The following is a 54,420-nucleotide window of genomic DNA, read 5'->3' on the forward strand; positions in this document are numbered from 1 at the left end:
GACGACCAGATCAGGCTGCTGCTCGACCGCATGGTCGACGGACTGATCGTCGCGCGTGTCGGTGACGGCGCGATCCTCAAACGGATTGTCGACGACGCCAATGTGCCCGTCGTGCTGCTCGACCGTGTTTGCCAGGGTGTCGACACCGATGCCGTCGTTCTCGACAATCAGCGCGCGGTGTTCGACGCCATCACTTACCTGATCGATCTCGGCCATCGGCGCATCGGCTACATCTCCGGCTCGTTCGATATCTCGCCGATGCATGACCGCATGGCGGGATACCGCGAGGCCCTCCAGGCCGCCGGCCTGCCGGCCGAGGCCGAACTCGTCCGCTTCGGCAACTTCCATGAAGTAGACGGCTACAACGCCACCATGCAGCTGCTTTCGCTGCACGACCGGCCGAGCGCCATCTTTTCGGCCAACAACCCGATGGTGATCGGCACCATGAAGGCCATTCGCGATATCGGCCTGTCATGTCCGGAGGATATTTCGGTCGCCTGCTTCGACGACTTTCCGTGGTCGGATGTGTTCCGGCCGCAATTGACCACGGTCGCACAGCCGGTGCAGGCGATTGGCGAACAGGCGGCCAATCTGCTGCTCGACCGGCTCGCCGGAAACAGGGATGCGCCGCCGCGCAAGCTGACGCTCAAGGGACGCTTGATGATCCGCAATTCATGCCGTCCGCTAGGTGCGACTGCGCAGAGTGTCAGCGCGTAGCGCTTGGGCTCTGTTCAGAAACTTTGCAATGCCGGACGGACAGCGCTCCCTCTGTCCTGCCGACCCCGGGCCTTCGCAGCCACTACGGGCGTTCGTCTTTCGAAAACCGAGCAATTGAAGGACGCGGCGCCGATCGAGCCAAGTGGCCAACAATCAGCCAGCCGACAGTCAGGAAAATCTTGGCAATCGAAGCATGTCGGTTTAGGAATATGACGAGATGCGGCTGATCGCCCACACGGGCGCCGGCTTGAGTCATGCGCGTGAAATCGATCCTAATCGGGCTGGTACTTGCTGGGATGGTCGCATTCTTCGGCTGCACCACCGGCGGCGCATTTAAGACTTTCCCCTCGGCCTATGGCGGCCTCACCGACGCCGGTTTTCGCGTTCCGCCGGTTCCGATCTACAAGGTCGACCAAAAGTTCCGTCGGCAGACAGTGCCTTATGCAACTGACGAGGCGCCTGGCACCATCATTGTCGATACAGGAGCGAAGTTTCTCTACTACGTGTTGGGAGACGGTCAGGCACTGCGCTACGGCATCGGCGTCGGCAAGGCGGGCTTCGAGTGGCATGGCACTGCTCACGTTGCAAGGAAGCGCGAATGGCCAGATTGGAGCGCGCCGTCCGCGATGATCGTGCGCGAGCAGAAGCGAGGCCGCATCATACCGGCCCATATGGAGGGCGGACTCGTGAACCCGCTCGGGGCGCGGGCGCTTTATCTTTTCAACGAGAAGGGTGACACTGGATATCGCCTGCACGGTAGCCCCGAATGGTGGTCCATCGGCAAAGCCGTGTCTGCGGGCTGCATTCGCCTCATGAACCAGGACATCATCGATCTCTATGACCGCGCCACAATCGGCACCAAGGTGATCGTCATTTAGTGGACGCCGCGTTTCCCGCTAACGGACGAGCATGACGGATCGAAAACCTCCGCGCAAAACGCGCGAAATGTTCGCTATGTTTTCGCACACCTGTTCGCGATCTCCCTGCCTAAGGCCGGCCTTGCCCGCAACAGTGGCAAGTGGCGAACCAACTCTCAGGCAGCTTCCGACAGCGATTTGTGGGCGTCGGCCAGGATCTCGAACGAGCGCACCCGCGCCGCATGGTCGAAAATCTGCGCTGTGACCATCAGCTCGTCGGCGCCGGTGCGGCGCACAAACGCCTCGATGCCTTGCCTGACTGTTTCCGGGGAGCCGACGACGGCGCAGGAAAGCGCTTGGCCGAGCATGGTCTTGGCCATTGGATCGAGGTCGCGCTCATATCCTTCGACCGGCGGCGGCAATCGGCCGGGCCGGCCGGTGCGCAGATTGACGAAGGCCTGCTGCAGCGAGGTGAACAGCAGCCACGCCTCGGCATCGGAAGGAGCGGCGAAGACGTTGAGGCCGAGCATCACATAAGGCTTGTCGAGCTGCTCCGAAGGCTGGAAACGCGAGCGGTAGATCTCCGGAGCATGGTCGAGCTCGGCCGGCGCAAAATGCGAAGCGAAGGCGTAGGGCAGGCCGAGCATGGCGGCAAGCTGCGCGCCGTAGAGGCTGGAACCGAGAATCCAGATCGGCACCTTTTCGCCTTCGCCGGGCACTGCGCGGATGCGTTGGCCGTCTTCGGCCGGCTGCAAGTAACCCATCAGCTCGATGACGTCCTGCGGGAAATTGTCGGCGCCAGCGTCGAGGTTACGGCGCAGCGCCCGTGCCGTGGCCATGTCGGTGCCGGGCGCCCGGCCGAGGCCGAGATCGATGCGGCCAGGATGCAGAGCGTTAAGCGTACCGAACTGCTCGGCGATGACCAGCGGCGAATGATTGGGCAGCATGATGCCGCCGGCGCCGACGCGTATCGTATTGGTGCCGCCGGCCACATGGGCAATGACCACCGAGGTGGCGGCGCTGGCGATGCCCGGCATATTGTGGTGCTCTGCCAGCCAATAGCGCCGGTAACCCAGCCGCTCGGCATGACGGGCGAGATCGAGCGAATTGGCGAGTGACTGTGAAGCGTTGCTGCCTTCGACGATCGGCGACAGGTCGAGAACGGAAAGAACGGTCATCGGCGCGGGTTTCCTGTGGGCCGAAGGGATGTAGGAAGCCGTTGCCGAGGCGGCAAATTCAAAATGTTGATGGAGCGCTGAGGGCACAACGGACGTGCGACCGATGCAAGGTCGTGATCTGCACCATCGGGGGGACGCTTTTGACCCTTTAAGCCGCTACTTGTTCACCTCGGAAATCTCGTCGTCCTCGATCGCTGCCGTGTGTTGCGCCGCCAGGAAATTGCCGACATGGCTGAGACCGTCGAAATGATCGCAGAACACCTTGATGACGACCAGCAGCGGCACCGCCAGCAGCGCGCCGACAAAACCCCATAGCCACGACCAGAAGGCGATGGCGATGAGGATCGCCACTGCGTTGATTTCGAGACGGCGGCCGACCACCGTCGGCGTCACGAACTGGCCTTCGACGATGTAGCATAGAACGACGAAGGCCGGCGCCAGCAGCGCGTAGGAAATCGTGTCGAAGCTTATCAGCGCAATGATCGTGACCAGCGTGATGGTGATTAACGCTCCGATATAGGGCAGGAAATTGAGCAGAGCCGCTGCCGCGCCCCAGACCTGCGCGTTTGGCACGCCGAGTGCCCACAGGCCGAGCCCGATGACCACGCCGAGACATGTATTGATGATCGTGACGGTAAGCAGATAGTGCGAGATTTCACGTTCGACGTCGTAGACGACACGCAGTGCCCGCTTCTTTTCGCTGAGACTGGGGAAGGATTGGACGATCTTTTCATAGAACATCGTGCCGGAGGCGAGCAGGAACAGCGACAGGACGAAGACGATGGTGACGCTGGTGCCGGCCGACAGTACATTGCCGGCGGCCTGCGAGAGAATACCGGATGGCGCCATCGCCACCCTCTGAACGCCCGGCTCCTGGGATGTCTGCGTCAGTCCCTCTATCTGGCGCGAAACCTCCACGATCCTTTCGAACGGACGGCGCAGTTGTGCCAGACGTTCGGTAAGCTGCTGGCCGATCGTCGAGGTGTTGTTGATGAGATCGATGACCGGGCCGCTGAGCAGATATCCCGCGACGGCGACGAGGCAGAACGAAAGCAGCACCAGCAGTGTCGCCGAAATGACATCAGGCATGCCATGCTTGCGCAGGAAGCGAACGATCGGCGTCAGCGTTAGCGCCAGCAGGAAAGCCAGAATGACCGGCATGAAGAAGGCGCGGGCGAAGTAAAGCGCGTAGATCGCCATGAGGATGAAGATGCCGACGAGCAGCGAACGCATCAGATGCGCATCCGCCCGCGCCTCGACGCGCGGATCCGGGCTTTCGGCAGCGCTTGCGCCCGAAGCGTCGGGTTCGGCTTTCATTCTGACCCTCGGCGGCACACCGCGATTGGTGCAGACCGTTGGCGAAAACGCCTCTGTCGCTTCAAGGTTCCGTTAGCCGGCGTCACCGGCAAAGCCGCCTCGCGGCCTTGCCGGTGAATCAGGTGACTGGGAATCAGGCAACCGGCGCCGCCACGGCGGGAACGGCCTTCGCAGTTTCCCGGCGCACGATCGGCGCCACTTTGGTGCCGTAGAGTTCGATGGCCTTCATCACCTTGGCGTGCGGCATGGTGCCGATCGCCATTTGCAGCAGGAAGCGGTCGTTGCCGAATATCCTGTGCTGGGCAATGATCTTCCCGGCCACCTGTTCTGGATTGCCGACGAACAGCGCGCCGTTTGGGCCGCGCGATTGGTCGAAATGCGCCCGCGATGTCGGCCCCCAGCCGCGCTCGCGGCCGATGCGGTTCATCACCTCGGCCTGCGGCCCGTAAAAATCGTCGGCTGCCTGGTCCGTGGTGTCGGCAATGAAGCCGTGCACGTTGAGACTGGTGGCAAGGCTTGCCGGATCGTTGCCGGCGCGCCTGGCTGCATCCCTGTAGATGTCGAACAGCGGTGCGAACCGCGCCGGCTCGCCACCGATGATCGCCAGTGCCAGCGGCAACCCGAGCACACCCGCGCGGGCGACGGATTGCGGTGTTCCACCGACGGCGATCCAGATCGGCAATTTGTCCTGCAAGGGCCGCGGATAGACGCCGCGGTTGTGGATCGGCGCGCGCAGACTGCCCGACCAGGTCACCTTGACATGATCGCGGATGGCGGCAGCAGGTCGAGCTTCTCGGCGAAGAGCTCGTCATAATCTTCGAGATTGTAGCCGAACAGCGGAAAGGACTCGATGAACGAGCCGCGCCCGGCCATGATCTCGGCACGGCCGCCGGACAGAAGATCGAGGGTGGCAAACTGCTGGAAGACGCGCACCGGATCGTCGGAGGACAGCACGGTGACAGCGCTGGTCAGCCTTATGCGCTTGGTCTGTTCGGCCGCCGCCGCTAGCGCCACCACCGGAGCCGAGGCAGCATAGTCGGGACGGTGGTGCTCGCCGAGACCAAAGACGTCCAGCCCGACCTGGTCGGCGAGCTCGATCTCCTCGATCAGGTTGCGCAACCGCTCATGCGCACCGATCGCACCGGGACCTGGTTCCGGGCTGACGTCGGCGAAGGTGTAGAGACCGAGTTCCATAGTGTGTCATCTCAGCGTTTTGTCTTGGCGCTACACGTAGCGATCAGTCCGCCGCCCCGCCAGATGCCTGGATGGTGAACAGTGCGGGTGCCTTTCAGCCGAATTCAATCGAAATGGCGTCTCCCGGCTGCAACAGATCAGAATTTCATGGCTGGCATACCGTTTTGGCGCTTGAACTCTCGGTTTTCGCGCGTATGTAAGCCTCGCAAATTGACTTCAGGGAAGTGGACTTGGCTATCTATAGGGAAAAAGACGTTTTCGAGCGGCGCAATGCCGCAAACGAGGCAAAGAAGGCGCTTCTGGAGCGCTTCAAGGCAAAGCCGGCGGCAGATGATCCAGCGGTGCTGGCACGACAGGCCGAGCGCAAGGCGATCCTCGAGGCCCGCGCGATACGCGAGGCCGAAAAGGCCAGGCTGAAGCAGGAAAAGCTGGCGCGCGAAGCGGCCGAAAAGGCCGAGCGCGAGGCAGCTGCCGAAGCGGCACGCATTGCCGCGGAAGAAGCCGCACAGGCCGAAGCGAAGATCCGGGAAGCTGAAGAGAACGAGCGCATCGCCCGTTTTCTTGCCGACGAGGCCGAACGCAAGGCCAAGCGTGATGCGCGCTATGCGGCGCGCAAGCAGCGCACCGGCAGGACGCCGCCCGGCTTCTCCGCGCGATAGCGCTTTCCGGCGCCGATCAGCCGAATTCAAGAATCAGGGCCGCCTTGCAGCGGCCCCGAACGCGTTCGTCTGTCAGAATCGGCTAAGCCGGAGCTTCAGTCCCATGATGCCGCAGACGATTAGCGCGATGCAGGCCAGCCTGATCGCCGTCGCTGGCTCGCCGAGCAGCCATATCCCCAACAGCGCCGTGCCGACGGTGCCGATGCCGGTCCACACCGCATAGGCGGTGCCGACCGGCAATGCCTTCAGCGCCAGGCCGAGCAAGATCAGGCTGACGATCATCGAGGCTACCGTCAGGACGGTCGGCAGCGGCTTCGAGAATCCGTCGGTGTATTTGAGGCCGATCGCCCAGCCGATCTCGAACAGGCCGGCGAACAACAGGAAAATCCACGACATCGGAACGCTCCGTTTCGATGGCTTCCGGGCGATTTCTTGAAAAGCGCAAAAATTGCCTTCGCCGCATCCATAGGGGATGCGCGTGAGCTTAGTGAACAATCATACCGGCCGCGTTTGCGGCCGGTCGAAATAAGCCGAAACGGTAGCTGCGGCTCTACTTGTCCTTCAGCTTCATCGCCTTCACCGGCGGTGCCTTCAGGGCCGGCGCCGGCGCGGGTTTCTTCGCGTCCTTCTTCGGCTTGCGGGCTTCCTTGCCTGCCTTCATCGCACCCTTAGCCATGATTCGTTCCTCCAGTTGACGTCTGGCGAAGTGAAACAAGAGAAAACGCTCGACTGCAAGAGGCCGCTGCCGTGCAGTCGCCCTGGCCGATGGCTGTCAACCGGTTTCTAATTCCCTCGTAAACCGCAGCGGTCCGTGCCATGGTCTTCTTCGCACTGCAGCATCAGCCCTTGCGTTTCGCCGGCTGATGATCGGGCAGGCCGGTCAGGACGACAATGCGGATCCACATCGGTTGCCAGATGAGCTTCGACTTCCCGCAGGAAACACCGCTGATCGCGATGCTAAACGTCCATTATTCGCGCGCATCCGATCTTGAGCGGCCGGACTTCCTGACGTCGAACCCGCCGGTGCCGATCGAAAGCTACCGCGACAGTTTCGGCAATTGGTGCAACCGTCTCGTTGCGCCGGCCGGGCGCTTTGCGTTCGGCACGGACGCGGTGATCCGCGACCCCGGCTCCTTCGAGACGCGCGAGCTGACGGCGTGGCAGCACGAGGTGCGCGATCTGCCGTCGGAGACGCTGCTGTTCCTGCTGCCCAGCCGTTATTGCGAGAGCGACGTGCTGTCGAATGAAGCGTGGCGGCTGTTCGGCAGCACCCCGCTCGGCATTCCGCGCGTCCAGGCGGTCTGCGACTTCGTCCATAACCACATCGCCTTCAACTATTTCAATGCACGGCCGACACGCACCGCCGCCGAGGCCTATCGCGAGCAGAGTGGTGTATGCCGCGACTTTGCTCACCTCGCTGTTGCCTTCTGCCGCGCCCTGAACATTCCGACCCGCTACTGCACCGGCTATATCAGTGATATCGGCCTGCCAAAGCCGTGGTCGGACATGGATTTCGCGGCCTGGATGGAGGTCTATCTCGGCGGCCGCTGGCACGCGTTCGACCCGCGCAACAACGCGCCGCGCATCGGCCGCATCCTGATTGCCTCCGGACGCGATGCCGCCGATGTGCCGCTGACCCACATTTTTGGGCCGGGCGCGCTGGCTGGCTTCAAGGTCTGGACGGACGAGGTCGTCGAATAGCCCGTCGCGCTGCGCTTTTGAACAACTGACCTTGTGAACAACTGGGCACTTCGGGCGTTGTGAGAGCTGTGGAGCGTGGGCGGGCGCTCCGCCAATCTCGGTGCATCAACCAAGGCAGCACACCATGGCGGCGCATGGCGGGTCGAAAAAAGTGATCTATGCGGCGCTCGCCGGAAATCTTGCGATCGCACTGACCAAATTTGCCGCTGCCTTGTTCACGGGCAGCTCGGCAATGCTCTCGGAAGGCGTCCACTCGCTCGTCGATACCGGCAATGGCAGCCTGCTGCTTTACGGCATGCACCGTGCCGCCCGGCCGGCCGACCGCACGCATCCGCTCGGCCATGGCCGCGAGCTGTACTTCTGGAGCTTCATCGTCGCGCTCCTCGTCTTTGCACTGGGTGCCGGCATATCGTTCTACGAAGGCGTGACGCACATCATGGCGCCGGAGCCGATCGCCAACGCCAAGGTGAACTACGCTGTCCTCGGCCTTTCCTTCCTCTTCGAAGGCACCTCTTGGCTGGTGGCGCTGAAGGAATTCCGCCACCAAAAAGGCAGCCACGGCTGGCTCGAGGCGGTGCAGCTCAGCAAGGATCCGAGTGTCTACACCGTACTCTTCGAGGACAGCGCGGCACTTCTCGGCCTCGTTGTCGCCTTCGCCGGCATATTGGCGGCGGAACTGCTGGACATGCCGAAGCTCGACGGCGCCGCGTCGATCGGCATCGCGCTGATCCTGGGCGGGACCGCGATCTTCCTGGCGCGCGAAAGCAAAAGCCTGCTGCTCGGCGAGCCGGCTTCGCCCGAGGTGCAAATGAAAGTATTGGACATCGTCCAGCAGGACCCGGCGGTGCAGCGGGCGAATGGCGCGCTGACGCTGCATATGGGTCCGCAGGAGATCGTCGCCGCTCTGAGCATCGAGTTCGAGGACCACTTGTCGGCGCCCGAGATAGAGACCTGCGTCGAACGCCTCGAGACGCGGCTGAAAGCGGAGATGCCGGAGGTGACGCGGCTGTTCGTCAAGCCTCAGACCACCGGTACCTGGGAACGCCGGAGCAAGGCCTTGGCGGCGTCCGGAGGGGAACCGGCCTAAGGAAAATGGCTTGAGGAAATCGATGCGCCATCGGGCAGTCCCGGTTATGATCGCGGGCAAAAGCTCCAGGAGGAACGAAGATGAAAATCCACGGCGCGTGTCATTGTGGCACTATCACTTACGAGGCCGAAGTCGATCCGGAAAAGACCACCATTTGTCACTGCATCGATTGTCAGAAGCTAACCGGAACGGCCTTTCGCGTCACCGTGCCGGCGTCCGAGGACAATTACAGGATCACCAAGGGCACGCCGAAGATCTATATCAAGACCGGTTCGAGCGGCGCCAAGCGCGCCCAGGCATTTTGCGGTGAGTGCGGCTCGCATCTCTACGCCACGTCGGCGGGCGAGGGACCGAAGGTTTACGGTATCAGGGTCGGCACGGCACGGCAGCGCGAGCAACTGGTGCCGAGAAAGCAGATCTGGCACCGCTCGGCGCTGCATTGGCTGCCGGAATTCGAAGGCACAACCATCATCGAGGAGCAGTAGCGCCAGACCCGGACGAAGCCTCCGGTTCCGGCGCAGCTCTCAATCGTCGCCTTCGACGACCCTTAGCCTCAACTGCCCGGTTTTCGAATCGGCGACGCGCGGGCTGCTTTCCGCTTTTGCTCCGCTGCCATTCGAACCAGCGGTGTCCTCCGCCGGCTGCACGCCAAACTCCAGCGCCTCGATCTTTTGTCCGCGCCTGGTCACCTTCGATGTCGAGACCAGAATGTCGTCGATATCCTTGGCCGATTGGCCAAAATGCGTCTGCAATTTGCGCACCCGCTCGTCTAGCCGGGAGACGTCTTCCATCAGCCGGATAACCTCGCCCTGAATCAGGTGTGCCTGCTCGCGCATGCGGGCATCCTTGAGGATCGCCTGGATGACCTGGATCGACAACATCAAAAGCGATGGCGAGACGATGACGATCCGCGAGCGATGCGCCTTCTGGACAACGGCCTCGAAATTCTCGTGGATTTCGGCGAACACCGATTCCGAAGGCACGAACATGAAGGCGGTGTCCTGCGTCTCGCCCTGGATCAGGTATTTTTCGGAAATATCGCGGACATGCACCTCGATGTCGCGGCGGAAAGCCTGTGCGGCGGACTTCTGCAGTTCGGCGCCTTCGGCGGCCCGGATGGCATTCCAGGCCTCGAGCGGAAACTTTGCATCGACGGCAAGCGACGGTGCGCCGTTCGGCATCTTCACCAGGCAGTCGGGCCGGCTGCCATTCGACAAGGTCGCCTGGAATTCATAGGCGCCGTGCGGCAATCCGTCGGCGACGATGGCTTCCATACGCGACTGGCCGAAGGCGCCGCGCGTCTGCTTGTTGGAAAGGATCGCCTGCAATTGCACGACCTGGCCGGCCAGCGACTGGATGTTGCCTTGCGCGATATCGATGACCGCCAGCCGTTCCTGCAGCTTGGCGAGGCTCTCATGCGTCGATCTCGTCTGCTCGGTCATGGTCTGGCCCAGGCGGCCTGTCATGGCATCGAGACGCTGGCCGATCGACTGTGTCAGTTCGGCCTGGCGCGCCCCGAACACTTCGGCGATGGCGCCCATGCGGCCCTGCATTTCCGCCTGGCTTGCCAAGATACCAGCCATCCGCACCTCGGCGTCGCGGGCGTGGTCGGCGGCTTCGGCGGCCGCCACTGCACGCGCCTTGGCCGATCGCCAGAGCGCAACGACGAGCGCCACGAACAGGCCGAGGAACAGCATTGCGCCGAAACCCAGGGCTTGGCCGAGCGTGATCGTGGTGGCGCCGAGGCGGGCGACAGGTTCGGACAGGATGGTGGCCAGATCGTTCATGTCGACAGCATAGATGATTCGGTCTGCCGGCACAGATCAAAACGTGAACGACCCGAAGGCGCCCCGGTTGACGCTTTTCCTGCGAGGTCTTAGGTGAGACGCCATGTCGATCAAGCCGCTTATCATCCTTCCCGATCCCGTCCTGCGCCAGGTTTCAAAACCGATCGAGCGTGTCGACGGGGATTTGCGCAAACTGGCCGGCGACATGCTGGACACCATGTATGACGCGCCCGGTATCGGCCTCGCGGCGATCCAGGTTGGCGAACCCTTGCGCATGCTGGTGATCGACCTCGCCAAGGAGGACGAGACGCCGGCGCCGCACGTCTTCATCAATCCCGAAATCCTTGAAAGCTCCGACCAGCGTTCGGTCTATGAGGAAGGCTGCCTGTCGATCCCCGATTACTATGCCGAAGTCGAGCGCCCCGCCGCGGTGCGGGTGAAATATCTCGATCGCGACGGCAAGCTGCAGGAGATCGAGGCCGAGGGGCTGATGGCGACCTGCCTGCAGCATGAAATCGACCACCTCAACGGCGTGCTGTTCATCGATTACATCTCCAAGCTGAAGCGCGACATGGTGGTCAAGAAATTCAAGAAGCTCGCCAGGGACAAGGCGCCGGGCAAGATGGTGGGGTAGGCGTCGACGAATGCCCCTGCGTGTCATCTTCATGGGTACGCCCGAATTCTCCGTGCCGACGCTGCGGGCGATTGCCGGGGCCGGGCACGAGTTGGCAGCCGTCTACACGCAGCCGCCGCGCGCCGGCGGCCGGCGCGGGCTCGAACTGACGCCGTCGCCGGTGCAGCGCGAGGCGGAGCGGCTTGGCATCGAGGTGCGGTCGCCGGTGTCGCTGAAGGGCGAGGCGGAGCAGGAGGCGTTCCGCGCCTTGGGTGCCGACGTCGCCGTGGTCGTCGCCTACGGGCTGCTTCTGCCTAAACCCATTCTCGAGGCGCCGCGGCTCGGTTGCCTCAACGGTCACGCATCGCTATTGCCGCGCTGGCGCGGCGCTGCCCCTGTCCAGCGCGCCATCATGGCCGGTGATACCGAAACGGGCATTATGGTGATGCGGATGGAGGAAGGCCTCGACACCGGGCCGGTGGCAATGGTTGAAAAATGTCCCATTGGACCCGACATGACGGCCGGCGATCTGCACGATCGGCTGATGGTCTTGGGTGCTGCGCTGATCGTGCAAGCGCTCGAACGGCTGGAGCGGAATACGCTGACATTTACCACACAGGCGGAGGTGGGGGTGACCTACGCCAAGAAAATCGATAAATCGGAGACTCGCATAGACTGGCTGCGACCTGCCGGCGACGTGCACAACCAGATTCGCGGCCTGTCGCCCTTTCCCGGTGCATGGTGCGAGGCCGAAATCGGCGGCCGCGTGGAACGGCTGAAACTGCTTCGCTCGACGCTCTCGCAAGGCGCCGGCGAACCGGGAGGAATTCTCGATGACCGGCTGACGGTCGCCTGCGGGTCAGGCGCGATCAGGCTGGTCGAAGTTCAACGTGCGGGCGCAAGGCCCATTGCCGCGCAGGAGTTTCTGCGCGGGGCCAAGCTCGAAAAAGGAATGAAATTGTCATGAGCATGATGTCCATACGCGCGGCGACGCCGCGGGACCGCGAGGCGATCCGCCTTGTCGAAGAACACGCATTCGGCCAGCAGACGGAGGCCGGACTGGTCGACGCGCTGGTCACCGGCGGTGATGCCGTCGTCGAACTGGTGGCGGACGAAGACGGGCAAGTGGTCGGCCATATCCTGTTTTCACGGCTTTTCGTGCAGAATGGCGGCAAGAGCTTCCCGGCGGTGGCTTTGGCTCCTTTGGCGGTCGAGCCGTCGTTCCACGGCACCGGCATCGGCGGTGCGCTGGTCCGCGAGGCGCATATCCGCCTGAAGGCTGCTGGCGAGACGCTCGCCGTGGTGCTCGGCGATCCGGCTTACTATGGCCGTTTCGGCTACAGCCGCGCCCGTGCAGCAAAATTCGAGAGCGACTACCAAAGCGAAGCCCTGCAGGCGCTTGCCTGGGGCGAGGCGCCGGAGACCGGCAGGCTGGTCTACGCCTCGGCCTTCGGCTCAGCCCTCGCCGCCTGATTTCGCCTCGATCCGGGAATGCCGCGTTTTCGCCTCGACATCGAATATGACGGCAGTCTCTTCGCCGGCTGGCAGCGCCAGGCCAACCAGCCATCGGTGCAGCAGGCGATCGAGCAGGCGATCGAGAAGTTCTGTGGTGAGCAGGTTTCGCTGCGCGCCGCCGGCCGCACCGATGCCGGCGTCCATGCGACCGCTCAGGTGGCGCATGTCGATCTGATCAAGGCATGGCCCGGCGACAAGGTGCGCGACGCCGTCAACGCGCATCTGCAAGCGGCCAAGGTGCGCATCGCCATCCTGAAGGCCGCCGTTGTGCCGGATGGCTTCGATGCGCGTTTCTCGGCGATCGGCCGCCATTACCTCTACCGCATCGTTAATCGCCGCGCGCCGGCGGCGCTCGACAAGGGCAAGATCTGGTGGGTACCGAAGCAGCTCGATGCCGGTGCCATGCACGAGGCGGCAAAGGTGCTGCTTGGCCGGCATGATTTCACCACCTTCCGCTCGACCCAGTGCCAAGCCACCAGCCCCGTCCGCACGCTCGACCGGCTGGATGTCAGCCGGGCGGGCGATTTCATTGAGGTCCGCGCTTCGGCGCGGTCATTCCTGCACAACCAGGTGCGCTCGATGGTCGGCTCGCTCAAACGTGTCGGCGAAGGCGGCTGGACTGTTGCCGACCTCAAGGCGGCGCTTGAGGCGCGCGACCGTGCGGCCTGCGGTCAGGTGGCGCCGCCCGACGGGCTGTTTCTCGTCGGCGTCGATTATCCGACGCCTGGCTGATCCGGAACGCTGATCCCGAGCAGCGCCTGCAGGCCGAACAGGACGATCAGCGACGCCACGAACATGCCGGCAAAAACGGCGCTGCCGGTGGCCGCACCCCTGCCGATCGCAACGTTGGTCATCCGCCAGGTCAATACCATCGACAGCGCGAACAACAGCAGCGACACGAGTCCGGAGACTTCGTTGGCCGACGTCAGGAAAAGCCGGATCAACGCCGATGGCAGCATCATCCAGGCGATGATCGCCGAGGCCCAATTGCTGGCCACGACATAATGGACGAAACGGCCGCCGACGCCGACCCGCGGCGCCACCAGGGCGAGGCCTATGAGCGGCAGCACCCAGGCGCCGATATCGACGGTGGCCAGGCGGATCAACATGCTGAAACGGCCGACGAATGCGTTGGGATCGCCGATCTCGTTGGCAATACCGACCCAGCCGACGATCAGTGCCGGCGCCGCGACGACGATGGCAAAAAAGGAGTTCCAGAAACCGTCCGCCGAAAGGTCGAGCAGGCGAAATCCGTCGGCCTTGCCGAGCATCAGCCGCCAGGCACCGGCAAGCGAAGCGTAGGTTTCATCCGCTGAAAGCATCACTAGGATATGTCCTGCGCAAACCAGTCTTCAACGAAGCGCAGATAAATCTGCGTCAGCGTCTCGAGGTCGGCAATCGCCACGCGTTCGTCGACCATGTGCATGGTCTTGCCGACCAGTCCGAATTCGACCACCGGACAATAATCCTTGATGAAGCGGGCATCGGAGGTGCCGCCGGAGGTGGAGAGCGCCGGCTTCCTGCCGGTCACCGCCTTGATCGAGCCGCCAAGCGTCTCGATCAACCTGTCGTCGCGTGTCAGGAAAACATGGCTCGGCCCGTCGCGCCAGACGATCTCGTAGTCGACCGGCGTCTTCTTGCCGGCGCGGTATTTCTTGCGTTTCGCCGCCCGGTCGAGGCGGTTGTGGATCTCGGCCTGGATCGTCTCGGCGGTCCATGTGTCGTTGAAGCGAATATTAAAGGTAGCCGCCGCCTTCGCTGGGATGACGTTGGTGGCAGGGTTGCCGACATCGATGGAGGTGACCTCAAGGTTGGTCGGCTGGAAATCCCTTGTTCCGTTGTCGAAGACGGGGTGAAGCAAGGCGTCGACCAGCGTCACCAGGCCGCGCACCGGGTTGTCGGCTAGCTGCGGATAGGCGGCGTGGCCCTGGCGGCCGTTGACGACGACCGTGCCGGAGAGCGAGCCGCGCCGGCCGATCTTGATCATATCGCCGAGCGCGTCGGGATTGGTCGGCTCGCCGACGATCGCAGCATGCCATTTCTCGCCTTTGGCGGCCGCCCATTCGAGCAGTTTCGTCGTGCCGTTGATCGCCGGACCTTCCTCATCGCCGGTTATCAGCAGCGAGACCGACCCCTTCGGGCCGCCCTTCTGCGCGATGTGTCGCGCTACCGCCGCGACAAAACAAGCAATGCCGCCCTTCATGTCGACGGCGCCGCGGCCGAACATCTCGCCATTGGCGATGTCGGCGGCAAAGGGCGGGTGCGTCCAGGCTGTTTCATCGCCCACCGGCACGACATCGGTATGGCCGGCAAACATCAGATGCGGGCCGTTGCCGGAACGCCTCGCGTAAAGGTTCTCTATGTCAGGTGTGCCGGATTCGGAAAACACCGGGCGCTCGACGGCAAAGCCGAGCGGCTTCAACATTTCTTCCAGCGCGCTCAGCGCACCGCCTTCGGCGGGCGTCACGGAAGCGCAGCGGATGAGAGCAGCCAGATTTCTGGTCGGATCGGTAGGCAGCGTCATGGGCAAAAGCGATAGTCGAAAGCGCAAGGCCTGTCACGGCCAGACATAAGGGCCAGCCATGCCGCCGACATTATGGTTTTCATGCCGTATAGTTGCGGCAAGGCCTCTCGACCAGGACAGGGCCATCGCATGGTCACGCGTGGCAAGACAATCGTAATCGCCGGTGCCGGCAGTATCGGATGCTACGCCGGCGGCTGCCTGATACTTGCCACGCGAAAGGTGGTTCTGCTGGCGCGGCCTCGCATCGAGAAGGCGCTGCAAAAAGGTGGATTGCGCATCACCGACCGTGATGGCCGCGACCGATCCGTCAAGCCGGAGGCATTGTCGGTCACCGCCGATCCGGCCGCGGCATTCCCCAGTGCCGATGTCATCCTGGTAACGGTCAAGAGCGGCGCGACGCAGGACATGGCCGGGCTTATTGCGGCCCATGCCCGACCGGATGCGGTGGTACTCAGTCTGCAGAACGGCGTCGACAATGCCGATAAGTTGCGAGCCCAATCTCGCCGCCCGGCGGGTGCTCGCGGGCATGGTGCCGTTCAACGTGGTCCAATCGGCGGAGGGCGAATTGCCGCTTCGTCTGCACCGCGCCAGCGGCGGCAAGGTGATGATCGAACAGGGTCCGACAGGCCTTGACGAACTGCTTGACGTTGAGGGCTTTGCCGTCGCCACGCATGGTGACATCGAAGCGGTGCTATGGGGCAAGCTGCTGCTCAACCTCAACAACGCGCTGGTGGCGCTTTCCGGCCTGCCGCTGGCGGCAGAGCTTGCCGATCGCCGCTGGCGGCTGATCCTGGCCGGCCAGATCGACGAAGCATTGGCGGCAATGATGGCGACGGGCATCGAACCCGCTCGCATCGCCGGCCTGCGTCCCGCGCTGCTGCCGAAAGTGCTTCGCCTGCCCGACTGGCTGTTCAAGTTCTTGGCGCGGCGGATGCTTGCCATCGACCCTGCCGCGCGTTCGTCGATGTGGGATGACCTTCAGCGCCGCCGGCCGACGGGGATCGGCGAACTGCAAGGCGCGGTCCTGCATTTGGCCGAAAAGGCCGGCACGCCGGCGCCGTTGCTGAAGCATGTCACGGCACTGGTGCGCGTGGCCGAGCAGAAGAGGCGCGGATCGCCCTGCCAGACGCCGGAAGCCGTTGTCGCGACCGTCGGATCATAGCCCGCACAGGCGCCCAGTAACGGCCCTTGCCGGTGCGCTTGGCCTCGTAGAGCGCATGGTCGGAACAGGTGAGCAGGATTTCCGGATCGCCGCCGTCGGCGGGTGCGAAGGCGCTGCCGACGCTCAAGCCGACATGGATGGCGGAACCGACCCCGAGGTCGAAAGGCACCGAGACCTTTTCGATGGCCCGTTTTGCCAGGTAGGTGGCCTCGATCTCCGAGGTTGCGGGCAAAAGGATGACAAATTCATCGCCGCCAATGCGGAAGACCACGTCCCCCGGACGGAAGCCGCGCTTCAATCGTTCGGCTACCTTGCGTAGCAGCACGTCGCCGACGGCGTGGCCAAAACGGTCGTTGACCTGTTTGAAACCGTCGAGATCCATGCTGAGCACTGCAAACGGCTTGCCGCCATTGGCGGCCGGCGCCGCAAGGTCGCGGCACATGTCGCGCAATTTCTCCTGCAGGAAGATGCGGTTTGGCAGGCCGGTCAGCGCGTCCTTGATGGCCAGGTCGCGATTGTCCAGTTCGGCGCGGATCATGCGGGCATTGATTGCGTGGTTCTGAAGCAGCACGATGATGCCGCCGGCCACATAGAACGGCGTTTGAATTCCGACGATCGGCATTCCGGGCGCCGCAGAAAACAATGCACCGACCACGTAAGGCAGACTTACGACCAACATGACGAATATGGCGAAGCGCGGGGTCGCCGCATTGCGTGACGACACCACGCCGACGACGCCTGCGACATTCAAGGCGGCAAGTACGGAAAGCGCCATATTCCCGCTGGCAACACAGCCATAGCAGCCGAGGCCGAAAACGACCGACCAGACGCCGCTAGCCGCCATCAGGCCCGCCAGCGGCCCTTTCGAGCCGCGCCTGCGGGCCTGCTCGCATTCCCGCATCAGCAGAACGCGGACGGTGAAAAGCATCAGGTCGGCGGCAATCCAGGCGTAGGGCCACCAATCCCCGGTGGCAAGAGCGGCGCTGACTGCAACCAACAGAACGCTGATGGTGCCGAACAGGACTGCGAATTTGCGGTCGAAGGTCGTGTCGAGAAGCCGGGCGCGGACAGCTTCCGGTTCCAATTTCATCGGCGAAGAGAACCAGGCAAACAGGCGAGCGGCGGCGCTCCACGTTTTGCGCGGCTCCTTGGTGATCAGGGATAGGTCGCTTGCCAGTCGAGCGCTCCGTGCCGGTCGACACAGTCTTCGCCGGCATGCTGGGCCAGGGTGATTAACATTCGCTTAGAGCATCCGGCGCAAAACCGGGCTTTCGGAACTCCCCGTTCCGCCGCTCTGGAGCAATTCCAGGAAAAGTGTGAAGCGGTTTTCCGTCCGGAATTGCGTCAAAACAAAAAGATAGAGCGGTTCGGCGTTTCTGCGAAACGATGAACCGCTCTAGCGGATCTGCCGCCGGATGGCCGGTTTTAGCTTGCCGGCCCCGGTTGTCTGCGGACTGCAGGCCGACGCGGCGGACCCGGCTCGGGATCGGTCTTCGCCGCACGTGCCGGCTGCCCATGAGGGGTTTCGATCAGCGTGATCTTCTGCCAGATCTTTCGCGAGAGGTTCGAAGCCAGGTTCTCGATGTCGTTGACGCCGTCGATGACCACGGCGTCATTGACCGACTGCGCAAACAGCGCGGCGATCTTGCCGGTGATCGACAGCATCTCGGAGCAGTAGTCGAGATAGCGGGCAAGGTCGGCGGCGTTGGTGATGCGGGCTGGCGAATGCGCAGTCGGCTTGAAACTGGCTGAAAGCGTTGCCGGATCCTTGGTCAGCTGGTGCATGTCGATGACGTGGATCAGCGACCGCAGCCCGTGGAGCTGGCGAAACACCCGCTTGCGCTTGATCCGCTCCTCGGAGCGAATCAGGGCCAGGAAGCCCAGCACCGCGAGGATGATCATGTTGAGGGAGGCTTCGATGCCTTGCACTGACTGGAAGGCATCGTGGCTTCCCGAGATGCGGCCGAGCGGCAGGATTGTGCCGACGAACAGGAACATCAGCGCTCCGACGATGAAGGCGGCGATGATGAGGCCGCGCAGCCACCAGATCGGCGCCTCCAGCGCCTTGGCTGCCTTTGCCAGATCGCGCGACAGCGACACGAGCTCGGCGGCGACGCCGCGCAAGCCTGCATCGGGAAAGCGCTCGGCGACGCGCCCTTCCAGCCGTTCGGCGGTTTCGAGGATCAGTTTCGGATCAAGCGAGCGGTAGCGCATGACGAAATGTCCGATCGGCGCTCAGGGTTCAGCCGGGGCATTGGTGCGCTTGCCGTAGCGGTTGGGGCCGGGTTGCCCTGGAAACAGGCAAAGCACCAGAAAAGCGATGATCGAGACAACCGGCACGAACAGCACCAGCGCCGCAACACCCGGCTTGTCGAGGTCATGCAACCGCTTCACCGCCAGCACCACGTTCGACCAAAGCGAGGCAATGAAGGCGATGAAGAAAATGAACGACCACATGTTGCTCTCGGTAGTGCCTTCCGGAACCAGCGTGAAACGGTAGAGTGGGAGGGCCTGTATGATGGCCACCAGCAGTCCTCCCAGAAAATAGGCCGCGCGGCTGACGCGGCCCGAAGTTCTGAAGAAAAGCCAGATGAGGTCTGATCTGTCAGGCAAGCGAATTCCGTCCGTATTCGTGGGGAAAGATCAATCGCGCAGCAATTCGTTGATCGATGTCTTGGAACGGGTTCTGGCGTCGACCCGCTTGACGATGACGGCGCAGTAGAGGCTGGGGCCGGGCTCGTTGTTTGGAAAAGGCTTGCCCGGCAGCGAGCCGGCGACGACGACGGAATTAGGCGGCACCTCGCCGTAGAATATCTCGCCGGTGGCGCGGTCGACGATCTTGGTCGATTGGCCGATGAAGACGCCCATGCCGAGCACCGAGCCTTCGCGCACGATGCAGCCTTCGACCACTTCGGAACGGGCGCCGATGAAGCAATTGTCCTCGATGATGGTTGGACCGGCCTGCATCGGCTCCAGCACGCCGCCGATGCCGACACCGCCCGACAGATGCACATTCTTGCCGATCTGGGCGCAGGAGCCGACCGAAGCCCAGGTGTCGACCATGGTGCCGCTGTCGACATAGGCGCCGACATTGACGAAGGACGGCATCAGCACGGCGCCGGGCGCGACATAGGCGGAGCGGCGCACGATCGACGACGGCACGGCGCGGAAGCCCGCCTTCTCGAAATCGACGGCGCTCCAGCCGTCGAACTTCGAAGGCACCTTGTCCCACCATACCGCCTGACCGGGACCGCCCTCTATGATCTCCATCGGGGTAAGCCGGAACGACAGCAGCACCGCTTTTTTCAGCCACTGGTTGACATGCCATTTGCCGTCGGCCTGCCGCTCGGCGACGCGGGCGACGCCGCGGTCGAGCAGGTCGAGCGCCGATTGGATGGCCTCGCGCGTCTCGCCGCGGGTTGCGGTCGAAATCGTGTCGCGTTCCTCGAAGGCGTTCTCGATAATCTCCTCGAGGCTCGCGAGATCGGGCTTCGACATGAATTCGCTCCATTACCAAGCTGTTAAGGGCCGGCGCCTTAACCTGTTTGAAAGTCGCGCGGACCCTATGTGAAGGCTTGGGGAGGGTCAATCGCGGCAGCGTCACGGGACGGCGCAAGTGAATGATTGGACGGGTAAAGCAAATATGACTCCCATGGAAAAGGCGGGATGGACGCCGCTGCCGCATTCGGACGAGGATCTGGAGCGGTCGAAAAGCGTGCCGGACACGCCGCAAACGCGCGCGGAGACATACCGGCTGGCCTGGAACGATCCCGATTTCATGACGCGGCGCGAGTTGCGCGCGGTCAGGCTGCAGCTCGAACTGCTGAAACCGGAGATGATCCTGGCCGAGCGCGGCATCCAATCGACCGTCATCCTGTTCGGCGGCGCCCGCATTCCCGAGCCCGGCGGCGAAGCCTGGGCGGCCAAGAACGAGACGCAGAAGAAGAACCTCGAGCAAAACAGCAAATATTACGAGGAGGCGCGCAAATTCGCCCGCCTCTGCTCGCAGCAGTCGGCCATCTCGTACTATCGCGAATTCGTCGTGGTGACCGGCGGCGGGCCGGGCGTCATGGAGGCCGGCAATCGTGGCGCCGACGATGTTGGCGCGCCGTCGATCGGTCTCAACATCGTGCTGCCACACGAGCAGGCGCCAAACGCCTACGTGACGCCGGAACTCTGCTTCAACTTCCACTATTTCGCGGTCCGCAAGATGCATTTCGTCATGCGTGCCAAGGCCGTTGCGGTGTTTCCAGGCGGCTTCGGAACGATGGACGAGTTCTTCGAAACGCTGACCCTGATCCAGACCGGCCGCATGGAACGCGTGCCGGTCATCCTGTTCGGCAAGGCCTTCTGGGCAAGGGCGATCGACCTCGATTTCCTCGCCGAGCAAGGCACGATCACGCCCGGCGACCAGGATATCATCGATTTCGTCGACACTGCCGACGAGGCCTGGGGGATCGTCAGCCGCTTCTATAAACTTTGACATGCAAGCAAGGACTTGAAGCGCGCCGGCTGCCTCAAGCAGGGACTTCCACGATCGCCGTGAGAAAGCCGGCGAGGTCGTCGGTGACGAAGTCCACATCGTCCTCGTTGGCCGGGTCGCGTTCCCAGATTTCCGAGAAGGTCGGCTCGAAATTGCGCGGCACCACCAACACTGTGGTCATGCCCAGCGATTTCGGCACCGACAGGTTGCGGGCAAGATCTTCGAACATCACCGCATTTTGCCCGGTAACGGCGTGGAGTTCGGCAAATTTCTCATAGGATTGCCGCGCCGGCTTGGGGTTCAGTCCGGCTGCGACGATATCGAAAATATCATCGAAATGCTCGAGAATGCCCAACTGCCGCGCGGTGCGTTCGGCATGCCGGCGATCGCCATTGGTGAAGATGAATTTACGGCCGGGAAGCTGGCGAATGGCGGTGCCGAGGACGGGGTCTGGAACCAGCCAGGAATAATCGATGTCGTGCACTTTCTCGAGAAAATCGTCGGGGTCGATGCCGTGGCGCGTCATCAATCCGTTCAGTGTCGTGCCGTATTCGCGGTAGAGCTCCTTTTGCAGCTTGCGTGCTTCCTCGCGCGGCAGCGTCAGCAATTCTCCGACGTAGGCGGTCATCTTCACATCGATCTGCGAGAACAGATTCGAATGATGCGGATAAAGCGTGTTGTCGAGATCGAACACCCAGTCGGTGACATGGGCAAAGCGGGCGGGGTCGGGAAGTGTGGTCATACGTCCTTATGGCACGAAACGATCTTTCTAACAGGAGGTTTATCCACAACCTATGCGCGCCCTGGGTGGTAAAAATGGCGCCATGATTAAAATCTTAAGCATCGCCGAAAGGTGACATTCAGCGCTTTGCTGGAACCAAGACGGACCAGTGGGAGCAAGCGATGAATCGCATATTTCTAAAGTCTGCCGCCATCGCTTTCGCCTCCGTCGCGGTCTCGCTTTTGCTGACGCTGATCGTCGTGCCGGCAATGGGGTTTCCGATCAATCGCACCATCTGGCTGACATCCACCGTGTGCCCGCTCGCGCTTGCCTGGAGCGTCGGCGCCTATACGTTCTGGCAGGGCGAAAGGTTGCAGACCGCGCATCGCGGGCTCGCCCGCGCCCATGCCCAACTCGCCGCCGCGCACAGGCGCTTGGCGGAAAAGGCGAGCCGCGACGACATGACCGGCATGCTCAACCGCGAAAGTTTCTTTGCCGCTCTCGACGGCTCCCGGCGCAAATCCGATCGCGGGGCATTGCTGATCGTCGATGCCGACCATTTCAAGACCATCAACGACAGCTACGGCCATCTTATCGGCGACGATGCGCTGCTCCTGATCGCAAACGCGATAGAGCGTGGCGTGCGCAGCGGCGACGTGCTTGGCCGCATCGGCGGCGAGGAATTCTGCGCCCTTCTGATTGGTGCCACCGAACACGAGGCAAGGCGCGTCGCCGAGCGCATCCGGCGTGAAGTCGAGCGTATCCGTTTCCGGCCCGTCGACGAACGAACGGTTCCGCTGACAGTCAGCATTGGCGGCATCACCTGCGGCAGAGACGCCGCAGTGTCGGAGCTAATGCGCGCCGCCGACCAGCGGCTCTACGAGGCCAAGCATCGCGGCCGCAATCTGTCGATCATCGACCGCGATATTTCCGAAGCCGCCTGAGCTCGGCCCTAAGCCTTCTGCTGCATTCAACCGCGCCGCTGCCAGACTGTCAAAATCCAAAGATGGCGATGCGGAACAGCAGGGCGGCCGCCGCCAGCGCCACCAGAGCGATGCCAAGGCCAATGGGAGAGCCCCAGCCATACCAGTCCATCGCCAGCTTGGCATATTTGAACTCCTCGGCCGGTGTGAGTGGGCCGCGCGTCGGGGTCTGATTCATGTTTCACTCCTTGCAGGCTGCGACAGGCCTTGCCTTGCGCCTGATGCAGCATATTACTATAATAGCCATAATGTTAGGCAGTTTGATAGTTAGATGATCGAAATAAATTCGTTAAGCATGAATCGGGCCGACATGAAGACCGCCATCAGCCTTGCCATTATGGGCTGGCAGGACGCGACGCAGGCTTATGACGAGGCAGTGGGCGATAGGCTTGGGCTGAGTATGGCGGAACGCCATTGCCTGGCGCTGCTCTATGGCGGCCCGCGATCGGCTGGCGAGGTCGCGGCCGCAACAGGGTTGACGCCGGCCGCGGTCACCGCGCTGATCGACCGGCTGGAGGCACGCGGCCTGCTGACACGAACGCGCAGCCTCGAGGACAGGCGCAAGGTGGTCATAGAGGCGACGGAACTCACGCGAGAACTATCGACGCGCTATTATGGCGCGATCGCGCAGGAGGGGGAAAAGGTGATCGCCACATTCAGCGACACTGAACTCGCCACGATCCTGCGCTTCGTTACGGCGTCGCTCGACCTTCAGCGCGACCAGCTGGCCCGGCTGAAGGCCGAGGCGTTGGAAATAACCGACAGCCTATAGGCTCGCCGGGTCGAGCGCTGGCTCGCCTTTGCGGCGCGCCACGATCGCCGCAAGATCGGCGGTCTCGAAAGCATCACGCAGGGCGTCGAACGACGGCAGCACGAAATAGGCACGCTGGAACTTGTCGATCTCGTAGCCGGTGCGCATTACGGTTTCCAGGTCGAAGGGGACATGGTGCGCCTCGCCGCCTTCGACCGCGAACTGAAGCTCGGTGAAGGATGACATCAGCCCGGCACCGAAAGCCTTCAGCGGCTGGCCCGGCTCGCGTATCAGCCCGTATTCGACGGTGTACCAGTAAAGCCTGGTGATCATCTCGTCGCCGCCGAGCGCAATCACGCTGTCGGCCTTTTTGCCATACATCTGCATGAAGTCGGCAAAGACCGGCTGCGTCAGGATCGGCACGTGACCGAAGAAATCGTGGAACATGTCGGGCTCGACGATGTAGTCGAGCTCCTTTTGGGTTCGCAGCCAGTTGGTGACCGGGAAGCGGCGGTTGGCGAGGTGGTCGAAGAACGGCTGGGCGGGGATGAGCCCCGGCACGGCGACGATCTCCCAGCCGGTGAACTTGCGCAGCTTCTCGCTGACCGCACCGAAATCCGGGATCTTGTCGAGAAGACCGAGTGCCGCGACGCCGTCGAGGTAGGAGTGGTGGGCGAGCTTCCTGGTCAGCTTCGTCTGGCGGTCGCACAGCGTGCGCCACACCGCCTGTTCTTGGTCGCTATAATTGTAGCCTTGCGCCACGGTGAAATCGGCACGGCAGACCGAATAATCGCCGCGAAGGCCTCGCGCCGCGCATTCGCGGGCATAGTCGGCAACGTTCATTGTCATGGCTTGCTCTCCCTGGAAATCATGATCAGCGGATTGCCGGAAATTCTAGCGGGATGGCGCGAGGCAAATCAGCTTTGATGGTGGCTCAAATGCGGGGTTGGAGGTAAAAGACTCCACGATCGAGCTTTGGGAGAGTGAAAATGCCTCAGTTTGATGAATTCGAGATCAAGATGCTCGACATCCTGCAGCGCGACGGGCGCAAGCCGGTCTCCGAATTGGCGCAGGAGATTGGGCTGTCGACGACACCTTGCGCGCGGCGCTTCGAGGCCCTTCAGCAGGCGGGCATCATAAAGGGCTTTGCTGCGGTGCTCAGCCGCCGCGCCGTCGGGCTGATGGTCGAAGTGTTCATCCAGGTGCGCCTCGTAACCCACAGCGACGGCTCACCCGAAACCTTTATCGCCGCCGTGCAGCGCATGGACGAGGTGTCGTCGTGCTGGACGATGACTGGAGACTACGATTTCCTGCTGCATGTCATGGTGCCGTCGGTCGACGAGCTCAATGCCTTCGTCATGCACCGGCTGATGCGGCTCGAAGGCGTGCGCGACGTACACACACAGCTTGTGCTGCAGAACATCAAGGGGCCCGGCCATGTCCCGCTTGCACATCTCAGACGATAGGCATTTCTGCGGAAAAGCTGCACACAAACTGCTGAAGCGAGCCAATCTCCGGAACTAGATCGCCGACTACGACATGCGGACCGCCATTGCATAAGGCCCGCCATGAAAATCGTCCTGATCAACCCGCCGCATACCGCCATCGGCAGCCGTGTGCCGGACGACCATCTGCCGCCGCTCGGTTTGCTGGCACTGGGCGGTCCGCTGATCGACGCGGGACACGAGGTGCGGCTCGTCGATGCCGAATTCGGGCCGATGCCGCTTGCCACGCTGGTCCGGGACGCCTTGAGCGATCATCCCGACTGCATTCTGATCGGCCATTCCGGCTCGACCTCTGCGCATCCGACAGCCCTGCTGATCGCCGGCATGGTCAAGCACATCGATCCGGCGACAATCCTGATTTATGGCGGCGTGTTTCCGACCTATCACTGGCGCGACATACTGGCCGAAACGGATGCCTTCGACGTCATCGTTCGTGGCGAGGGCGAGGCGACCATCGTCGCGCTGGCCGAAGCGCTGGAGAAACGCAAGCCGCTCTCGGCTGTGGCGGGGATCGCTTTTGCTGACGATGTGCGCCGTCCTTTTGCCACCCGGCCGGCAAGGACGATCGCCAATTTCGACGATTACCGCATCGGCTGGGAACTGATCGACTTCAGTCGCTACAGCTATTGGGGCGGCAAGCGCGCAGTAGTCATGCAGTTCTCGCGAGGCTGTCCGCATCTGTGCAACTATTGCGGCCAGCGCGGCTTCTGGACGCGCTGGCGGCACCGCGACCCCGGGAAGTTCGCGCGGGAGATTGCCTGGCTATACCGCGAGCATGGCGTCGAGCTGATCAACCTTGCCGACGAGAACCCGACGTCGTCCAAAAAAGCCTGGCGCGCCTTTCTCGATGCGATGATCGCCGAGAATGTGCCGGTGCTGATCGTCGGCTCCACCCGCGCCGACGACATCGTCCGCGACGCCGACAGCCTGCATCTCTATCGCCAGGCCGGCGTCATCCGCTGGCTGCTTGGCATGGAAAATACCGACGAGCAGACGCTTGCATTGATCCGCAAGGGCGGCAGCACCTCGTCCGACCGCGAGGCGATACGGCTGCTGCGCCTCAACGGCATCTTGTCGATGGCGACCTGGGTGGCCGGTTTCGAGGACGAAAGTTTGCGCGACCTCTGGCGCGGCTTCCGCCAGCTGATCGCTTATGACCCCGACCAGATCCAGGCGCTCTATGTAACGCCCCACCGCTGGACGCCGTTCTTCAGGATTGCCAGGGACCGCAAGGTGATCCAACTGGACGCCCGCCTGTGGGACTACAAGCACCAGGTGCTGCGGATGACGCGCCTCAAGCCGTGGATGTTGTTCTTCGCCGTCAAGCTGATCGAACTGGCCGTGCAGTCGCGGCCCAAGGCGCTGGCGCGCATCCTGTTCCACAAGGATCCGGAGCAACGGCATTCGATGCGCTGGTACACCAAAATGGGCCGCCGCGTCTGGTTCCGCGAAGTCGGGGGCTTTCTGGTCCGCGACCGCCGCCTGAAAAATGGCCCGACGCTCGCCGAATTCTGGGGCGCGCCGCAAGACGAGGAAGAAGAATCGATGGTTGTCGAACGCCTGTCGCGTCAGTCCGTGACCGCTATTTCGCCAAACGCTTGAGCCCCTCAGACACCCGGCCTCACGGCACGATCAGCGTGCCGGCGCCGTGTTCGGTGAACAGCTCGAGCAGCACCGCATGCGGCGTCTTGCCGTTGAGGATGACGACGCCTGCGACGCCGCGCTCGATTGCCTCGATGCAGGTCTCGACTTTGGGGATCATGCCGCCCGAGACAGTGCCGTCCTTGATCAGGGCCTTGGCCTCGGCCACGGTCAACTCGTCGATCAGCTTCTTGTCTTTATCGAGCACGCCGGGCACGTCGGTAAGGAACAGCAGGCGCGTCGCCTGGCAGGCGCCGGCGATGGCGCCGGCAAAAGTGTCGGCGTTGATGTTGTAGGTATGGCCGTCGCGGCCGGGCGCCACCGGCGCCAGCACCGGGATCATTTCGGATCGTGCCAGGAGGTCGAGCAATGTGCGGTCGACCTCGACAGGCTCACCAACGAAGCCCAGGTCGAGCACCCGCTCGATGTTGGAATCCGGATCGATCATGGTCTTGCGCGCCTTTTCGGCAAACACCATGTTGCCGTCCTTGCCGCACAGCCCGATCGCCCACTCGCCCTCGGCATTGATCAGCGCGACGATCTCCTTGTTGATCGACCCGGCCAGCACCATCTCGACAATCTCGACGGTCTTCTGGTCGGTGACGCGCAAGCCGCCCTCGAATTTGGATTCGATGCCCATCTTGCTGAGCATGGCGCCGATCTGCGGCCCGCCGCCATGCACGACAATCGGGTTGACGCCGGATTGTTTCAAAAGTGCGATGTCGCGGGCGAAAGCCTTGCCGAGCGCGATGTCGCCCATCGCGTGGCCGCCATATTTCACCACGACCGTCTTGTTCTCGTAGCGCTGCATATAGGGCAGCGCCCTTGAAAGCAGCGCGGCCTGCATTTCGGCGGTGGCGGCGACATCCGTCATCGGCGTGGTTCCCAGCTTGGCATGAACGGCGGCGTCTTAGCGGGAATTGGACGAGGGGGCAAACGGCTTTGCTGTCACGATCGATCAAATCACCGCCTATGCCGGCCGCAGCAGCGGCGCCCGTCGGCCCAGCCAGCCCGAGATCCTTTCCATCTGCGCGGCGAACGACAAAAGCGTTTCCTCGTCGCCGGGGCGGCCGGCGGCCTGGACGCCGAGCGGCAGGCCGGCATCGGTGACGTAAACCGGAAGCGTGATCGACGGTTGCCCGCTGACGTTCTGGATCGCCGGCCAGTGGGTGAACCACAGGCTCTTGTCCATCAGCTGGCCGAATAGCGGCTTGAACTTCAGCAGACCGGCGAGGCGCAGTCTGTCCAGGACATTCTCGATGAATTCGTCGGCGCCTTTCGGGTCCATGGTGCCGCAGGCGAGCGGCGGGTGCGCGATGACAGGCATCAGCACCGCATCATAGTGCGCGGTTTCGGTGATAAGCCGGCGCGAGGTTGCGTGCAGCCGCTGCAGGCCGGCATAGATTTCGCCGGCCGAGAGAATTTCACCGAACCGGCTCATCACGCGCGTGGCGCGTTCGATGTCGCCTGAGATGGAGCGGCCGACGCGCAAGGCCTCGCCACGCATCGTGCCGGCCACCGCCGCAGCGACGGTTCTGGCGAAATCGGCGATGAAATCGCGATCGATATAGGGCAGGTCGATCTCCTCGACGCTGTGTCCGCCTTCGCGCCCCAGCCCGATCGCCGCATCCAGAGCTTTCAACGTCTCTTCCGATATCGGCAAGCCGAGCGGCGATTTTCGATAGAAGGCGAGCTTGAGCTTGCCCGGATCGCGCCCGGCGGCCGCAGCGAAACTGCCGTTCGGCAACGGTGCCGCGTAGGGCGACAGCGGGTCGGGCCCGTGGGTCAGGTCGAGCAGCAGGGCCGTATCGCGCACCGAGCGGGCCAACGCATGGTCGACGACGAAGCCATACCAGCTTTCGGTGACGAGCGGCGTCAAGGGTACGCGGCCGCGCGAGGTTTTCAGCCCGACCAGCCCGGTACAAGCGGCAGGCACCCTGATCGAGCCGCCGCCATCCGAGGCATGTGCCACCGGCACGACGCCGGCCGCGACCAGCGCCGCCGCACCGCCCGAGGAACCGCCGGTCGTGTGCGCGGTATTCCATGGATTGCGGGTGACGCCGTAAGCCACCGACTCCGTCACCAGCCTCAGCCCGTGTTCGGGTGCGGTGCTGGTGGCGATCGGGATCAGGCCGGCGGCCAGATAGCGTTCCGTCATCACCGAGCTGAAATCGGGGGTGAAGGCCGGGATGCGGCTGCCGCCATGCGTCGGCACGCCCTTCATAGCGATGCCAAGATCCTTCAGCGCAAAGGGCACTCCGGCAAGCGGCAGCTTGCGGTCAACGGTTTTCGCTCGCGCCCGCGCCGCCTCAAAAAGCGGTTCGGCGATTGCGTTGATCTCCGGCAGGGTGGCCTCGGCCCGGGCGATCGCCGCATCGACGAGATCTTGCGGTGTGATCTCTCCCTTGTGCACGAGTGCGGCCTGGCCGGTTGCGTCATGCTCCCACAGAACCCGCTCGATCGACATGGTCGCCCTCCCGCTCATTGCAAGCTAGCGGGCTGCGATTTCATTGGCAATCGACGCTGGCGCTGCCGGTGCGCAAGACCATTTCAGTCGTTGCAAATACATTGCAATCGCCTAATTTGGCGGCGGATGACGCCGCAGGACATCAGCAACCTGATTGTCCGGACTTCGATGAAGGACCGGGCTGCGTTCGATCTGCTCTACCGGCAGACCAGCGCGAAACTTTTCGGCGTCTGCCTTCGTGTATTGAAGGATCGGGGAGATGCAGAAGAGGCGCTTCAAGAGGTCTTCGTCAAGATATGGACGAAGGCGGACCGTTTCGCCGTTTCGGATCTGAGCCCGATCTCCTGGCTGGTGGCCATTGCGCGCAATCATGCGATCGATCGGATCAGGGCGCGGCGAGAGCCTGCCGCCTATATCGATGCCGCGCTCGACGTGGCCGATCCGGCGCCGGGGCCGGAGGCCATGGCCGTGGCGGGCGGTGAGTCCGAACGCATCTACCATTGTCTCAAGGAATTGGAGAAGGACCGGGCGGCGGCCGTCCGGGGCGCCTATCTGGATGGCAAAAGCTATGCCGAACTGGCGGAGCGCTATGGCGTACCGCTGAACACGATGCGGACCTGGCTGCGGCGCAGCCTGTTGAAACTGAGAGAATGCCTGGAAAGATGACGCTGGCTGACGACAATGGACCGGAACGTGGGGGCGACGACCTGTTCGCCGCCGAATACGTTCTTGGCGTTCTGGCCGCCGATGAACGCGAGATCGCGTCGCGCCGCATCGATGCGGACGCCGCCTTCGCGCGCCTTGTCGATGCCTGGGAGGCGCATCTTTCGCCGATGGCCGCCGCCTATCCGGAGACAGAGCCTCCGATCAGGGTCAAGGAAGCATTGGACCGCCGGCTGTTCGCTGCAGAGCCGCGCGCCGGCCTGTGGTCGAGCCTTGGCTTCTGGCGCGGTCTTGCCGCCGCCGCCATTGCGGCGCTGGCGATCTACATCGCCGTGCCTTACTTCCGCCCGTCCACCGAACCGTTGCAGGCGCGGCTTGTCGCCTCGCTGGCGGCCGAAGGCAGCGACGTCAAATATCTCGTCGTCTACGATGCCGCCCGTCACGAGGTCGGTCTTTCCCACGTTTCCGGCGAGCGGGCCGCCGGCAAGGACTTCGAGCTGTGGATGATCGAAGGCAAGAAGGCGCCGGTGTCGATGGGCGTCATCCCGGCCGATGCGACCGCGCATTTGGCCATCCCGCCCGCCGTCCAGGAGAAATTGGCGCAAGGCGCCGTGCTTGCGGTCAGCGTTGAGCCTGCTGGCGGTTCACCGACCGGCCAGCCGACTGGACCGGTGGTCGCAGCGGGCGATCTGAAGAGCATCTGACCGCTTCTCATCTCCGGAAGCAGACCTGAAATCTATCTCCCGCGATTGAAACGCCTGCAAAAGCTTGTTGGCGGCTGTCGATCCGCGCCGGGCAAATTGCAGGGACAAATATTTTTTTGCGGAGAGGGCGAAACTCCAGCATTTCTATCGCGTATCTCCTTGCGTTCCCAAATGAGGGAACGATAACCCGAGGAGATTGAAAATCATGCGTAAATTCGCCACCCTTTTGCTTGCCGGCACGGTCGCCATTTCCGCGCTCGCCACCATTGCCTATGCTCAAAATCCGATGGTCGGCGGCGCCGCCATGTATGCCCAGAAAAACATCGTCGAAAATGCTGTCAACTCGAAGGACCACACGACGCTGGTCGCTGCCGTCAAGGCAGGCGGCCTGGTCGATACGCTGCAAAGCGCTGGCCCCTTCACTGTGTTCGCGCCGACCAACGAGGCCTTTGCGGCACTTCCAGCCGGCACGGTGGAGACGCTGCTCAGGCCTGAAAACAAGGACAAGCTCGTCAAGATCCTGACTTGCCATGTCATCGGCGCCAAAGCGATGGCCGCCGACGTCGCCAAGATGGTCAAGAACGACGGCGGCACCCACAAGGTCAAGACGGTCGGTGGTTGCGAACTGTCGCTCAAGGCCGACGGCGGCAAGGTCACCGTGACCGACGAGAACGGCAACGTCGCCAATGTGACGATCGCCGATGTCGAGCAGTCCAACGGCGTCATCCACGTCGTCGACAAGGTTCTCCTGCCGAAGATGTAACAAACGCACGCTGCCGGCGAAGATATCGCTAAGGGCCTCCCTGCGCACACTCCGCGCCGTTCACGCAAGATGTGGATAGGCGCGGAGTCCCGCTTTGAGGACAGCGATCGTCACCGGCTTTTGATTTCCGTGTGGCGGTCGAATTTGGCACAAGCAATGACAGGAGGAATGGCCATGAACCGTCGCGAGCTTCTTTTGAGTGGTGCGGCAGCCATTGGCGTTGTCGCAGGCGCCACCGCGCTGCGCATGGGCGGAGCCCAGGATGCACGCGCGGCTGAGACTTTCGAGGTTACCAAGACCGAAGCCGAGTGGCGCGCCATCCTGTCCGACGCGGCCTTCAATGTGCTGCGCAAGGAGGGCACGGAATACCCGGGCACCAGTCCGCTGCTCAACGAGCACCGCAAAGGCATCTTCGCTTGCGCCGGCTGCGGCCTGCCGGTCTATTCGTCAGAGACCAAGTTCGATTCCGGCACAGGCTGGCCGAGCTTCTGGCAGGAAATCCCGAAGTCCGTCGGCAAGACCGTGGACAGGTCTTTGGGCATGACCCGCACGGAGGTCCATTGTCGCCGCTGCGGCGGCCATCTCGGCCACGTATTCGACGACGGTCCGCCGCCGACCGGGTTGCGACACTGCATCAATGGCGTTGCCTTGACCTTCAAGCCGGCGACGGCGTGAGGACGGCTGCGACCCTGACTTTGTCGGAGCGCGAGAGGACTTCGTAATGGTTGATTTTGCGCATGACCCCGAAAATCGCTTTTCGGGGTCATGCGCGAGGGCGCCAGGCGGGGGATCCAGCGCGCCTCAATGGCCTACGCCACCGCCGCCCTGAGCGGCTGGCTTGCGGATCACCAGGGTGAAGAGCCCAAGCGTCGCGAACAAAACCGTCAGCATGAAGAATACGTCCATGAACGACAGCAGCGACGCCTGCTGCTGGACCATGCCTGATAGTTTGGAGATGGCCGCCTTGGAGGCGTCGAGCCCGGCGGTCTGCTCGAAGTTGAGCGTCATGTTCTGCAGCTTCTGCTGTGCAGCGGCACTTCCCCATTGCACGTGCTCGGAGAGCCTGGCGTAGTGGAAGGCATTGCGGTCGATCAGCACGGTGTTGATGACTGCCAGGCCGACGGCGCCGCCGAGATTGCGGGTCAGGTTGAACAGGCCAGACGCATTCTTCAGCCGCTCCGGCGGCAAGGTTCCGAGCGCAATGTTGTTGATCGGCACCATGCAAAGCATCATCGAGCAGCCGCGCAGGATCTGCGGAATCAGCAGTTCATAGAAATCCCAGTCGGCGGTGAGATGCGTCATCCACCAGGTCCCCGTGGCGAAGCCGAAGAAGCCGATCATCATCATGATGCGCGGGTCCATCTTGTTCGACAGGATGCCGGAGATCGGCGCAGTGAAGAACATGGCTAGGCCGCTGACGAACAGCGCCTCGCCGATCATCATCGAATCGTAGCCGCGGATCCGCCCCAGGAACACCGGATAAAGATAGGTCAGACCGTAGAGGCCGATGCCGACGACGAAGGAGAACAGCGAGCCGAAGGCAAAATTGATATTGCTGAAAGCCCTCAGATCGACAATCGGCTCCTCGGCGGTGAACACGCGCCAGAAGAACAGCACCGCGCCGAAGGTCATGATGACGGCGCAGATGAACACCGCCTGATCCTGCAGCCAGTCGTTGTTGGGACCTTCCTCCAGCACATATTCCATGCAGCCCAGGAAGGCGGCCATGCCGGCAAGCCCCCACCAGTCGAACTTGCTGAACAGCTTGAGATTGGGTTTGTCGAAGTCGATCAGCGACCAGGCGGCCGTCGTCACCAGAATGCCGGGCACGACGTTGACCAGGAACAGCCAGTGCCAGGACATGGCATGGCTGATATAGCCGCCGACGGTCGGGCCGATGGTTGGCGCCAGCGTCGCTACCAGGCCGATCATCGGCGAGACGATGGCGCGACGCGACGGCGGGAAGATGGTGAAGGCGGCTGCAAAGACGCTCGGGATCATGCCGCCGCCGATGAAGCCCTGCACGGCGCGGTAGACGATCATCTGGTCGATATTGGTTGCGGTCGCCGCCAGCGCGCTGGCCGCGGTGAAACCTGCCGCCGAGATTGTGAACAGCACCCGCGTCGACAGCATCCGGCTGAGGAAGCCCGACAGCGGGATCATCACCACCTCGGCAATCAGATACGCCGTCTGCACCCACGGAATCTCGTCCGAACTGGCGCTCAGCCCCGCCTGGATCTCGGCCAGCGAGGCCGAGACGATCTGGATGTCCAGGATGGCCATGAACATGCCGAACACCATTGCCAGGAAGGCGATGACGCGGCGTGTCGAGATGTGGTCAACCGGCGCCGGCATGGCTGGCGTCGGCGCCGATCCTGCAGTTAGGGTTGCGGTCGCCATGACCTTTGCTCCCGGTTCCGCTTTACTTCGATGCCGCAGGCGCCGTGCGGCTGTCGACGGCGACGACGACGCTCAGGCCGGCGCGCAGCTTGCCCGTCTTCAGCACATCCGCGGGCACGTCGATGCGAACCGGAACACGCTGCACCACCTTGGTGAAATTGCCTGTGGCGTTCTCCGGCGGCAGCAGCGAGAACACTGCTCCCGAAGCCGGGGCCAGCGACGACACGGTACCCTCGATGTCCTGACCGTCGATCGCGTCGACCGACACTCTGACCTTTTCACCAGGCACCAGCCGGGCAAGCTGGGTCTCCTTGAAGTTGGCGACGATGTAGAGCTTGTCCATTGGCACGATGACGGCGAGCTTCTGTCCGGGGCTGATCAGGTCGCCCTGCTCGACCGAGCGGTTGCCGACCACGCCGTCATAGGGTGCGCGCAGCACGGTGAAGGACAGATCCCGCACCGCCTTGTCGTGGGCAAGCTGCAGCGAGGCCAGCGTGCTTGCCGATTCCGCCCGCTGCGCCTGGAGCACGCCGATATTCGCCTGAGCCGCCGCGATCTGCGCGTCGGCGCCGGCTAGTGCGGCATTGGCTTGCTCGACCGCCGTCTGGGCATCGTCCAACTGGGCCTGAGTACCGACGCGGGTCTTGAGCAACTGGGCGGCACGAACCTGAGCTCGCTTCGCATTATCGGCCGCGGCCTGGTCGGCGGTCTTCTGCGCCTGCGCCTGCTTGAGCGAGGCGCGCGCCGCCTCGGTCTGGGCATCGATGCGGTCGAGCGTCTTGCTCAACGTGGCGATCTGCGCCTCGGCCTGGGCAACGGCTATCTTGTAGTCGCCGTCATCGACGATCAGCAGCGGGTCGCCGGCCTTCACCTGCTGGTTCTCGGTCACTTTGACCTGATCGACATAACCCGAGATTTTTGGCGAGATGAACGCCGTGTCGGCCTGGACATAGGCGTCGTCGGTCGTGATCATGAAGCGCCCGTCGGTCCAGTAATCATAGCCATACCAGGCGCCGGCGCCCAGCAGGGCCAGGCCGATGATGGGCAGCAACATCGAGCGCATCGAGCGCTTCTTCTTGGCGGGAGCCAGCGGGGTGACGTCGGCGGGCTTGAGAGGGGCTTCCGGCGCTTCGATCGCAGGCTGGACCTTGGCACTGGGGAACGGGCGGACTTCGGCACTGGTGGGCGCGTTCGAGGACATGATATCTCTCTAAATTAACTGGCGCTGAATTTCGTCAGACTGAACCGTTCGGTTCGATCTCGACGTTGACTTAGCGCTTAAAGAGGCCCATATCAAGAGCAATCGAACCGGATGGTTCGAATTATTTTACGAGGTGTGACATTATGGCCGAAGCCCCCAAGGCCGCTCCTTTGCCTGATTCAGGCCCATTGCCCAGCGCCGGCAAGGACCAGTGCGATCTGCTGGACAGTCTGCCGCGCGGCCGCCCGGCCGCGGGGCAAGACCCGGTCAAGCGCAGCCAGATCATCGAGGGTGCGCGCCGTGTCTTCATCGACAAGGGCTTCGAAGCCGCGTCGATGAACGACATTACGCGCGAGGCCGGCGTGTCCAAGGGCACCATCTATGTCTACTTCGCCAATAAGGAAGAGCTGTTCGAAGCGCTGATCGAGGAAGAGCGCGGCACGATTTTCAAGAACATGTATGAAGTGCTCGACCAGATTGGCGACCTTCGCCAGACGCTGGTGAAGTTCGGCGTCGTGCTGTCCATGAAGATCACTTCGGCGAGGGTCATCCTGGCGCAGCGGACGGTGATCGGCGCGTCGGAACGCATTCCGGAGCTTGGTGCCCGGTTCTACGAACGCGGCCCGAAGCGTGGCCATGACAGGGTCGTCGTTTTCCTCAACATGGCTATCGAACGCGGCCTGCTGAAGATCGACGACGTCGAACTTGCCGCCTATCAGTTCACCGAGCTGTGTCTGGCCGGTCTTTTCCGCCAGTGCATATTCGCCTATCGCACCAAGGCGCCAAGTGCGGCCGAGATCGAACACATCGTCAGGTCGGGCGTCGACGTGTTCCTGAAGGCCTACGGCACCGAACAGCTGGCAGAGCAGGAACGGGCCTCCAGCCCCGCCTGACAGGCTGCCAGGGTCGGTGGCCTATCCGCCATTGGCGGCGAGCACGATCGCCGCACGCAATTCCTCGAGGCCCTCGCTCTTTTCCGACGACGTGGCGAGCACGAAGGGAAATGCCGCCGGGCGTTTCTTGATCTTCTGGAGCGTTTCCTCGATCAGCCGCGGTACCCCCGCCGCTTTGATCTTGTCGGTCTTGGTCAGCACGATCTGATACGACACCGCCGCCTTGTCGAGCAGCGACAGCACCTCGTCGTCCTTGGCCTTGATGCCATGGCGGGCATCGATCAGCACGTAGACGCGCTTCAGCGTCACCCGGCCCTTGAGATAGTCGAACACGAGCTTCGTCCACTCGTCGACCTTTTCCTTCGGTGCCGTGGCGTAGCCATAGCCTGGCATGTCGACCAGCGCCATCGGCGGCAGATCGGCGCCTTCTCCCGAAAATCCGCCAGGCACGAAATAGTTGAGCTCTTGCGTGCGGCCCGGCGTGTTGGAGGTGCGCGCCAGCCCCTTTTGGTTGACCAGCGCGTTGATCAGCGACGATTTGCCGACATTGGAGCGGCCGGCAAAGGCGATCTCGGGCGGTCCCTCCGGCGGCAGGAATTTCATCGCCGGCACGCCGCGGATGAAGATCCAGGCTCGCGTGAACAATTCGATACCGATCGTGGTCTTGTTCAACGCGTTCAAACCGCTGCCTCCAGAAGAAAAATGTTGCTGCCACGAATGGCATCGAGATTGCGGCTGATCTTTTCCACCGGCCAGTGCCACCACGCTAGCGCCAGCAGCCGCCGGATGGTCCTGTCATCGAAGCGCATCTTCACCACTTTGGCCGGATTACCGGCGACAATTGCATAGGCTGGCACATCGTGCGTCACCACCGACTTTGCCGCGACGATAGCGCCGTCGCCGATTTTCACGCCCGGCAGCATCACCGCTTCCATGCCGATCCAGACGTCGTTGCCGACGATTGTGTCGCCACGCACCTCCTTCGACCATGTCGCCGGGTCGAAACCTTCCTCCCAGCCGTGACCAAAGATGTTGAACGGATAGGTCGAAAAGCCGGACATGGCGTGATTGGCGCCGTTCATGATAAAGCGCGCACCCTCGGCAATGGCGCAGAACTTGCCGATGACTAGCCTGTCGCCGATGAACGGATAATGATGCAGCACGCATTTTTCGGCGAATTTGTCGGGTCCGTCAGGGTCGTCATAATAGGTGAAGTCGCCGATCTCGATATTCGGCGCCGTCACCAGCGGTTTCAGAAAGCCGACGCGTGTGTGCAACGGGATCGGATGCTTGATCGATGGATTGGGTCCGGTCATATCGAGCTCCGTCGAGCAACTGCCAGCCAGGTCAAAATAGCGCGATCCGTCCGGCAGTACCAATCGCTTAATCCAGACCGGCAGCCTGTGCAAAAAGCCCCGGACGAACCGGGGCTTTCTGGTTTCGCACTATCGGAGCGCCGGCTATTCCGCCGGCGACGGTTTCTTGCGGAACAGCGCGACCAGATTGTCCCACAATTCGATCTTGGCGCCCTGCCGCTTCATGATCACGCCCTGCTGCAGGATCGACAGCGTGTTGTTCCAGGCCCAGTAGATGACGAGGCCGGCCGGAAAACCCGCCATCATGAAGGTGAAGATCACGGGCATCCAGGTGAAGATCGCCGCCTGCGTCGGGTCCGGCGGCGTCGGGTTCATGCGCATCTGCAGGAACATCGTCACGCCCATGATCAGCGGCCAGACGCCGATCATCAGCATGTGCGGCAAGGTAACGGGGATCAGCCCGAACAGGTTGAAAATCGACGTCGGGTCCGGCGCCGCCAGATCCTGGATCCAGCCGAAGAACGGCGCGTGCCGCATCTCGATGGTGATGTAGAGCACCTTGTAGAGCGAAAAGAACACCGGGATCTGCAATGCCACCGGCCAGCAGCCGGCGAGCGGATTGATCTTCTCGGTCTTGTAGAGCTCCATCATCGCCTGCTGCTGCTTCATCTTGTCGTCCGCGTATTTCTCGCGGATCTCGAGCATCTTGGGCTGCACCTTCTTCATGTTCGCCATCGACGCATAGGACTTGTTGGCGAGCGGGAAGAACAGCGCCTTGACAATGACGGTGGTGGCGAGGATCGCCAGACCGAAATTGCCGAAGAATTTGTAAAGCGTGTCGATCAGCGAGAACATCGGCTGAGTTATGAACCAGAACCAGCCCCAATCGATCAGCTTTTCGAAAAGCCTTATCTTGCGATCTTTCTCGTAAGCATTGATCTTGTTGACTTCCTTTGCGCCGGCAAAGATCTCCGATTCAATGGTCTTGGATTCGCCGGGCTGCAGCGCAATCGCGTCCGTGCGGAAGTCGGCTTGATAGCGATGACGGCCGTCCTCGTAATAAGCGAAGTTTGGCTGAAACTCCTGCGCCTCTGTCGGCACCAGCGTCGCCGCCCAGTATTTGTCGGTGATGCCCAGCCAACCGTCCTTGGACTTGCTCGGTGTGTACTGCTTGTTTTTCTCGAGATCGGCGTATTTGTGTTCCTGCAGGCCTTCGCTGCCGGTGACGCCGATCAGGCCTTCGTGCAACACATAGATGCTGGCGACCGCCGGCTTGTCGAAGCGGGTGATGCGGCCGTAATTGAACAGCGAGACAGGGCTGCTACCGGAATTCTGCACGGTGTCGGAAACGGTGAACATGTAGTCGTTGTCGACCGAGAATGTGCGTTTGAAAGTCAGGCCCTTGTCGTTGGTGAAGGTGAGCGTCACTGGTGTAGCCGGCGTTAGCGTCGGATTGCCGTCGACGTTCCAAACGGTCTTGGGTCCCGGCAGCGTTCCCGCCTTGTCTTCGCCAACAAAGCCGATCTCGGCGAAATATCCGTTCGGCAGCGACTCAGGATTGAGCAGCGCGATCTTGGGTGAGTTTTTGTCGACCGTCTCCGTGTAGTGCTTGAGCTTGAGATCATCGAGACGCGCGCCGGTGAGGTTGATCGAGCCTTCGAGGCTCGGCGTGTCGATCTTGACGCGGCTGGTCGAGGCAATCGCCTGCTCCCGGCCGGCCGGCGTCACCGCGTTGCCGCCAGGCGCGTTCGGAATGGCGCCCGGCTGCACCGGTGTTTCGCTGGCGCCCGGGCTGGTGCCTTGGGCGGCCTTCTTCTGCTCCGCCACGCGCTGCTCTTCGATGCGGGCGGCTTCGCGCTGCATCTCGCTGCGCGGCATCACATACAAATATTGCCAAAGCGCCAGGATCAGCACCGACAGTGCGATGGTGATGAAGAAGTTGCGGTTGTTTTCCATCGAAGCCCTTGGCCTATCGTGTTCCACGCAATCTGCGGGAGAGTTCGGCCTTCAACTGGCCGAACGGAGTGGTAAGCACGTCTTCGCGCCCGACAATGACATAATCATTGCCTGGCGCCATGTCATCCGCGGCATGCGTGCGCACGGCCTCTCTGAGCCGCCGCCGGATGCGGTTGCGAACGACGGCGTTGCCGACCTTCCTGGTGACGGTGTAGCCGACGCGCGGCGCCTCGCTGTCGCCGCGGCCCAGGACCTCGACGAGGAAAAGCCGCCCGCGGCGCTTTTCGCCGCGGCGGACAGCCAGGAATTCCGCGCGCTTCAGAAGCCGCTTGGGATGGGCACCCGTTGGCTTGCCGGTTGCGGGCAACGATCTTGTCTCTCGCTTGGTGCTCAGGCGCTGAGACGCTTGCGGCCGCGGTTGCGGCGGGCTGCGACGACGCCGCGGCCACCTTTGGTGGCCATGCGGGCGCGGAAACCGTGCCTGCGTTTGCGGACGAGTTTGGACGGCTGGTAAGTACGCTTCATTTGTTTAAATACCGCGGGGTGCGGCCCTTCTTGATTCTGTCACTTTGTAACAGGAGCTTTGCCGGGCCGGTTTTGGCGCGATCGAAACCGCGCCGGGACGAATGGCCCGAGCGTGAGCGGGCTTATAGAAAGAAGGGTTTTGGAAGTCAATCCAGCGTGTCGGGCCGGCATTGTCGGACCGGCATCGAAGTCTTGCGGCCCTTTGTCCGGCTTCGACCAAGGATGAATTTGGCAAAAAAGCCGCAATCGCCTAATCTCACCCGATCAAGCGATCGTGAAGACGAGCAGTCCCTAAGACAAGCAGCCGTGATGACAGGCAGCCGTGACGACGAGCATGAGTGAAGTCCCAGCAACCGACGAAAGCATCGCCCAGGCGAAGGCGGCCACCCGCAGGGTGCCGCTGGCGCGCGGCCTGTCGACCAAGTTGCTGCTGCTCACCATCGTCTTCGTGCTCTTGGCCGAAATCCTCATCTTCGTGCCCTGGATCGCCAGCTACAGGCTGAGTTGGCTGAAGGAGAGGCTGAGCACCGCCGCCGCGGTTTCCATCGTCCTGGTGCAGGGCGAACCTGCCTCGCTGTCGCGTGCCGCCCAGAACGACGTACTGATGGCGATCGGCGCCAAGGCGATCGCCGTGCGCGACGGCGGCGTCTCGCGGCTTCTGGTCGTGGCCGAAATGCCGCCGCAGGTCGACGAGCATATCGATATCGCCAATGTCGGCATGATCAAGGGTATGACCGGCGCGCTGGACACGCTGTTTTTCGGCGGCAAGCGGATGCTGCGCGTTTTCGGGCCGGTCGGCGACAGCGACAAGGAATTCGAGCTGATCATGCCCGACCACCGCCTGCGCAATGCCATGCTGATCTATTCGCGCAACGTCGCCTTCGTCTCGCTGCTGATCTCGCTGTTCACCGCCATGCTGGTCTACGCCGCGATAGACCTGATCATGATCGGCCCGATCAGGACGATGACACGCTCGATGCTGTCCTTTTCCGAGGCGCCCGACGATCCCGGCCGCATCATTCACCCCGCCGCCCGGGCCGACGAGATCGGCGTCGCCGAACGCGAGCTGTCGCAGATGCAGGAGCGGCTGCAGAAGATGCTGACCGAGCAGAAGCACCTGGCCGATCTCGGCCTGGCCGTGTCGAAGATCAACCACGACATGCGCAACATCCTCGCCTCGGCGCAACTGATGTCGGACCGCCTGCGCCAGGTCAAGGACCCGACCGTGCAGGCCTTCGCACCAAAACTGCTGCGCGCGCTCGACCGTGCGGTGTCCTACTCGGAGGGCGTGCTGGCCTATGGCCGCACCCAGGAGCCGCCGCCGTCGCGCCGCAGGCTGCGGCTGCGCCAGCTGGTCGAGGACGTCCAGGGCCTGCTCGACATCGAATGCGGCATCGAATTCGTCAACGCCGTCGATCCGGTGCTTGAGGTCGACGCCGATTCCGACCAGCTGTTCCGCGTGCTCACCAATCTTAGCCGCAACGCCGTGCAGGCGATGGCGGCCGACACGGAGAGCGCCGTGGTGCGCCGCTTGACCATATCGGCCGAGCGCATCGGCAGCGTCAGCCGCATCGTCGTCACCGACACCGGCCCCGGCCTGCCGCCAAAGGCGCGAGAAAACCTGTTCGCGGCATTTCGCGGCTCGGCCCGCAGCGGCGGCACCGGCCTTGGCCTGGCGATCGCCCATGAATTGATCCGCGCCCATGGCGGCACGGTGGAGCTGGTCGAAAGCATCGGCGGCCGCACCACATTCGCGGTCACCATTCCCGACCAGCCGGTCCGGCTCGACCAGGCCCGCAACGGTCTGCGCCGCCCGGCGTAACGAACCGTTTCGTTACGGACCGTTTCAATTCGCAAATGGTTGGTCCGAGACTACGAGTCATCGGCTCGGCCGCCGTGCAACGGCGTGTTTCGTTACGGGCCGTTCCGATTGGCAAATGACTGATCCAAGACGATGACCTATCGGCTCGGTCGCCGAGTGACGCGATCTTGCCTTCGCCGGCCGGCGCATGACGGCAAAACATGACGGCAAAACTTTTGGCCAGGATCGGCTTGCTTTTCGCAAATTCAGTCGCTAGGGAACAGCTCACATTCGCGGCCGGTCGCCAGGATCGGATCGCGGGGCTATGCAAAGCATGGCCTGTTGCGCGCCCGTAGCTCAGCTGGATAGAGCACCAGACTACGAATCTGGGGGTCAGGAGTTCGAATCTCTTCGGGCGCGCCATTAAACTCATGCCTACCCCGGGAACATTGGTAACAGAATCTGCCACCGGTGGCCGGAAAGTCGCGAGGGCTGAGCGCCATCCATGCCAAAAAAGTGATCGTCAGCTAATGCTCCTCAGTCGGCCTGCTTAATCTCCGGGCCCGGTTCAGTCGGCGGGCCTGGCGTGCAATCCTGGCCAGTGCATTCCTGCACGGGATCTTTCGCCGGCGGGAGACAATTTTGGCCTTCACAATGAACGGGCGGCTGCGTTGTTGCGGCTTTATTGTTCTGCGGCACAGGCCGATCCTCAGCGCGAACGGCCGGCATTCCAAGGTCGATCATGGCCGTGCACAAGAGCGCAATCCGAAGCAAATTCATTTTCGCCTCCGCAACTGACAGCGAGACGCAGATTATACCTTCGAACTGCGGCCAACATCCTGTCACCCGCGAACGGCGTTAACAGCGCGTTTCATTGCCGGTCGGAAGGGCGCGTCGTCCTCTTCCCGGCAAAATAGCGCCAGAAACGGGGCTTTCGGCCAGAGGTGACTGAAGCCAACCTTCCGATTTTCCTGTACACCTGTTCGAAGGGTTCGAGGTGCGTTAGGGCCTCGCATATTCGAGGTTTTCAGTTCTTTCACGGGGGAACGTACATGACGGCATTCAACAGCGTCCGCTTCCGGGTCAAGCCGGGTAGTGAAGACGAATTCGTCGAACTGTTCAGCGCGCTCCGCGCAATTTCGAGGGATTGCGAAAAATGGCTCTCATCAAATCGGGAGATGGCGCCTTCTTCTCGATTGGAGAGTGGGACACTTTTCAGCACATGGTCGATGCCAGGCCCAAAATGCTAGGCAATCTTGATCGGTTCCGGCATACGTTGCAGCAGCTTGAGGGCGGATATACGGATGCTGTTTCCGGCGAGGCTGTCTTCGAAACGGACGGCAGGAGCAGCGGCAGGTCGGTATAGTTTCGCACTTCGAAAAGCTTATGCCGTGCGCCACTTCCCGGCTCTATCACCTAAACCGCACATTCCCCCTGGAAAGCTCTGCCACCGACCTGCATCCCATCAGCCGCATGTCGCGTTCGATCTCGGTTCGCATCAGGCCGAGCGCCCGTTCGACGCCGGCCTGTCCGGCGGCTGCCAGCGGGAAGAGATAGTAGCGCCCGACGCCGACGGCCTTGGCGCCCAACGACAGGGCCTTCAGCACATGCGTGCCGCGCTGGACGCCGCTGTCGATGATCACGTCTATCTTGTCGCCCACCGCGTCGGCAATCTCCGACAGTTGGTCGAAGGGGCTGCGCGAGCCGTCCAGCTGTCTGCCGCCATGATTTGACAGAACGATACCGGTGCAGCCGATGTCGACCGCCTTTCTGGCATCGGCGACGCTCATGATCCCCTTCAGGCAAAACTGGCCGTTCCAGAAGCGGACCATGTCCTCGACGTCCTTCCAATCCAGCGACGGGTCGAGGATCTCGGTGAAATAGCGGCTGATGGAAAGCGCTCCGCCGCCGAGATCGATATGGCCGTCCAACTGCGGCAGGCTGAACTTTTCGTGCGTCAAATAGTCGATAGCCCATCTCGGCTTGATCGCAAACTGCATCATGCCGCCGGGCGTAAGCCGAAAGGGGATGGAAAAGCCGGTCCGCAGGTCGCGCTCACGGTTTCCGCCGGTGACGCTGTCGACGGTCAGCATCATCACCTCGACGCCGGACGTCTTGGCGCGCTCCATCATGGCGCGGTTCAGGCCGCGATCCCTGTGGAAATAGAACTGATAGACCTGCGGCGTCCTGTGCTTGCGGACTTCCTCCAGGCTGACCGTGCCGAGCGACGAGACGCCGAACATCGTGCCGAACTTCTCCGCCGCCGCGGCGACGGCGCGCTCGCCGCTATGGTGAAACAGTCGCTGGAGAGCCGTCGGCGAACAATAGACCGGCATCGCCAGCTTCTGGCCCATGACGGTGACCGACATGTCGACCTGTCCGACGCCGGCAAGGACGTTGGGGACGAGATCGCAGTCCTCGAACGCCGCCGTGTTGCGCCGCAGCGTCGTCTCGTCGTCCGCGCCGCCATCGATATAATTGAAGATCGGACCTGGCAGGCGCTGTTTTGCCAGCCGGCGGAAGTCCTGAAAATTGTAGCAGCTTTGCAATCTCATGAAATCAATCGGGTATATGCCGGGCCCGATGTCAAGCCTGTGCCATTGTCGATCGCCGGCGCTCTCGCCTCAGCCCGCCAGAGCGCCAACTGACTCCCGCTCCACCAGCGGGCATTCAAGCTTTGTGATGGGATAGCGGCCACGACCGGGAGCAGCGGGGACTTCGAGCTGCTCGATCGCCCATTGTCCCATCGCCATATGCGGCAGGATCGACGTCGTCAGCGGCGGGAACAGATGCCGCGCGATCTCCTCGTCGTCATAACCGATCACCGAAATATCCCGGGGGATGTGCAGGCCGGCCTCCTTCAGCGCCTCGTAGCAGCCGATCGCGGTGCGGTCGTTCTGGCAGAAGATGGCGGTCGGCCGGTCCTTCAGCGCCAAGAGCTCGACGGTCGCGGCATAGCCGGCGCTCGCCGACCAGTCGCCTTCGACGACCAGCGCCGGGTCGAACGGAATGTCGGCCGTCGCCAGCGCCCGGCGGTAGCCCTTCAGCCTGTCCTGCGCCGCCTGCATCCAGGGCTCGCCGGTAATGGTGGCGATACGCCGGTGGCCATGGCCGATCAAGTGGCGGGTGGAGCTCTGGCCGCCGGCGATCTCGCTCGGCACCACGGCGGGGAAGGCATAGTCGGCGGTGTAGCAGTTGAGCAGGATGACCGGAATGTCGAGGCCGTAGAGATAGTCCGGCGCGACGATCTCGCGGGTGAAAATGGTCATGTAGATCAGCGCCGAAATGCCCCGCTTGGTCAGAGCCGCGATGGCACGGGGCTCCATCACCTCGTCGCCCATGGTCTGCGCCACCAAAAGCACATTGCCGGCGTTCCACGAGGCTTGCCGCGCCCCTTCAATGGCGACGACCGCCTCCGGGCTGGTCGCCAACTGGTCGACGGCGAAGCCGATCACGCCATCCAGCCCGTCGAATGCGGCAACCGGGGCTCGCAAGGCAGAAAACACGGGCGGCGAATAGCCCAGCGTTCGCGCCGTCTCGATCACCCGCTCGCGGGTTTGCTGCGACAGCCTGATGCCCGGCGTGTTGTTGAGCACGAACGAAACCGTCGCCTGCGAACAGCCTGCCGCCCTGGCGATGTCGGTCATGGTAACGCGGCCCTTGGAGTTTTTCCCGGACAGCTTGCGCCGCCTGGTACCCTCAAGGACGGGATCACGCAGTGGTTCGTTCATGTCATTGGTCCCTCGAACCTCGCATTTATAGGGCGAAGCGATACTAATAGATATAATCGACCCTCTTAGGCGATTTAGTCCCCGATCCAAAACGGTTGCGACTGGGGAGGCCTCTCTCGTTTGTGGCGAGAATCCCGACCAAACTAATACTCTTTACTAATATCTGGCATCCCTATAACGTCAATCCATCATGCCCGGACGACGTCGGACCGCGCATGTTCGGAACGCAAGTCAGCCTGGTATCGGACGGTTCCCGTCAGTCGAAGCTTGCCTGCCGCTCCGGGAAATGTCAGACAAATCGGACTATTTACGAACGGCGAATGAGTCTCTAAAGTCGACGATAGCGGCTGGAATGGCGTCGTTCTTCGCTGCCGGAAACCCTTGAGGAGGAGGGCGTCCAAGCCGCGCCGGCACGTTCATCATCAGCGAAAATTACTGAGTCAAAATGGGAGGTTGAATATGAAATCTGTGATACGAAATGCGTCCGTCGCCGCTGCGGCCCTGCTGCTCGGCCTTTCCGCCAGCGCAATTGCGCGGGCCGACGACAAGCCGACTCTGGCCTTCGTCGTCAACGGCGCTTCCGATTTCTGGAAGGCGGCCGAAGCCGGCGTCAAGAAGGCTCAAGGCGAACTGCCCAATTACAATCTGGAGCTCAAATATCCGGAGCAGTCCTCGGTCGCCATCCAGCAGCGCCTGATGGACGACCTGGTGACGGCCGGTGTTAAGGCGATCATGGTCTCGGCCGTCGATCCCAAGACGTCGACCGACGGGCTGAACAAGATCGCCTCGGAAACGGCGTTGTTCACCACCGACAGCGACGCACCACAGACCAAGCGTGTCGCCTATATCGGCTCTTCCAATGTCGATGCCGGCAAGCAGGCGGCAGAGATCGCCAAGAAGGCAATGCCTGACGGCGGCAAGTGCCTCGGCTTCGTCGGCCTGCTCGGCGCCGACAATGCCAAGGAACGTATCCAGGGCATGAAGGACGGTCTCGCGGGCACCAAGATCGAATTGGTCGACGTGCGTGGCGACGACATCGATCAGGCTCGCGCCAAGAAGAACGTCGAGGACGCGCTGGTCGCCAGCCCCGACGTCACCTGCATGGTCGGCTTCTATTCCTACAACACGCCGCGCATCTACGAAGCGCTGCGCGATGCCGGCAAGCTCGGCCAGATCACCGTCGTCGGCTTCGACGACGATCCGATCACGCTGGGCGGCGTCAAGGAAGGCACCGTCGCCGCTACCGTCGTACAGCAGCCTTTCGAATGGGCCTATCAGGGCATGAAGCTGATGGCCGCCTATCTCGAGGGCGACAAGTCGGGCGTGCCCGCCGATGGCCTGATCATCGTGCCGACCAAGATCATCGGCAAGGACGATGTCGACGCCTACGCCGCCAACCTCAAGGCGATGTCGGGAAACTGAGCGAATTAGGTTGCGCCGGCTCAAGGGTTCGCCCTGAGCCGGCGATTCTATTGACGCGCCTCGCAAGGCCCGTCAGTCTGAGGCCAAAACGGCTCACCGGCTGCTGTCAGGCGTGATGAATTATTCCGATCCATCCATCGTTGCATCCACGGCCGCTCCGTTCCTGAGCCTCGACGGCGTGCGCAAGACCTATCCCGGCGTTGTCGCGCTGGACGGGTTCTCGATCGAGGTCAGGCCCGGCGAGGTCATCGGCCTGGTCGGCGAAAACGGCGCCGGCAAATCGACGCTGATGAAGATCCTCGGCGGCGTGACCCGGCCGGACACCGGCACCATCACCGTCGATGGCGTCGCCCATGACAGTCTGACCGTCGAGGCCAGCATCGGTTCGGGCATCGCCTTCGTCCACCAGGAACTCAACCTGTTCGAGAACCTCGACGTCGCCGCCAATATCTTCTTCGGCCGCGAACCGCTGCGCGCCGGCCCGTTCAGGCTGGTCGACCGCGCCAGGCTGCGAGCGCTGGCGGCGCCGCTGCTCAAACGCGTGGGCGCCAATTTCTCGGCCGATACGCCGGTGTCGGCGCTGTCGCTGGCCCAGCAGCAAATGGTCGAGATCGCCAAGGCGCTGTCGATCAAGGCGCGGCTGGTCATCCTCGACGAACCGACATCGAGCCTGCCGATCGCCGAAACCGACAAGCTGCTCGGTGTCATCAAGGCGCTGAAGGCAGACGGCATCAGCGTCATTTTCATCTCGCACCGCCTGCACGAGGTCGAGCGCGTCGCCGACCGCGTCGTCGTGCTCAGGGACGGCATGCTCGCCGGAACCTTGCCGAAGAGCGCCATCAATCACGACCAGATGGTCAAGCTGATGATCGGCCGCATGCTGAAGGAGCGCGAGAAGGCCGCGGAATCGGCGCGCCCGCCGGGCTCTGTCGCGCTGTCGGTCAAGGCCATTCGCACCGCTGCCTATCCCGACCGGCCCGTCGACCTCGACGTCAGGCATGGCGAGATCCTCGGCCTCGCCGGTCTCGTCGGCTCGGGCCGGACGGAGCTGGCGCGCGTTCTGTTCGGCATCGACAAGAGCTTTGGCGGCTCGTTCCAGCTTGACGGAAAAGATCTGGTTCTTGGTTCGGCCGCGGACGCAGTGGCCAACGGTATTTTCCTCGTCCCCGAAGACCGCAAGCTGACCGGCATCCTGCTCGATCTGTCGATCGCCCAGAACATCTCGCTGCCCAATCTGCCGGCGCATTCGCGGCGCTCGCTGGTCTCGGCCGGCGCGGAGGCCGCCACCGCCGAGAAGCAGAAGACCGATCTCGGCATCAGGGCGCCCTCCGTCCAGACGCGCACCGGCACGCTGTCGGGCGGCAACCAGCAAAAGGTCGTGCTGGCCAAATGGCTGGCGATGAAGCCGAAGGTGATGATCCTCGACGAGCCGACGCGCGGCATCGACATCGGCGCCAAGGCCGAGATCTACGGGCTGATGCGGGCGTTGGCCGATGCCGGCGTCGCCGTGCTGATGATCTCCAGCGACATGGAGGAGGTGATCGGCGTTTCCGACCGCATTGCCGTCATGCATGAAGGCCAGATCTCCGGCATTCTCGACAAGGACCGGTTCAGCCAGGAAAACGTGCTGCTGCTGGCGGTCGGCAAGCAGCCGAAGTAGTTCGCAGGCACTGGGAGAAGACGATGAGCAAGAAAGATCTCGGCCTGCTGATCCTGATCCTGGTGGTCGGCGCGGTGGTGGCAATCATCAACCCGCGCTTCCTGCTGCCGATCAATCTCGCCAACACCTCGAACCTGATCGGGTTGTTCGGCATCCTGTCGATCGGCCAAGCCTTCGTCATCATCACTGGTGGCATCGAATTGTCGGTCGGCTCGGTGGTTGCGCTGCTCGGCGTGCTGTTCATCGACTTCATCGCCACGCGCGGCATGGCCTGGCCGGTCGCCCTGCCGCTGATCCTGGTGCTCGGCGGCATCATCGGGCTGGCGCATGGCTGGCTGATCACCCGGCTCAAATTGCAGCCTTTCGTGGTGACTTTGTGCGGCCTGTTGATCTATCGCGGCGTGGCGCGCTTCTACACCGCCGACGGCACCGCCGGCTTTGCCTTCGGACAGAACTTCCCGGAACTCGAGTTCCTGACGGCGGGGCGGTCCTGGGGCGTGCCGAACAGCTTCATCGCGCTGATCGTCATCGCCGTCGTCATGTGGGTGGTGCTGCACCGGTCGGTGTTCGGGCGCTATCTCTATGCCATCGGCAAGAACGAGGAAGCGGCAAAATATTCCGGCATCCGCACCGGCCGCATCGTCATGGCCGCCTATGTCATCTGCGGCGTGCTGACGGCGCTGTCGGCGATCTATTTCGCCATGTACACACGCTCGATCTCGCCGGCGAGCCACGGCCAGTTCTACGAGCTCTATGCCATCGCGGCCGCGGTGCTCGGCGGCTTCTCGCTGCGTGGCGGCGAAGGCTCGCTGATCGGCGTCCTGCTCGGCACCGTGCTGCTGCAGGAGCTGCAGAACCTCGTCAACCTGCTCGGCATCCCGTCCTCGCTCAACTTCGCCGTCATGGGCGGGGTGATCCTCATCGGCGTGCTGGTCGACCAGCAATGGGGCGTGTTCAGGGCGCGGCGGCGGATGCTGGAAGCCACACGCAAGGGCGTGGCGGGTGCTGCCGCTGAGTGACGCAAAAATAGCTGGATGAAATTCGCCGACTGCCATGGCAGGTGGCGTGAAAGAGTCAGCCGGAGCTTCGCGACAGCAGTTCAGGTCGGTCTCTATTTGGAACGAAACCCGTATCTGAGCGTTTATTTAAGCTTTGCTGCGCGGAGGTGTTCCATGCCCACGAATCCAGTTAGTACCGCCAAAGTAGGAACTCACCCCCTCCACCCGATGCTGATACCTTTTCCTGTCGCGTTTCTTGTCGGTGCGTTTGTCACCGACCTGGTTTTCTGGGGGACTGCCGATGCCTTCTGGGCACGGGCATCGATGTGGTTGATCGGGGCAGCCATAGTAATGGCCCTTCTCGCTGCGACAGCCGGATTTATCGACTTCCTCAACGAGCCGCGCATTCGCGCCTTGTCCGACGCCTGGTACCACATGCTAGGCAACTTGACCGCGGTCGTTGTGGCACTGATCAATTTCTACCTTCGCTATGCGCAAGGCGCCGAAGCCGCGGTCCGCCCATGGGGTGTGCTCTTGTCGTTCATAGTGGTCTGCATACTGCTGTTCACCGGCTGGAAGGGCTGGGAGATGGTGTATCGGCACCACGTTGCAGTTCTGGACACACCAGCGGATGCGCCAGCGAAGCCTTCGACAACCACTGCCACGGATACTCGTCACGCTGGTCGGGACCGGCACGCCGCATGAGGCCATAATCCCGAAAAGTGGATACCGGTTTCCAAAAAGATATCGGTTAGACAAGTAGCGCCCATACCGAATGCATCAGATGGGCGCTACTTTAGATAAGGCCCGACATGTCGGAGAAGGCCATGGCCTTGCGCAGCACCTCGGCGAAGCGCTCGCCGGCGGCTTCACGAGGGCCGCTATTGTCGATCGAGGTGACACCCGGTCCGGACAGCGCGACATTGGCACTGCGCGCCAGCCGTGCCAGCACTTCGCCGCGCGATTCGCGACCGCGCAATGCCAGCCGCTCGGCCAGGATATCCGGTGTAGCCGTGATCTCGACGACAGCCAGATTGGCGTAGCGCTCCCGCAGCGCCGGGATGATCGCGCGCGAGACGTTGGCGATCGCGACACGGCCGTTTGAGACCGACCAATCGACTTCGGCCGGGATGCCATAGCGCAGGCCATGCGCTTCCCAGGAAATCGCGAAGGCGCCATCCGCTTCGGCCTCGACGAAGGCAACGTCGGCGAGCGTGTCGTGATCCTCGGTGGCCGCATCGCTCGGCCGGGTGATCACCCGGCGCACGAACTCCAGCCGGCTCTCGTCGGCAAACACGGCGCGCGCATAGCCGATCACCGTGTCCTTGCCGGCACCGCTCGGCCCGACGACGGCGACGAAGACACCGTCGCGGATCGGAAATCCCGTAGCGCGCAATTCACGCTCGACCGATGCCGACACCATCATGCGACTCGGCGTCCCTGCCGCCAGACCGTGCGGACGACCGGGACATGGTCGTCGACGCGCACGCGAACCAGATCGGCGCGCCGGCCGGGCTCGATGACACCGCGATCGGTGAGGCCGACCGCCTCGGCCGGGTTCTTCGAGACCATCGCCACCGCCTGTGGCAAGGAAATGCCCTCGACCACGTCGCCGAGGAAGAAGGCTGACTGGATCAGACTGAACGGAATGTAGTCCGACGACAGGATATCGAGCAGGCCATCGCCGGCCAGCGTGCGGGCCGAGACATTGCCCGAATGTGACGCGCCGCGCATGACGTTCGGCGCGCCCATCAATACGCCGAGCCCTGCCTCTTTTGAAGCCCGCGCCGCCTCCTCGGTGGTCGGGAACTCGGCGACGCGCACACCTTGCGCGATCGCTTCGTCGACATGGCCGACGGTTGCGTCGTCATGGCTGGCGAGCACGATGCCGCGCTCTTGGCAGGCAGCGGCGATGAAGCTGCGGTTCGGGCTCGAATTCCTCGCCGATTCCGCCATCCGCTTTTCGCAGAATTTCTGGAAATCGCGATCGGTCAGCTTCAGCTTGCGCTGGTAGTAATAGGCGTAGGTTTCCAAATTGACGAACTGGCGCTGTCCGGGCGCATGGTCCATCAGCGACGCCAGCCTGACCCGCTCGTCGCCGTCGAAATTGGCGAAGGCCGTGAGGCAGTCCGGCGCCGAAACCTCGCAACGCAGATGGAGGAAATGGTCGGCCCTGAGCCGGTCCTGCTGCACGCTGTCCTCGATCGCGTCGGCCAGCTTGCGTATGTCGGCGGCCGTCAGGTCGGCATCCTCGTCCATGCCGACGCGCAAGGCGTCGAGCACAGTGGTGATGCCGGCGGTCGCCACCTGCGCGTCATGGGCGAGCACAGCTGCGATCGGGTTCCAGCGCACTTTCGGCCGTGGCGCGTAATGGCCTTCGAGATGGTCGGTGTGGAGCTCGACCAGGCCAGGGATGATGAAGTCGCCGCCCATGTCCTCGCCGCTGCGGCCAGCGCCGGGATCGATGGCGGCGATCATGCCGTCGCGCAGCACGATCGACCCTTCGACGATCTGGTCGGCCAGCACAATACGGGCATTGTCAAGAACGGTCTCGGCAGTCATTTCAGGCAGTCCTTGCAGCATTTTGCAGCCAATTGAAAATGAATTGGCGTCGCACCATGCGGTTAAAGCAAATAGTCATTTAGGCGGTTCTTCTGGCCGGGCGGCGCCCGAGCGCGTGATGGGACAGCACCATGAACGGAGCGCCCGGTTCAGTTTCCACAAACAGCGTCAACGCGTCCACCGCCACCGGCCGTTGCAGCACGTCCGCAAACAGGCTGTCGATTGCTAGGCGAAGACGAGGGCTTTCCTGTGACGACACCCGGCCGGACAGCGTCATATGGAAGCGAAACGTCTCGAAGACATAGGGATAGCCCCACTGGCAGAGATTGCGGAACTCGTCGGGCTTCAGCGAATCGGGGCTGCGCCGTTCGATCTCGGCTTCCGTCAACGGCGCGCGGAAGCGGTCGAAGTCGCGCACCACGTCATCGGCGAAGCGGTTGAGCGCCGGCAGCGGTGCTTCCGGCAACAGCGCGAAGAAGCCGTCGATCTGGCTGACGACGAGGCGCGGGATCGTAACCACCGGCGTCGCCTCGGCAAAATCGTCGAGTGCTGCACGAAGCGACGTTTCCGTCTCGTTGGAGGCCAGTCTGAAGGGCGCCTTCAGTGTCGCATGAAAGCCATAGCGGCGCGCCGAGGCGGTATGGAAGGCAACTTCTGCCGCCGACAACTCGCCCGCAGCCTCGACCGGCTTTGTGGCGGCACCGAATGGGTCGCGGCCGAGCCAGTTGGCGGCGATCCGTGCCAGCGGTTCGTCTTGTCGGGGGGTGAAATAGATCGCGTAGCGCATCGAAAGTCCTCGTCAGCCCCGCTGCCATAGGTGATTTCCATGACGAATTGACGAAGCTTTGCGGCGTTTTCGGTAACAAAACCACACAGCCGGGTCGTTAGCCGACGATTTTTCGCTTGGACCAGCGGTTGGGGCGAAGGGGAAATGGTTAGGCCTTCATCAGCCATTCGTGCTCGGGCGCGTTGTGGAATTTCCACGTCCGCTTCGGTCCGGCCATGACGTTGAGATAATAGAGATCATAGCCGTGGCAGGCTGCGCAGGGGTGATAACCCTTGGGAACCAGCACGACGTCGCCGTCCTCGATCGCCATCGCCTCGTCGAGCGAACGAGCACCGTTCTCGTCGGCATCGGTGTAGACGCGCTGGAAAGCAAAGCCCTGCGGCGGGTTGAGACGGTGGTAATAGGTCTCCTCGAGATAGGATTCAGCCGGCAGATTGTCCTGGTCGTGCTTGTGCGGCGGATAGCTCGATGTGTGGCCGCCGGGTGTGATGACCTCAACCACCAGCAAGGAATCGGCCGGCTTGCCTTCCGGCAGGATGTTGGTGACGTAGCGCGTGTTGGTGCCTTTGCCGCGAACCTCCTGGCCGAGATCGTCGGGTCCGATGACACGGATCGGCAGACCGCCGCCCAGTCCTGGCGCCGAACAGACGGCAAGTTCGAGATCGGTATCGGCGCTCACCGACCACTCCGACCCCTGCGGCACATAGACCGACCAAGGCTTGCCTTCGAACGGCGACATGCGTTCGCCGAGCAGGCCGAGATCCTTGCCGCCGGCTTTGGCCTTGCCCTTGCCGGTGACGAACACCAAGCAGACTTCACGATCCGCGGTTTGCCCGGAAGCGCTCTCGCCGGGCCTGAGCCGATGCAGATCGAAGCCGACATAGGTCCAGCCGGCGTTTTGCGGCGTCACATGAGCGATGCGGCCGTGGCCCTTATTGGCTTTGACGAGCAGCTTCGACATGGTCATTCCTTCGGTTCGGCGTCCGCCGATGACTTGTCCTCGTCAGCCGGCTTGTAGAGATAGAAGAATTGCCAGACGGCATAGCCGGCGAAGCCGAGCGCGATCACGCCCCAGAACGGCGTGCCGGTGGCGAATTCGATCACCGACCAGACCAGGCAGACCGCGACAACGGCAACGCGCCGCCACAGCGGCCGGAAAAACGGGTGCTCGGAGTCTTTCATCGGATCAACACCTTTCCTCGCGAACTCTCAAGCATTGGGAAAGCCCTGTGTCTCCACCGTATAGCCGGCCGCCGTCATAGCCCGCATCAATTCCTTGTAGCCGACCTGCGCCATCTTGAGCGGCGGGTTCTTCTTCGGATCCTGCTCGGCCTCGACCACGAACCAGCCTTCATAGCCATGGTCGGCGAGCCTCTGGACGATGGCGCCAAAATCCAGCGAGCCATCTCCCGGCACGGTGAAGGCGCCAAGTGCCACCGCGTCGAGGAACGATTGCTTCTCGCGATCCAGTCCCGCGATCACCTCCATGCGCACATCTTTCACATGCACATGGTTGATGCGCGGGTGGTGGTTATCAATAGCGCGCAGCACATCGCCGCCGGCAAAGGCCAGGTGACCCGCGTCGAGCAGCAATGGAATGCCTTCTCCCGAGTAACGCATGAAGGCATCTAGCTCTGGCTCGGTCTCAACTACTGCCGCCATATGATGATGGTAGGAGAGCGGCATGCCTTGCTCTGCACACCATTCGCCGAACTGCGTGAGCCGCCGGGCGTAGGCTTTCATTTCCTCGTCCGAAAGCCTGGGCTTGCTGGCGAGCGGCTTCGAGCGGTCGCCCTGGATAGAGCGGCCGACTTCACCATAGACGATGCATGGCGCGTTCACCGCCTTGAACAGGTCGATCATCGGCTGGATACGATCCTTGTTCTTCGCCATGTCTTCGTCGACCAGCGTCCCCGAGAACCAGCCGCCGCAAAGCGTCACGTCGGCCTCTTTCAGGATCGGCAGCATGATTTGCGGATCGTTGGGAAAGCGGCGGCCCATTTCCATTCCGGTAAAGCCAGCCGAGCGCGACTGGCGCAGGCACTCCTCCAGCGACACATCATCGCTGAGTTCGGCAAGATCGTCGTTCCACCATGCAATGGGGGACATGCCCAGTTTGGCTTTCAAGTCGTCACTCCAGTTTCAGACATTCGAGGCGCGTTCGCGGATGGCTAAA

57 protein-coding genes, 1 tRNA gene and 2 pseudogenes (2 of these 60 running past the window's edge) are annotated in these 54,420 nt (G+C 62.7%); 27 read left to right on the plus strand and 33 right to left on the minus strand.

Annotated features, from left to right (window positions below):
* Both NKH16_RS11770 and NKH16_RS11775 read left to right on the plus strand, forming a co-directional pair.
* Positions 1 to 717: the 3' portion of a LacI family DNA-binding transcriptional regulator gene (locus NKH16_RS11770; RefSeq protein WP_352449454.1), read on the plus strand. It extends 303 nt beyond the left edge of the window; the window shows 717 of its 1,020 coding nt (coding positions 304-1,020); the start codon falls outside the window, past its left edge; the stop codon is at positions 715 to 717.
* Positions 718 to 971: 254 nt separating this feature from the next.
* On the plus strand, positions 972 to 1,595 hold the full coding sequence (locus tag NKH16_RS11775) for a L,D-transpeptidase (protein WP_352899471.1): 624 nt from the start codon (positions 972 to 974) through the stop codon (positions 1,593 to 1,595).
* Positions 1,596 to 1,750: 155 nt separating this feature from the next.
* Here the strand turns inward: NKH16_RS11775 and NKH16_RS11780 are convergent, their stop codons facing one another.
* The 3 genes and pseudogenes from NKH16_RS11780 to NKH16_RS11790 all read right to left on the minus strand — a co-directional run bounded on the left by NKH16_RS11780 (position 1,751) and on the right by NKH16_RS11790 (position 5,263).
* Entirely contained in the window at positions 1,751 to 2,752 is a 1,002-nt protein-coding gene (locus NKH16_RS11780) for an LLM class flavin-dependent oxidoreductase (protein ID WP_352899474.1), read from the minus strand.
* A gap of 156 nt (positions 2,753 to 2,908) precedes the next feature.
* Positions 2,909 to 4,069 carry an AI-2E family transporter gene (locus NKH16_RS11785; protein WP_352899477.1) on the minus strand — a complete coding sequence of 387 codons (1,161 nt, stop codon included), beginning with the start codon at positions 4,067 to 4,069 and terminating at the stop codon, positions 2,909 to 2,911.
* Between the two features lie 133 nt (positions 4,070 to 4,202).
* A pseudogene (locus NKH16_RS11790) lies at positions 4,203 to 5,263 on the minus strand (LLM class flavin-dependent oxidoreductase).
* 230 nt (positions 5,264 to 5,493) lie between these two features.
* Between NKH16_RS11790 and NKH16_RS11795 the strand changes: the two are divergent.
* Positions 5,494 to 5,922: a DUF6481 family protein gene (locus NKH16_RS11795; RefSeq protein ID WP_023718183.1), complete on the plus strand. Its 429-nt coding sequence runs from the start codon at positions 5,494 to 5,496 to the stop codon at positions 5,920 to 5,922.
* Between the two features lie 72 nt (positions 5,923 to 5,994).
* Here NKH16_RS11795 and sugE read toward each other — a convergent pair whose 3' ends face one another.
* Together sugE and NKH16_RS11805 are read right to left on the minus strand one after the other, a co-directional pair.
* Positions 5,995 to 6,318 (minus strand): quaternary ammonium compound efflux SMR transporter SugE, encoded by a 324-nt coding sequence (gene sugE, locus NKH16_RS11800; RefSeq protein ID WP_352899479.1) that lies wholly within the window; start codon positions 6,316 to 6,318, stop codon positions 5,995 to 5,997.
* Positions 6,319 to 6,472: 154 nt separating this feature from the next.
* Positions 6,473 to 6,598, minus strand: a complete 126-nt coding sequence (locus tag NKH16_RS11805) for a hypothetical protein (protein WP_013528464.1) — start codon at positions 6,596 to 6,598, stop codon at positions 6,473 to 6,475.
* Between the two features lie 215 nt (positions 6,599 to 6,813).
* Here NKH16_RS11805 and NKH16_RS11810 point away from each other — a divergent pair, with 215 nt between their 5' ends.
* The 3 genes from NKH16_RS11810 to NKH16_RS11820 all read left to right on the plus strand — a co-directional run bounded on the left by NKH16_RS11810 (position 6,814) and on the right by NKH16_RS11820 (position 9,195).
* Positions 6,814 to 7,623 (plus strand): transglutaminase-like domain-containing protein, encoded by an 810-nt coding sequence (locus NKH16_RS11810; RefSeq protein WP_352455958.1) that lies wholly within the window; start codon positions 6,814 to 6,816, stop codon positions 7,621 to 7,623.
* Positions 7,624 to 7,747: 124 nt separating this feature from the next.
* The gene (locus NKH16_RS11815; protein WP_352899482.1) at positions 7,748 to 8,710 is read left to right on the plus strand and encodes a cation diffusion facilitator family transporter; all 963 of its coding nucleotides are present in this window, start codon (positions 7,748 to 7,750) and stop codon (positions 8,708 to 8,710) included.
* Positions 8,711 to 8,790: 80 nt separating this feature from the next.
* Entirely contained in the window at positions 8,791 to 9,195 is a 405-nt protein-coding gene (locus NKH16_RS11820; protein WP_352899484.1) for a GFA family protein, read from the plus strand.
* 39 nt (positions 9,196 to 9,234) lie between these two features.
* Here NKH16_RS11820 and NKH16_RS11825 read toward each other — a convergent pair whose 3' ends face one another.
* The gene (locus NKH16_RS11825) at positions 9,235 to 10,497 is read right to left on the minus strand and encodes a DNA recombination protein RmuC (protein WP_352455962.1); all 1,263 of its coding nucleotides are present in this window, start codon (positions 10,495 to 10,497) and stop codon (positions 9,235 to 9,237) included.
* A gap of 103 nt (positions 10,498 to 10,600) precedes the next feature.
* Between NKH16_RS11825 and def the strand changes: the two genes are divergently transcribed.
* From def to truA, 4 genes are read left to right on the plus strand one after another with little or no spacing between them, the layout of a single operon-like run.
* Positions 10,601 to 11,131, plus strand: a complete 531-nt coding sequence (gene def / locus NKH16_RS11830; RefSeq protein WP_352744265.1) for a peptide deformylase — start codon at positions 10,601 to 10,603, stop codon at positions 11,129 to 11,131.
* A gap of 16 nt (positions 11,132 to 11,147) precedes the next feature.
* Complete coding sequence (fmt, locus tag NKH16_RS11835; protein ID WP_352744374.1) at positions 11,148 to 12,077, plus strand: methionyl-tRNA formyltransferase; 930 nt, start codon at positions 11,148 to 11,150, stop codon at positions 12,075 to 12,077.
* Positions 12,074 to 12,583, plus strand: coding sequence for a GNAT family N-acetyltransferase (locus NKH16_RS11840; protein WP_352455966.1), 510 nt, complete (start codon positions 12,074 to 12,076; stop codon positions 12,581 to 12,583). Before fmt ends, NKH16_RS11840 begins: the two co-directional genes overlap by 4 nt.
* An 18-nt stretch (positions 12,584 to 12,601) precedes the next feature.
* Positions 12,602 to 13,357, plus strand: a complete 756-nt coding sequence (gene truA / locus NKH16_RS11845) for a tRNA pseudouridine(38-40) synthase TruA (RefSeq protein WP_352744267.1) — start codon at positions 12,602 to 12,604, stop codon at positions 13,355 to 13,357.
* Here the strand turns inward: truA and NKH16_RS11850 are convergent.
* Positions 13,339 to 13,947: a transporter gene (locus NKH16_RS11850; protein ID WP_352455970.1), complete on the minus strand. Its 609-nt coding sequence runs from the start codon at positions 13,945 to 13,947 to the stop codon at positions 13,339 to 13,341. The two genes, truA and NKH16_RS11850, sit on opposite strands and share 19 nt — an antisense overlap.
* A 2-nt stretch (positions 13,948 to 13,949) precedes the next feature.
* Positions 13,950 to 15,149 (minus strand): succinyl-diaminopimelate desuccinylase, encoded by a 1,200-nt coding sequence (gene dapE, locus NKH16_RS11855; RefSeq protein WP_352455971.1) that lies wholly within the window; start codon positions 15,147 to 15,149, stop codon positions 13,950 to 13,952.
* 129 nt (positions 15,150 to 15,278) lie between these two features.
* Here dapE and NKH16_RS11860 point away from each other — a divergent pair.
* Positions 15,279 to 16,311, plus strand: a pseudogene (locus NKH16_RS11860) (2-dehydropantoate 2-reductase).
* Here the strand turns inward: NKH16_RS11860 and NKH16_RS11865 are convergent.
* The 4 genes from NKH16_RS11865 to dapD all read right to left on the minus strand — a co-directional run bounded on the left by NKH16_RS11865 (position 16,223) and on the right by dapD (position 19,809).
* Positions 16,223 to 17,401: a diguanylate cyclase domain-containing protein gene (locus tag NKH16_RS11865; protein WP_352899490.1), complete on the minus strand. Its 1,179-nt coding sequence runs from the start codon at positions 17,399 to 17,401 to the stop codon at positions 16,223 to 16,225. The pseudogene NKH16_RS11860 and the gene NKH16_RS11865 overlap by 89 nt on opposite strands.
* 335 nt (positions 17,402 to 17,736) lie before the next feature.
* Entirely contained in the window at positions 17,737 to 18,525 is a 789-nt protein-coding gene (locus NKH16_RS11870) for a hypothetical protein (RefSeq protein WP_352744278.1), read from the minus strand.
* Positions 18,526 to 18,546: 21 nt separating this feature from the next.
* A complete protein-coding gene (locus NKH16_RS11875) occupies positions 18,547 to 18,924 on the minus strand; it encodes a DUF805 domain-containing protein (RefSeq protein WP_023677473.1) in 378 nt (125 codons plus the stop codon).
* A 30-nt stretch (positions 18,925 to 18,954) separates the two neighbouring features.
* Positions 18,955 to 19,809, minus strand: a complete 855-nt coding sequence (gene dapD / locus NKH16_RS11880; RefSeq protein ID WP_352455975.1) for a 2,3,4,5-tetrahydropyridine-2,6-dicarboxylate N-succinyltransferase — start codon at positions 19,807 to 19,809, stop codon at positions 18,955 to 18,957.
* Between the two features lie 145 nt (positions 19,810 to 19,954).
* Between dapD and NKH16_RS11885 the strand changes: the two genes are divergently transcribed.
* Positions 19,955 to 20,794, plus strand: coding sequence for an LOG family protein (locus NKH16_RS11885; RefSeq protein ID WP_352744281.1), 840 nt, complete (start codon positions 19,955 to 19,957; stop codon positions 20,792 to 20,794).
* Between the two features lie 34 nt (positions 20,795 to 20,828).
* On the opposite strand, the gene NKH16_RS11890 is transcribed toward NKH16_RS11885, so the two are convergent.
* Positions 20,829 to 21,536, minus strand: coding sequence for a pyrimidine 5'-nucleotidase (locus NKH16_RS11890; RefSeq protein ID WP_023677476.1), 708 nt, complete (start codon positions 21,534 to 21,536; stop codon positions 20,829 to 20,831).
* A gap of 161 nt (positions 21,537 to 21,697) precedes the next feature.
* Between NKH16_RS11890 and NKH16_RS11895 the strand changes: the two genes are divergently transcribed.
* Positions 21,698 to 22,459 (plus strand): GGDEF domain-containing protein, encoded by a 762-nt coding sequence (locus NKH16_RS11895; RefSeq protein WP_352899494.1) that lies wholly within the window; start codon positions 21,698 to 21,700, stop codon positions 22,457 to 22,459.
* A 49-nt stretch (positions 22,460 to 22,508) separates the two neighbouring features.
* Here NKH16_RS11895 and NKH16_RS11900 read toward each other — a convergent pair whose 3' ends face one another.
* Positions 22,509 to 22,676, minus strand: a complete 168-nt coding sequence (locus NKH16_RS11900; RefSeq protein WP_352744285.1) for a hypothetical protein — start codon at positions 22,674 to 22,676, stop codon at positions 22,509 to 22,511.
* 93 nt (positions 22,677 to 22,769) lie between these two features.
* Between NKH16_RS11900 and NKH16_RS11905 the strand changes: the two genes are divergently transcribed.
* Positions 22,770 to 23,270 carry a MarR family winged helix-turn-helix transcriptional regulator gene (locus NKH16_RS11905; protein ID WP_352744287.1) on the plus strand — a complete coding sequence of 167 codons (501 nt, stop codon included), beginning with the start codon at positions 22,770 to 22,772 and terminating at the stop codon, positions 23,268 to 23,270.
* Here NKH16_RS11905 and phhA read toward each other — a convergent pair.
* Positions 23,265 to 24,098 carry a phenylalanine 4-monooxygenase gene (phhA, locus tag NKH16_RS11910; protein ID WP_352899499.1) on the minus strand — a complete coding sequence of 278 codons (834 nt, stop codon included), beginning with the start codon at positions 24,096 to 24,098 and terminating at the stop codon, positions 23,265 to 23,267. The two genes, NKH16_RS11905 and phhA, sit on opposite strands and share 6 nt — an antisense overlap.
* Positions 24,099 to 24,238: 140 nt before the next feature.
* Between phhA and NKH16_RS11915 the strand changes: the two genes are divergently transcribed.
* On the plus strand, positions 24,239 to 24,715 hold the full coding sequence (locus NKH16_RS11915) for an Lrp/AsnC family transcriptional regulator (protein ID WP_023677481.1): 477 nt from the start codon (positions 24,239 to 24,241) through the stop codon (positions 24,713 to 24,715).
* Positions 24,716 to 24,817: 102 nt separating this feature from the next.
* Positions 24,818 to 26,356, plus strand: coding sequence for a magnesium-protoporphyrin IX monomethyl ester anaerobic oxidative cyclase (gene bchE / locus NKH16_RS11920; RefSeq protein ID WP_352899502.1), 1,539 nt, complete (start codon positions 24,818 to 24,820; stop codon positions 26,354 to 26,356).
* Between the two features lie 19 nt (positions 26,357 to 26,375).
* On the opposite strand, the gene argB is transcribed toward bchE, so the two are convergent.
* Together argB and NKH16_RS11930 are read right to left on the minus strand one after the other, a co-directional pair.
* Positions 26,376 to 27,269, minus strand: a complete 894-nt coding sequence (gene argB / locus NKH16_RS11925) for an acetylglutamate kinase (RefSeq protein ID WP_023677482.1) — start codon at positions 27,267 to 27,269, stop codon at positions 26,376 to 26,378.
* Between the two features lie 96 nt (positions 27,270 to 27,365).
* Positions 27,366 to 28,862 carry an amidase gene (locus tag NKH16_RS11930; RefSeq protein WP_352899505.1) on the minus strand — a complete coding sequence of 499 codons (1,497 nt, stop codon included), beginning with the start codon at positions 28,860 to 28,862 and terminating at the stop codon, positions 27,366 to 27,368.
* Positions 28,863 to 28,988: 126 nt separating this feature from the next.
* Here NKH16_RS11930 and NKH16_RS11935 point away from each other — a divergent pair, with 126 nt between their 5' ends.
* From NKH16_RS11935 to msrB, 4 genes are all read left to right on the plus strand, one after another.
* Positions 28,989 to 29,528, plus strand: coding sequence for a sigma-70 family RNA polymerase sigma factor (locus tag NKH16_RS11935; RefSeq protein WP_023677484.1), 540 nt, complete (start codon positions 28,989 to 28,991; stop codon positions 29,526 to 29,528).
* Positions 29,525 to 30,229 carry an anti-sigma factor gene (locus NKH16_RS11940; RefSeq protein WP_352899535.1) on the plus strand — a complete coding sequence of 235 codons (705 nt, stop codon included), beginning with the start codon at positions 29,525 to 29,527 and terminating at the stop codon, positions 30,227 to 30,229. Before NKH16_RS11935 ends, NKH16_RS11940 begins: the two co-directional genes overlap by 4 nt.
* Before the next feature lie 205 nt (positions 30,230 to 30,434).
* Positions 30,435 to 30,992, plus strand: a complete 558-nt coding sequence (locus tag NKH16_RS11945; protein WP_023677486.1) for a fasciclin domain-containing protein — start codon at positions 30,435 to 30,437, stop codon at positions 30,990 to 30,992.
* Between the two features lie 174 nt (positions 30,993 to 31,166).
* Entirely contained in the window at positions 31,167 to 31,667 is a 501-nt protein-coding gene (gene msrB / locus NKH16_RS11950; protein ID WP_352682583.1) for a peptide-methionine (R)-S-oxide reductase MsrB, read from the plus strand.
* 126 nt (positions 31,668 to 31,793) lie between these two features.
* On the opposite strand, the gene NKH16_RS11955 is transcribed toward msrB, so the two are convergent.
* Both NKH16_RS11955 and NKH16_RS11960 read right to left on the minus strand, forming a co-directional pair.
* A complete protein-coding gene (locus tag NKH16_RS11955; protein WP_352682680.1) occupies positions 31,794 to 33,347 on the minus strand; it encodes a DHA2 family efflux MFS transporter permease subunit in 1,554 nt (517 codons plus the stop codon).
* Positions 33,348 to 33,414: 67 nt separating this feature from the next.
* On the minus strand, positions 33,415 to 34,593 hold the full coding sequence (locus tag NKH16_RS11960) for an HlyD family secretion protein (protein WP_352452994.1): 1,179 nt from the start codon (positions 34,591 to 34,593) through the stop codon (positions 33,415 to 33,417).
* A 143-nt stretch (positions 34,594 to 34,736) separates the two neighbouring features.
* Between NKH16_RS11960 and NKH16_RS11965 the strand changes: the two genes are divergently transcribed.
* Positions 34,737 to 35,486 (plus strand): TetR/AcrR family transcriptional regulator, encoded by a 750-nt coding sequence (locus NKH16_RS11965; protein WP_352452995.1) that lies wholly within the window; start codon positions 34,737 to 34,739, stop codon positions 35,484 to 35,486.
* A gap of 21 nt (positions 35,487 to 35,507) precedes the next feature.
* Here the strand turns inward: NKH16_RS11965 and yihA are convergent, their stop codons facing one another.
* The 5 genes from yihA to rpmH form a co-directional block, all read right to left on the minus strand.
* Positions 35,508 to 36,167, minus strand: a complete 660-nt coding sequence (gene yihA, locus NKH16_RS11970) for a ribosome biogenesis GTP-binding protein YihA/YsxC (RefSeq protein ID WP_031193748.1) — start codon at positions 36,165 to 36,167, stop codon at positions 35,508 to 35,510.
* A complete protein-coding gene (locus NKH16_RS11975) occupies positions 36,164 to 36,802 on the minus strand; it encodes a CatB-related O-acetyltransferase (protein WP_352452996.1) in 639 nt (212 codons plus the stop codon). Before NKH16_RS11975 ends, yihA begins: the two co-directional genes overlap by 4 nt.
* 144 nt (positions 36,803 to 36,946) lie before the next feature.
* Complete coding sequence (yidC, locus tag NKH16_RS11980) at positions 36,947 to 38,758, minus strand: membrane protein insertase YidC (RefSeq protein WP_352899510.1); 1,812 nt, start codon at positions 38,756 to 38,758, stop codon at positions 36,947 to 36,949.
* A 13-nt stretch (positions 38,759 to 38,771) separates the two neighbouring features.
* A complete protein-coding gene (gene rnpA, locus NKH16_RS11985; RefSeq protein ID WP_352539960.1) occupies positions 38,772 to 39,125 on the minus strand; it encodes a ribonuclease P protein component in 354 nt (117 codons plus the stop codon).
* 23 nt (positions 39,126 to 39,148) lie between these two features.
* On the minus strand, positions 39,149 to 39,283 hold the full coding sequence (gene rpmH / locus NKH16_RS11990; RefSeq protein ID WP_008833937.1) for a 50S ribosomal protein L34: 135 nt from the start codon (positions 39,281 to 39,283) through the stop codon (positions 39,149 to 39,151).
* A 334-nt stretch (positions 39,284 to 39,617) separates the two neighbouring features.
* On the opposite strand from rpmH, the gene NKH16_RS11995 reads away from it, so the two are divergent.
* A complete protein-coding gene (locus tag NKH16_RS11995; RefSeq protein WP_023677495.1) occupies positions 39,618 to 41,105 on the plus strand; it encodes an ATP-binding protein in 1,488 nt (495 codons plus the stop codon).
* A gap of 325 nt (positions 41,106 to 41,430) precedes the next feature.
* A tRNA-Arg gene (locus NKH16_RS12000) sits at positions 41,431 to 41,507 on the plus strand.
* Between the two features lie 989 nt (positions 41,508 to 42,496).
* On the opposite strand, the gene NKH16_RS12005 is transcribed toward NKH16_RS12000, so the two are convergent.
* The gene (locus NKH16_RS12005) at positions 42,497 to 43,639 is read right to left on the minus strand and encodes an alpha-hydroxy acid oxidase (RefSeq protein ID WP_352455992.1); all 1,143 of its coding nucleotides are present in this window, start codon (positions 43,637 to 43,639) and stop codon (positions 42,497 to 42,499) included.
* Between the two features lie 69 nt (positions 43,640 to 43,708).
* Complete coding sequence (locus NKH16_RS12010) at positions 43,709 to 44,731, minus strand: LacI family DNA-binding transcriptional regulator (protein WP_352899538.1); 1,023 nt, start codon at positions 44,729 to 44,731, stop codon at positions 43,709 to 43,711.
* Between the two features lie 543 nt (positions 44,732 to 45,274).
* Between NKH16_RS12010 and NKH16_RS12015 the strand changes: the two genes are divergently transcribed.
* The 4 genes from NKH16_RS12015 to NKH16_RS12030 all read left to right on the plus strand — a co-directional run bounded on the left by NKH16_RS12015 (position 45,275) and on the right by NKH16_RS12030 (position 49,600).
* The gene (locus NKH16_RS12015) at positions 45,275 to 46,237 is read left to right on the plus strand and encodes a sugar-binding protein (RefSeq protein WP_352455994.1); all 963 of its coding nucleotides are present in this window, start codon (positions 45,275 to 45,277) and stop codon (positions 46,235 to 46,237) included.
* Positions 46,238 to 46,352: 115 nt separating this feature from the next.
* On the plus strand, positions 46,353 to 47,897 hold the full coding sequence (locus NKH16_RS12020; RefSeq protein WP_352455995.1) for a sugar ABC transporter ATP-binding protein: 1,545 nt from the start codon (positions 46,353 to 46,355) through the stop codon (positions 47,895 to 47,897).
* A 23-nt stretch (positions 47,898 to 47,920) separates the two neighbouring features.
* Entirely contained in the window at positions 47,921 to 48,916 is a 996-nt protein-coding gene (locus NKH16_RS12025) for an ABC transporter permease (protein ID WP_023677502.1), read from the plus strand.
* Between the two features lie 153 nt (positions 48,917 to 49,069).
* Complete coding sequence (locus tag NKH16_RS12030) at positions 49,070 to 49,600, plus strand: DUF2231 domain-containing protein (RefSeq protein WP_352453004.1); 531 nt, start codon at positions 49,070 to 49,072, stop codon at positions 49,598 to 49,600.
* Positions 49,601 to 49,691: 91 nt separating this feature from the next.
* Here NKH16_RS12030 and phnN read toward each other — a convergent pair whose 3' ends face one another.
* From phnN to iolD, 7 genes are all read right to left on the minus strand, one after another.
* Positions 49,692 to 50,321, minus strand: coding sequence for a phosphonate metabolism protein/1,5-bisphosphokinase (PRPP-forming) PhnN (phnN, locus tag NKH16_RS12035; protein WP_352899514.1), 630 nt, complete (start codon positions 50,319 to 50,321; stop codon positions 49,692 to 49,694).
* Positions 50,318 to 51,457, minus strand: a complete 1,140-nt coding sequence (locus NKH16_RS12040; protein ID WP_352769536.1) for an alpha-D-ribose 1-methylphosphonate 5-triphosphate diphosphatase — start codon at positions 51,455 to 51,457, stop codon at positions 50,318 to 50,320. The genes phnN and NKH16_RS12040 overlap by 4 nt, the downstream gene beginning before the upstream one ends.
* A gap of 79 nt (positions 51,458 to 51,536) precedes the next feature.
* Complete coding sequence (locus NKH16_RS12045; protein WP_352769538.1) at positions 51,537 to 52,244, minus strand: DUF1045 domain-containing protein; 708 nt, start codon at positions 52,242 to 52,244, stop codon at positions 51,537 to 51,539.
* Between the two features lie 148 nt (positions 52,245 to 52,392).
* Positions 52,393 to 53,205: a 5-deoxy-glucuronate isomerase gene (iolB, locus tag NKH16_RS12050; protein WP_352453008.1), complete on the minus strand. Its 813-nt coding sequence runs from the start codon at positions 53,203 to 53,205 to the stop codon at positions 52,393 to 52,395.
* A gap of 2 nt (positions 53,206 to 53,207) precedes the next feature.
* Positions 53,208 to 53,426: a DUF3329 domain-containing protein gene (locus NKH16_RS12055; RefSeq protein WP_352453009.1), complete on the minus strand. Its 219-nt coding sequence runs from the start codon at positions 53,424 to 53,426 to the stop codon at positions 53,208 to 53,210.
* 27 nt (positions 53,427 to 53,453) lie between these two features.
* Positions 53,454 to 54,371 carry a myo-inosose-2 dehydratase gene (iolE, locus tag NKH16_RS12060; RefSeq protein WP_352453010.1) on the minus strand — a complete coding sequence of 306 codons (918 nt, stop codon included), beginning with the start codon at positions 54,369 to 54,371 and terminating at the stop codon, positions 53,454 to 53,456.
* A gap of 44 nt (positions 54,372 to 54,415) precedes the next feature.
* Positions 54,416 to 54,420 carry the 3' end of a 3D-(3,5/4)-trihydroxycyclohexane-1,2-dione acylhydrolase (decyclizing) gene (gene iolD, locus NKH16_RS12065; protein WP_352453011.1) on the minus strand. 1,840 nt of this gene lie beyond the right edge of the window, so the window shows 5 of its 1,845 coding nt (coding positions 1,841-1,845); its start codon lies off the right edge, out of view; it ends in the stop codon at positions 54,416 to 54,418.

The organism is Mesorhizobium sp. M1307 (assembly GCF_040318155.1).
Lineage (GTDB): Bacteria > Pseudomonadota > Alphaproteobacteria > Rhizobiales > Rhizobiaceae > Mesorhizobium.

Excerpts from the sequence above, each read along its gene's own strand:
- bchE (WP_352899502.1), top strand. The coding sequence starts at position 24,818 with ATGAAAATCGTCCTGATCAACCCGCCGCATACCGCCATCGGCAGCCGT.
- NKH16_RS12030 (WP_352453004.1), top strand. The coding sequence starts at position 49,070 with ATGCCCACGAATCCAGTTAGTACCGCCAAAGTAGGAACTCACCCCCTC.
- rpmH (WP_008833937.1), bottom strand. The coding sequence starts at position 39,283 with ATGAAGCGTACTTACCAGCCGTCCAAACTCGTCCGCAAACGCAGGCAC.
- NKH16_RS11805 (WP_013528464.1), bottom strand. The coding sequence starts at position 6,598 with ATGGCTAAGGGTGCGATGAAGGCAGGCAAGGAAGCCCGCAAGCCGAAG.
- NKH16_RS11840 (WP_352455966.1), top strand. The coding sequence starts at position 12,074 with ATGAGCATGATGTCCATACGCGCGGCGACGCCGCGGGACCGCGAGGCG.
- NKH16_RS11780 (WP_352899474.1), bottom strand. The coding sequence starts at position 2,752 with ATGACCGTTCTTTCCGTTCTCGACCTGTCGCCGATCGTCGAAGGCAGC.
- def (WP_352744265.1), top strand. The coding sequence starts at position 10,601 with ATGTCGATCAAGCCGCTTATCATCCTTCCCGATCCCGTCCTGCGCCAG.
- NKH16_RS11935 (WP_023677484.1), top strand. The coding sequence starts at position 28,989 with ATGACGCCGCAGGACATCAGCAACCTGATTGTCCGGACTTCGATGAAG.
- iolB (WP_352453008.1), bottom strand. The coding sequence starts at position 53,205 with ATGTCGAAGCTGCTCGTCAAAGCCAATAAGGGCCACGGCCGCATCGCT.
- NKH16_RS12015 (WP_352455994.1), top strand. The coding sequence starts at position 45,275 with ATGAAATCTGTGATACGAAATGCGTCCGTCGCCGCTGCGGCCCTGCTG.
- NKH16_RS11865 (WP_352899490.1), bottom strand. The coding sequence starts at position 17,401 with ATGAAATTGGAACCGGAAGCTGTCCGCGCCCGGCTTCTCGACACGACC.
- NKH16_RS12010 (WP_352899538.1), bottom strand. The coding sequence starts at position 44,731 with ATGACCGACATCGCCAGGGCGGCAGGCTGTTCGCAGGCGACGGTTTCG.
- NKH16_RS11775 (WP_352899471.1), top strand. The coding sequence starts at position 972 with ATGCGCGTGAAATCGATCCTAATCGGGCTGGTACTTGCTGGGATGGTC.
- msrB (WP_352682583.1), top strand. The coding sequence starts at position 31,167 with ATGAACCGTCGCGAGCTTCTTTTGAGTGGTGCGGCAGCCATTGGCGTT.
- argB (WP_023677482.1), bottom strand. The coding sequence starts at position 27,269 with ATGACGGATGTCGCCGCCACCGCCGAAATGCAGGCCGCGCTGCTTTCA.
- NKH16_RS11915 (WP_023677481.1), top strand. The coding sequence starts at position 24,239 with ATGCCTCAGTTTGATGAATTCGAGATCAAGATGCTCGACATCCTGCAG.
- phnN (WP_352899514.1), bottom strand. The coding sequence starts at position 50,321 with ATGATGGTGTCGGCATCGGTCGAGCGTGAATTGCGCGCTACGGGATTT.
- NKH16_RS11850 (WP_352455970.1), bottom strand. The coding sequence starts at position 13,947 with ATGCTTTCAGCGGATGAAACCTACGCTTCGCTTGCCGGTGCCTGGCGG.
- NKH16_RS11885 (WP_352744281.1), top strand. The coding sequence starts at position 19,955 with ATGACTCCCATGGAAAAGGCGGGATGGACGCCGCTGCCGCATTCGGAC.
- NKH16_RS11900 (WP_352744285.1), bottom strand. The coding sequence starts at position 22,676 with ATGAATCAGACCCCGACGCGCGGCCCACTCACACCGGCCGAGGAGTTC.
- NKH16_RS12005 (WP_352455992.1), bottom strand. The coding sequence starts at position 43,639 with ATGAGATTGCAAAGCTGCTACAATTTTCAGGACTTCCGCCGGCTGGCA.
- NKH16_RS11815 (WP_352899482.1), top strand. The coding sequence starts at position 7,748 with ATGGCGGCGCATGGCGGGTCGAAAAAAGTGATCTATGCGGCGCTCGCC.
- truA (WP_352744267.1), top strand. The coding sequence starts at position 12,602 with ATGCCGCGTTTTCGCCTCGACATCGAATATGACGGCAGTCTCTTCGCC.
- NKH16_RS11945 (WP_023677486.1), top strand. The coding sequence starts at position 30,435 with ATGCGTAAATTCGCCACCCTTTTGCTTGCCGGCACGGTCGCCATTTCC.
- NKH16_RS11895 (WP_352899494.1), top strand. The coding sequence starts at position 21,698 with ATGAATCGCATATTTCTAAAGTCTGCCGCCATCGCTTTCGCCTCCGTC.
- NKH16_RS11870 (WP_352744278.1), bottom strand. The coding sequence starts at position 18,525 with ATGCGCTACCGCTCGCTTGATCCGAAACTGATCCTCGAAACCGCCGAA.
- NKH16_RS11785 (WP_352899477.1), bottom strand. The coding sequence starts at position 4,069 with ATGAAAGCCGAACCCGACGCTTCGGGCGCAAGCGCTGCCGAAAGCCCG.
- NKH16_RS11975 (WP_352452996.1), bottom strand. The coding sequence starts at position 36,802 with ATGACCGGACCCAATCCATCGATCAAGCATCCGATCCCGTTGCACACA.
- NKH16_RS11965 (WP_352452995.1), top strand. The coding sequence starts at position 34,737 with ATGGCCGAAGCCCCCAAGGCCGCTCCTTTGCCTGATTCAGGCCCATTG.
- NKH16_RS12055 (WP_352453009.1), bottom strand. The coding sequence starts at position 53,426 with ATGAAAGACTCCGAGCACCCGTTTTTCCGGCCGCTGTGGCGGCGCGTT.
- dapE (WP_352455971.1), bottom strand. The coding sequence starts at position 15,149 with ATGACGCTGCCTACCGATCCGACCAGAAATCTGGCTGCTCTCATCCGC.
- NKH16_RS11940 (WP_352899535.1), top strand. The coding sequence starts at position 29,525 with ATGACGCTGGCTGACGACAATGGACCGGAACGTGGGGGCGACGACCTG.
- yidC (WP_352899510.1), bottom strand. The coding sequence starts at position 38,758 with ATGGAAAACAACCGCAACTTCTTCATCACCATCGCACTGTCGGTGCTG.
- NKH16_RS11960 (WP_352452994.1), bottom strand. The coding sequence starts at position 34,593 with ATGTCCTCGAACGCGCCCACCAGTGCCGAAGTCCGCCCGTTCCCCAGT.
- NKH16_RS11905 (WP_352744287.1), top strand. The coding sequence starts at position 22,770 with ATGATCGAAATAAATTCGTTAAGCATGAATCGGGCCGACATGAAGACC.
- NKH16_RS11930 (WP_352899505.1), bottom strand. The coding sequence starts at position 28,862 with ATGTCGATCGAGCGGGTTCTGTGGGAGCATGACGCAACCGGCCAGGCC.
- NKH16_RS11995 (WP_023677495.1), top strand. The coding sequence starts at position 39,618 with ATGAGTGAAGTCCCAGCAACCGACGAAAGCATCGCCCAGGCGAAGGCG.
- NKH16_RS11825 (WP_352455962.1), bottom strand. The coding sequence starts at position 10,497 with ATGAACGATCTGGCCACCATCCTGTCCGAACCTGTCGCCCGCCTCGGC.
- phhA (WP_352899499.1), bottom strand. The coding sequence starts at position 24,098 with ATGACAATGAACGTTGCCGACTATGCCCGCGAATGCGCGGCGCGAGGC.
- NKH16_RS11810 (WP_352455958.1), top strand. The coding sequence starts at position 6,814 with ATGCGGATCCACATCGGTTGCCAGATGAGCTTCGACTTCCCGCAGGAA.
- NKH16_RS12040 (WP_352769536.1), bottom strand. The coding sequence starts at position 51,457 with ATGACTGCCGAGACCGTTCTTGACAATGCCCGTATTGTGCTGGCCGAC.
- NKH16_RS11955 (WP_352682680.1), bottom strand. The coding sequence starts at position 33,347 with ATGCCGGCGCCGGTTGACCACATCTCGACACGCCGCGTCATCGCCTTC.
- NKH16_RS12025 (WP_023677502.1), top strand. The coding sequence starts at position 47,921 with ATGAGCAAGAAAGATCTCGGCCTGCTGATCCTGATCCTGGTGGTCGGC.
- NKH16_RS12045 (WP_352769538.1), bottom strand. The coding sequence starts at position 52,244 with ATGCGCTACGCGATCTATTTCACCCCCCGACAAGACGAACCGCTGGCA.
- NKH16_RS11890 (WP_023677476.1), bottom strand. The coding sequence starts at position 21,536 with ATGACCACACTTCCCGACCCCGCCCGCTTTGCCCATGTCACCGACTGG.
- dapD (WP_352455975.1), bottom strand. The coding sequence starts at position 19,809 with ATGTCGAAGCCCGATCTCGCGAGCCTCGAGGAGATTATCGAGAACGCC.
- NKH16_RS12020 (WP_352455995.1), top strand. The coding sequence starts at position 46,353 with ATGAATTATTCCGATCCATCCATCGTTGCATCCACGGCCGCTCCGTTC.
- NKH16_RS11820 (WP_352899484.1), top strand. The coding sequence starts at position 8,791 with ATGAAAATCCACGGCGCGTGTCATTGTGGCACTATCACTTACGAGGCC.
- sugE (WP_352899479.1), bottom strand. The coding sequence starts at position 6,318 with ATGTCGTGGATTTTCCTGTTGTTCGCCGGCCTGTTCGAGATCGGCTGG.